The sequence below is a fragment of the Streptomyces sp. DT190 genome (assembly GCF_049846985.1).
In the GTDB taxonomy this organism is placed as follows: domain Bacteria; phylum Actinomycetota; class Actinomycetes; order Streptomycetales; family Streptomycetaceae; genus Streptomyces.
Window position 1 is genome coordinate 39,152 of the sequence record NZ_JBNCNM010000008.1, and the last position, 53,842, is coordinate 92,993.

The 53,842-nt window shown below is 73.2% G+C and carries 56 protein-coding genes and 2 pseudogenes (1 of these 58 only partly in view); 23 read left to right on the forward strand and 35 right to left on the reverse strand.

Going from position 1 to position 53,842, the window contains the following annotated elements; genetic code table 11:
* Positions 1-274 precede the first annotated feature (274 nt).
* From ACPXCS_RS16260 to ACPXCS_RS16275, 4 genes are all read right to left on the reverse strand, one after another.
* Positions 275-1,054 carry an SGNH/GDSL hydrolase family protein gene (locus tag ACPXCS_RS16260; RefSeq protein WP_425950265.1) on the reverse strand — a complete coding sequence of 260 codons (780 nt, stop codon included), beginning with the start codon at positions 1,052-1,054 and terminating at the stop codon, positions 275-277.
* Positions 1,055-1,115: 61 nt separating this feature from the next.
* Positions 1,116-2,129: a hemolysin family protein gene (locus ACPXCS_RS16265; protein WP_425950266.1), complete on the reverse strand. Its 1,014-nt coding sequence runs from the start codon at positions 2,127-2,129 to the stop codon at positions 1,116-1,118.
* Positions 2,126-3,478, reverse strand: a complete 1,353-nt coding sequence (locus tag ACPXCS_RS16270) for a hemolysin family protein (protein ID WP_425950268.1) — start codon at positions 3,476-3,478, stop codon at positions 2,126-2,128. The genes ACPXCS_RS16265 and ACPXCS_RS16270 overlap by 4 nt, the downstream gene beginning before the upstream one ends.
* A 235-nt stretch (positions 3,479-3,713) precedes the next feature.
* Positions 3,714-4,598: an MBL fold metallo-hydrolase gene (locus ACPXCS_RS16275; protein WP_425950270.1), complete on the reverse strand. Its 885-nt coding sequence runs from the start codon at positions 4,596-4,598 to the stop codon at positions 3,714-3,716.
* 115 nt (positions 4,599-4,713) lie between these two features.
* Between ACPXCS_RS16275 and ACPXCS_RS16280 the strand changes: the two genes are divergently transcribed.
* The 3 genes and pseudogenes from ACPXCS_RS16280 to ACPXCS_RS16290 all read left to right on the forward strand — a co-directional run.
* Positions 4,714-4,917, forward strand: a complete 204-nt coding sequence (locus ACPXCS_RS16280; RefSeq protein ID WP_425950271.1) for a hypothetical protein — start codon at positions 4,714-4,716, stop codon at positions 4,915-4,917.
* A complete protein-coding gene (locus ACPXCS_RS16285; protein WP_425950273.1) occupies positions 4,904-6,322 on the forward strand; it encodes an amidase in 1,419 nt (472 codons plus the stop codon). Before ACPXCS_RS16280 ends, ACPXCS_RS16285 begins: the two co-directional genes overlap by 14 nt.
* Before the next feature lie 22 nt (positions 6,323-6,344).
* A pseudogene (locus ACPXCS_RS16290) lies at positions 6,345-6,896 on the forward strand (TetR/AcrR family transcriptional regulator); the annotation flags it as partial.
* Between the two features lie 157 nt (positions 6,897-7,053).
* Here ACPXCS_RS16290 and ACPXCS_RS16295 read toward each other — a convergent pair.
* The 3 genes from ACPXCS_RS16295 to ACPXCS_RS16305 all read right to left on the reverse strand — a co-directional run bounded on the left by ACPXCS_RS16295 (position 7,054) and on the right by ACPXCS_RS16305 (position 10,935).
* Entirely contained in the window at positions 7,054-7,488 is a 435-nt protein-coding gene (locus ACPXCS_RS16295) for a GNAT family N-acetyltransferase (protein ID WP_425950275.1), read from the reverse strand.
* A gap of 65 nt (positions 7,489-7,553) precedes the next feature.
* Positions 7,554-10,121, reverse strand: coding sequence for an ABC transporter permease (locus ACPXCS_RS16300; RefSeq protein ID WP_425950276.1), 2,568 nt, complete (start codon positions 10,119-10,121; stop codon positions 7,554-7,556).
* A gap of 4 nt (positions 10,122-10,125) precedes the next feature.
* Complete coding sequence (locus ACPXCS_RS16305; RefSeq protein WP_425950278.1) at positions 10,126-10,935, reverse strand: ABC transporter ATP-binding protein; 810 nt, start codon at positions 10,933-10,935, stop codon at positions 10,126-10,128.
* 137 nt (positions 10,936-11,072) lie between these two features.
* On the opposite strand from ACPXCS_RS16305, the gene ACPXCS_RS16310 reads away from it, so the two are divergent.
* Positions 11,073-11,312: a toxin-antitoxin system HicB family antitoxin gene (locus ACPXCS_RS16310; protein WP_425950280.1), complete on the forward strand. Its 240-nt coding sequence runs from the start codon at positions 11,073-11,075 to the stop codon at positions 11,310-11,312.
* A 4-nt stretch (positions 11,313-11,316) separates the two neighbouring features.
* On the forward strand, positions 11,317-11,691 hold the full coding sequence (locus ACPXCS_RS16315; protein ID WP_425950474.1) for a fic family toxin-antitoxin system, toxin component: 375 nt from the start codon (positions 11,317-11,319) through the stop codon (positions 11,689-11,691).
* Between the two features lie 25 nt (positions 11,692-11,716).
* On the opposite strand, the gene ACPXCS_RS16320 is transcribed toward ACPXCS_RS16315, so the two are convergent.
* The 6 genes from ACPXCS_RS16320 to bioB all read right to left on the reverse strand — a co-directional run bounded on the left by ACPXCS_RS16320 (position 11,717) and on the right by bioB (position 17,602).
* Entirely contained in the window at positions 11,717-12,394 is a 678-nt protein-coding gene (locus tag ACPXCS_RS16320) for a class I SAM-dependent methyltransferase (RefSeq protein WP_425950281.1), read from the reverse strand.
* Between the two features lie 99 nt (positions 12,395-12,493).
* The gene (locus ACPXCS_RS16325; RefSeq protein ID WP_425950283.1) at positions 12,494-13,429 is read right to left on the reverse strand and encodes an endonuclease/exonuclease/phosphatase family protein; all 936 of its coding nucleotides are present in this window, start codon (positions 13,427-13,429) and stop codon (positions 12,494-12,496) included.
* Between the two features lie 2 nt (positions 13,430-13,431).
* Positions 13,432-14,331, reverse strand: a complete 900-nt coding sequence (gene bla, locus ACPXCS_RS16330; RefSeq protein ID WP_425950285.1) for a class A beta-lactamase — start codon at positions 14,329-14,331, stop codon at positions 13,432-13,434.
* A 107-nt stretch (positions 14,332-14,438) separates the two neighbouring features.
* Positions 14,439-15,164 (reverse strand): dethiobiotin synthase, encoded by a 726-nt coding sequence (bioD, locus tag ACPXCS_RS16335; RefSeq protein ID WP_425950287.1) that lies wholly within the window; start codon positions 15,162-15,164, stop codon positions 14,439-14,441.
* 1 nt (position 15,165) lies between these two features.
* A complete protein-coding gene (locus tag ACPXCS_RS16340; protein WP_425950289.1) occupies positions 15,166-16,446 on the reverse strand; it encodes an adenosylmethionine--8-amino-7-oxononanoate transaminase in 1,281 nt (426 codons plus the stop codon).
* Positions 16,439-17,602 carry a biotin synthase BioB gene (bioB, locus tag ACPXCS_RS16345; RefSeq protein WP_425950290.1) on the reverse strand — a complete coding sequence of 388 codons (1,164 nt, stop codon included), beginning with the start codon at positions 17,600-17,602 and terminating at the stop codon, positions 16,439-16,441. The genes ACPXCS_RS16340 and bioB overlap by 8 nt, the downstream gene beginning before the upstream one ends.
* A gap of 150 nt (positions 17,603-17,752) precedes the next feature.
* Between bioB and ACPXCS_RS16350 the strand changes: the two genes are divergently transcribed.
* Positions 17,753-18,880 (forward strand): 8-amino-7-oxononanoate synthase, encoded by a 1,128-nt coding sequence (locus tag ACPXCS_RS16350; protein ID WP_425950292.1) that lies wholly within the window; start codon positions 17,753-17,755, stop codon positions 18,878-18,880.
* 52 nt (positions 18,881-18,932) lie between these two features.
* On the opposite strand, the gene ACPXCS_RS16355 is transcribed toward ACPXCS_RS16350, so the two are convergent.
* Together ACPXCS_RS16355 and ACPXCS_RS16360 are read right to left on the reverse strand one after the other, a co-directional pair.
* A complete protein-coding gene (locus ACPXCS_RS16355) occupies positions 18,933-19,163 on the reverse strand; it encodes a DUF397 domain-containing protein (RefSeq protein WP_425950293.1) in 231 nt (76 codons plus the stop codon).
* A gap of 9 nt (positions 19,164-19,172) precedes the next feature.
* Positions 19,173-20,033 (reverse strand): helix-turn-helix domain-containing protein, encoded by an 861-nt coding sequence (locus ACPXCS_RS16360; RefSeq protein WP_425950295.1) that lies wholly within the window; start codon positions 20,031-20,033, stop codon positions 19,173-19,175.
* A gap of 213 nt (positions 20,034-20,246) precedes the next feature.
* Here ACPXCS_RS16360 and ACPXCS_RS16365 point away from each other — a divergent pair, with 213 nt between their 5' ends.
* On the forward strand, positions 20,247-20,705 hold the full coding sequence (locus tag ACPXCS_RS16365) for an ATP-binding protein (protein ID WP_425950297.1): 459 nt from the start codon (positions 20,247-20,249) through the stop codon (positions 20,703-20,705).
* 6 nt (positions 20,706-20,711) lie between these two features.
* On the opposite strand, the gene ACPXCS_RS16370 is transcribed toward ACPXCS_RS16365, so the two are convergent.
* From ACPXCS_RS16370 to ACPXCS_RS16385, 4 genes are all read right to left on the reverse strand, one after another.
* Complete coding sequence (locus ACPXCS_RS16370) at positions 20,712-21,344, reverse strand: DUF6328 family protein (protein WP_425950298.1); 633 nt, start codon at positions 21,342-21,344, stop codon at positions 20,712-20,714.
* Positions 21,345-21,425: 81 nt separating this feature from the next.
* Positions 21,426-21,899, reverse strand: coding sequence for a C40 family peptidase (locus tag ACPXCS_RS16375; RefSeq protein WP_425950299.1), 474 nt, complete (start codon positions 21,897-21,899; stop codon positions 21,426-21,428).
* A gap of 552 nt (positions 21,900-22,451) precedes the next feature.
* Positions 22,452-22,760 (reverse strand): hypothetical protein, encoded by a 309-nt coding sequence (locus tag ACPXCS_RS16380; protein WP_425950301.1) that lies wholly within the window; start codon positions 22,758-22,760, stop codon positions 22,452-22,454.
* 5 nt (positions 22,761-22,765) lie between these two features.
* On the reverse strand, positions 22,766-23,404 hold the full coding sequence (locus ACPXCS_RS16385) for an ATP-dependent Clp protease proteolytic subunit (RefSeq protein WP_425950303.1): 639 nt from the start codon (positions 23,402-23,404) through the stop codon (positions 22,766-22,768).
* Positions 23,405-23,494: 90 nt separating this feature from the next.
* On the opposite strand from ACPXCS_RS16385, the gene ACPXCS_RS16390 reads away from it, so the two are divergent.
* On the forward strand, positions 23,495-23,782 hold the full coding sequence (locus ACPXCS_RS16390; protein ID WP_425950305.1) for a type II toxin-antitoxin system Phd/YefM family antitoxin: 288 nt from the start codon (positions 23,495-23,497) through the stop codon (positions 23,780-23,782).
* A 256-nt stretch (positions 23,783-24,038) separates the two neighbouring features.
* Here ACPXCS_RS16390 and ACPXCS_RS16395 read toward each other — a convergent pair whose 3' ends face one another.
* Positions 24,039-25,034 carry an ABC transporter permease gene (locus ACPXCS_RS16395; protein WP_425950306.1) on the reverse strand — a complete coding sequence of 332 codons (996 nt, stop codon included), beginning with the start codon at positions 25,032-25,034 and terminating at the stop codon, positions 24,039-24,041.
* 139 nt (positions 25,035-25,173) lie between these two features.
* Between ACPXCS_RS16395 and ACPXCS_RS16400 the strand changes: the two genes are divergently transcribed.
* The 8 genes from ACPXCS_RS16400 to ACPXCS_RS16435 all read left to right on the forward strand — a co-directional run bounded on the left by ACPXCS_RS16400 (position 25,174) and on the right by ACPXCS_RS16435 (position 32,197).
* Positions 25,174-25,821, forward strand: coding sequence for a TetR/AcrR family transcriptional regulator (locus tag ACPXCS_RS16400; protein ID WP_425950308.1), 648 nt, complete (start codon positions 25,174-25,176; stop codon positions 25,819-25,821).
* A 113-nt stretch (positions 25,822-25,934) separates the two neighbouring features.
* A complete protein-coding gene (locus ACPXCS_RS16405) occupies positions 25,935-26,237 on the forward strand; it encodes an urease subunit gamma (RefSeq protein WP_399031540.1) in 303 nt (100 codons plus the stop codon).
* Positions 26,238-26,246: 9 nt separating this feature from the next.
* On the forward strand, positions 26,247-26,558 hold the full coding sequence (locus ACPXCS_RS16410; protein WP_425950310.1) for an urease subunit beta: 312 nt from the start codon (positions 26,247-26,249) through the stop codon (positions 26,556-26,558).
* Positions 26,551-28,272, forward strand: a complete 1,722-nt coding sequence (locus ACPXCS_RS16415) for an urease subunit alpha (protein ID WP_425950312.1) — start codon at positions 26,551-26,553, stop codon at positions 28,270-28,272. The genes ACPXCS_RS16410 and ACPXCS_RS16415 overlap by 8 nt, the downstream gene beginning before the upstream one ends.
* Positions 28,273-28,284: 12 nt before the next feature.
* Positions 28,285-28,959: an urease accessory protein UreF gene (locus ACPXCS_RS16420; protein ID WP_425950313.1), complete on the forward strand. Its 675-nt coding sequence runs from the start codon at positions 28,285-28,287 to the stop codon at positions 28,957-28,959.
* 60 nt (positions 28,960-29,019) lie between these two features.
* On the forward strand, positions 29,020-29,703 hold the full coding sequence (ureG, locus tag ACPXCS_RS16425; RefSeq protein WP_425950315.1) for an urease accessory protein UreG: 684 nt from the start codon (positions 29,020-29,022) through the stop codon (positions 29,701-29,703).
* A complete protein-coding gene (locus ACPXCS_RS16430; protein WP_425950317.1) occupies positions 29,700-30,476 on the forward strand; it encodes an urease accessory protein UreD in 777 nt (258 codons plus the stop codon). Before ureG ends, ACPXCS_RS16430 begins: the two co-directional genes overlap by 4 nt.
* Before the next feature lie 119 nt (positions 30,477-30,595).
* A complete protein-coding gene (locus ACPXCS_RS16435; protein WP_425950319.1) occupies positions 30,596-32,197 on the forward strand; it encodes an alpha/beta hydrolase in 1,602 nt (533 codons plus the stop codon).
* Positions 32,198-32,284: 87 nt separating this feature from the next.
* Here ACPXCS_RS16435 and ACPXCS_RS16440 read toward each other — a convergent pair whose 3' ends face one another.
* Positions 32,285-33,001, reverse strand: a complete 717-nt coding sequence (locus tag ACPXCS_RS16440; RefSeq protein WP_425950321.1) for a lysophospholipid acyltransferase family protein — start codon at positions 32,999-33,001, stop codon at positions 32,285-32,287.
* A gap of 319 nt (positions 33,002-33,320) precedes the next feature.
* On the opposite strand from ACPXCS_RS16440, the gene ACPXCS_RS16445 reads away from it, so the two are divergent.
* Complete coding sequence (locus ACPXCS_RS16445) at positions 33,321-33,776, forward strand: RpiB/LacA/LacB family sugar-phosphate isomerase (RefSeq protein WP_425950323.1); 456 nt, start codon at positions 33,321-33,323, stop codon at positions 33,774-33,776.
* Between the two features lie 2 nt (positions 33,777-33,778).
* On the opposite strand, the gene ACPXCS_RS16450 is transcribed toward ACPXCS_RS16445, so the two are convergent.
* From ACPXCS_RS16450 to ACPXCS_RS16470, 5 genes are all read right to left on the reverse strand, one after another.
* On the reverse strand, positions 33,779-35,017 hold the full coding sequence (locus tag ACPXCS_RS16450; protein ID WP_425950325.1) for a PP2C family protein-serine/threonine phosphatase: 1,239 nt from the start codon (positions 35,015-35,017) through the stop codon (positions 33,779-33,781).
* A 68-nt stretch (positions 35,018-35,085) separates the two neighbouring features.
* Complete coding sequence (locus ACPXCS_RS16455) at positions 35,086-37,545, reverse strand: SpoIIE family protein phosphatase (protein WP_425950327.1); 2,460 nt, start codon at positions 37,543-37,545, stop codon at positions 35,086-35,088.
* Positions 37,546-37,688: 143 nt separating this feature from the next.
* Entirely contained in the window at positions 37,689-38,942 is a 1,254-nt protein-coding gene (rocD, locus tag ACPXCS_RS16460; protein WP_425950329.1) for an ornithine--oxo-acid transaminase, read from the reverse strand.
* Positions 38,939-39,769 carry a dimethylargininase gene (gene ddaH, locus ACPXCS_RS16465; RefSeq protein ID WP_425950331.1) on the reverse strand — a complete coding sequence of 277 codons (831 nt, stop codon included), beginning with the start codon at positions 39,767-39,769 and terminating at the stop codon, positions 38,939-38,941. The genes rocD and ddaH overlap by 4 nt, the downstream gene beginning before the upstream one ends.
* A gap of 126 nt (positions 39,770-39,895) precedes the next feature.
* Positions 39,896-40,411 (reverse strand): Lrp/AsnC family transcriptional regulator, encoded by a 516-nt coding sequence (locus ACPXCS_RS16470; RefSeq protein ID WP_425950332.1) that lies wholly within the window; start codon positions 40,409-40,411, stop codon positions 39,896-39,898.
* A 121-nt stretch (positions 40,412-40,532) separates the two neighbouring features.
* Between ACPXCS_RS16470 and ACPXCS_RS16475 the strand changes: the two genes are divergently transcribed.
* The 4 genes from ACPXCS_RS16475 to ACPXCS_RS16490 are packed head-to-tail and all read left to right on the forward strand — an operon-like array spanning position 40,533 to position 44,581.
* Positions 40,533-41,282, forward strand: a complete 750-nt coding sequence (locus ACPXCS_RS16475) for a LytR/AlgR family response regulator transcription factor (protein ID WP_425950333.1) — start codon at positions 40,533-40,535, stop codon at positions 41,280-41,282.
* A gap of 2 nt (positions 41,283-41,284) precedes the next feature.
* Entirely contained in the window at positions 41,285-41,644 is a 360-nt protein-coding gene (locus ACPXCS_RS16480; protein WP_425950475.1) for a hypothetical protein, read from the forward strand.
* Between the two features lie 10 nt (positions 41,645-41,654).
* Positions 41,655-43,370, forward strand: a complete 1,716-nt coding sequence (locus ACPXCS_RS16485; RefSeq protein ID WP_425950335.1) for a cation acetate symporter — start codon at positions 41,655-41,657, stop codon at positions 43,368-43,370.
* Entirely contained in the window at positions 43,367-44,581 is a 1,215-nt protein-coding gene (locus ACPXCS_RS16490; protein WP_425950336.1) for a sensor histidine kinase, read from the forward strand. Before ACPXCS_RS16485 ends, ACPXCS_RS16490 begins: the two co-directional genes overlap by 4 nt.
* A gap of 4 nt (positions 44,582-44,585) precedes the next feature.
* Here ACPXCS_RS16490 and ACPXCS_RS16495 read toward each other — a convergent pair whose 3' ends face one another.
* From ACPXCS_RS16495 to ACPXCS_RS16515, 5 genes are all read right to left on the reverse strand, one after another.
* A complete protein-coding gene (locus ACPXCS_RS16495; protein ID WP_383332761.1) occupies positions 44,586-44,774 on the reverse strand; it encodes a hypothetical protein in 189 nt (62 codons plus the stop codon).
* Positions 44,775-44,855: 81 nt separating this feature from the next.
* On the reverse strand, positions 44,856-45,806 hold the full coding sequence (locus tag ACPXCS_RS16500; protein WP_425950338.1) for a cytochrome c oxidase assembly protein: 951 nt from the start codon (positions 45,804-45,806) through the stop codon (positions 44,856-44,858).
* A gap of 157 nt (positions 45,807-45,963) precedes the next feature.
* Entirely contained in the window at positions 45,964-46,989 is a 1,026-nt protein-coding gene (locus tag ACPXCS_RS16505; RefSeq protein WP_425950340.1) for a 6-phosphofructokinase, read from the reverse strand.
* A 228-nt stretch (positions 46,990-47,217) separates the two neighbouring features.
* Entirely contained in the window at positions 47,218-47,946 is a 729-nt protein-coding gene (locus tag ACPXCS_RS16510) for a type 1 glutamine amidotransferase (RefSeq protein ID WP_094054291.1), read from the reverse strand.
* 23 nt (positions 47,947-47,969) lie between these two features.
* The gene (locus tag ACPXCS_RS16515; protein WP_425950343.1) at positions 47,970-49,208 is read right to left on the reverse strand and encodes a MurT ligase domain-containing protein; all 1,239 of its coding nucleotides are present in this window, start codon (positions 49,206-49,208) and stop codon (positions 47,970-47,972) included.
* 157 nt (positions 49,209-49,365) lie between these two features.
* On the opposite strand from ACPXCS_RS16515, the gene def reads away from it, so the two are divergent.
* A complete protein-coding gene (def, locus tag ACPXCS_RS16520) occupies positions 49,366-49,914 on the forward strand; it encodes a peptide deformylase (RefSeq protein ID WP_425950344.1) in 549 nt (182 codons plus the stop codon).
* Between the two features lie 61 nt (positions 49,915-49,975).
* Here def and ACPXCS_RS16525 read toward each other — a convergent pair whose 3' ends face one another.
* Entirely contained in the window at positions 49,976-50,620 is a 645-nt protein-coding gene (locus ACPXCS_RS16525; RefSeq protein WP_365744497.1) for a TetR family transcriptional regulator, read from the reverse strand.
* Between the two features lie 173 nt (positions 50,621-50,793).
* Here ACPXCS_RS16525 and ACPXCS_RS16530 point away from each other — a divergent pair, with 173 nt between their 5' ends.
* Complete coding sequence (locus ACPXCS_RS16530) at positions 50,794-52,020, forward strand: acyl-CoA dehydrogenase family protein (protein WP_425950477.1); 1,227 nt, start codon at positions 50,794-50,796, stop codon at positions 52,018-52,020.
* On the opposite strand, the gene ACPXCS_RS16535 is transcribed toward ACPXCS_RS16530, so the two are convergent.
* From ACPXCS_RS16535 to ACPXCS_RS16545, 3 genes and pseudogenes are all read right to left on the reverse strand, one after another.
* Positions 52,017-52,538, reverse strand: a complete 522-nt coding sequence (locus ACPXCS_RS16535) for a cupin domain-containing protein (RefSeq protein WP_425950346.1) — start codon at positions 52,536-52,538, stop codon at positions 52,017-52,019. The genes ACPXCS_RS16530 and ACPXCS_RS16535 overlap by 4 nt on opposite strands.
* Before the next feature lie 7 nt (positions 52,539-52,545).
* Positions 52,546-53,760: a cytochrome P450 gene (locus tag ACPXCS_RS16540; protein ID WP_425950348.1), complete on the reverse strand. Its 1,215-nt coding sequence runs from the start codon at positions 53,758-53,760 to the stop codon at positions 52,546-52,548.
* Position 53,761: 1 nt separating this feature from the next.
* Positions 53,762-53,842 (reverse strand): annotated as a pseudogene (locus ACPXCS_RS16545) (type III polyketide synthase) (its annotated part continues 987 nt past the right edge of the window); the annotation flags it as partial.

Consider the following 53,842-nt stretch of genomic DNA (forward strand, 5'->3'; position numbering starts at 1 on the left):
CGTGGCCGGGCTGGGTCCGCGGTGCGGGTGTCCCGTGGCCGGGCTGGGTCCGCGGTGCGGGTGTCCCGTGGCCGGGCTGGGTCCGCGGTGCGGGTGTCCCGTGGCCGGGCCGGGCCCGCAGTGTGGGTCTCCCGTGGCCGAGCCGGGTCTGCGGTACGGCCTCACGCGGCCGGGCCGGTCGGCTGTACCGGCCTCGCGCGGCCGGCCAGGTCGGCGGTGGCATCGTGCGGCCGGGCCGGACCCCTCAGAGGCTCCGGCTCGGCCGGGCGCACACCTACGCCAGGTCCTCCCATGGCAGGAGTTCCGGCCGCTTCGGTGGGAGGCCGTCGCCCGAGGAGCGGCCCGTCAGGCGGCGGCCGATCCAGGGCAGCAGATGCTGCCGGGCGAACCGCACGTCCGCCGTGCGCCGCAGGACCCAGCCCGGGGGCAGCGTCGCCGGCATCGGCGTGTGCCACTCGGGGTCCTCGGGCGCGTGGCCGAGCGCCTGCCAGACCGCCTCCGCGACCCGGCGGTGGCCCTCCGCCGTCAGGTGCAGCCGGTCCACGTCCCACATCCGCGGGTCGGCGAGCGAGGGGGCGCCGTACAGGTCGACGACGATCGCGCCGTGCCGCGCGGCCAGCTCGTCGACGCAGGCGAACAGCTCCTCCATGCGGGGACGGAACCGCTCCAGGACGGGGCCCTGGCGGCCCGGGCTGCGCATCAGCACCAGCTGCCGGCAGGCGGGGGCCAGCTTCTCCACGGCCTCCGTCAGCAGATCGCGCACCCGGCCCATGTCGCACTTGGGCCGCAGGGTGTCGTTGAGCCCGCCCACCAGGGTGATCACGTCGGCGCCCATGGCGGCCGCGACGTCCACCTGCTCGTCGACGATCTGCCGGATCAGCTTGCCGCGCACGGCGAGGTTGGCGTACCGGAAGCCGGGCGTACGGGCGGCCATCCGGGCGGCGAGCAGGTCGGCCCAGCCCCGGTAGGTTCCGTCGGGCAGCAGGTCCGACATGCCCTCGGTGAAGGAGTCGCCCAGCGCGACCAGACTGCTGTAGGTGGGATTCGTGTCCATGGCGGCGGAAATACTATCCCGTGCACATACCCAGCAGTCGGTCACCCGCCCCCGGCCCTGCTCAGGCCCGCTGCCCGAACAGCTCCCGCAGCACGTCCTCCATCGTCACCAGACCGGCCAGCCGCCCGTCCGCCCCGAGCACGGCCGCGAGGTGCGTCCGGCTGCCCCGCATCGCCGTGAGGACGTCGTCCAGCGGCGTGTGCTCCCGCACGCGCGCGATGGACCTCATGTCGCGCAGCCGGAACGGCACGTCGCGCCCGAGGGCGTCCAGGGCGTCCTTCACATGCAGGTAGCCGACGATCCGGCGCCCCTCGTCCACCACCGGGAACCGGGAGAACCCGGACTCCGCCGACAGCCGTTCCAGCTCCTCCGGAGTGACGCCCACGCGCGCGTAGACCACGCGTTCCAGCGGCAGGACCACGTCGCGCACCGGGCGGCGGCCCAGCTCCAGCGCGTCGTGCAGCCGCTCCTGGGCACGGTCGTCGATCAGACCGGCCTCACTGGAGTCCTTCACGATCTGGGCGATCTCGGCGTCCGAGTAGGAGGCGGCCACCTCCTCCCGGGCCTCCACGCGCAGCAGCTTCAGCAGCGCGTTGGCGAAGGCGTTCACCGTGAAGATCACCGGCCGCAGCGCCCGGGACAGCGCCACCAGGGGCGGGCCGAGCGCCAGCGCGCTGCGCACCGGCTCGGCCAGCGCGATGTTCTTCGGCACCATCTCGCCGAGCAGCATGTGCAGATACGTCGCCAGGGACAGCGCGATCACGAAGGACACCGCGTGCCCGGCGCCCGCGGGGACGCCCATGGCGTGGAAGGCCGGCTCCAGCAGGTGGGCGATCGCCGGCTCGGCCACCACGCCCAGCACCAGCGTGCACAGCGTGATGCCCAGCTGCGCGGCCGCCATCAGCGCGGACACGTGCTCCAGCCCCCACAGCACGCTCTTGGCGCGCCGGTCGCCCTGGTCGGCGTAGGGCTCGATCTGGCTGCGGCGCACCGAGATCAGCGCGAACTCGGCACCGACGAAGAAGGCGTTGACGACGAGTGTCGCCAGGCCGATCAGCAGCTGGACGGCGGTCACAGCTCCACCCCCTTCTCGTGGCGTGCGGCGTCCGGCTTCCCGTCGTCCAGGGGCGCGCGCAGCAGGACGCGGGCGGCCCGGCGGCCGGTGGCGTCCAGGACCTCCATCCGCCATCCGGCGACCCGGAGGGTGTCACCGGCGGCCGGTATCCGGCCCAGCTCCGTCGCGACCAGTCCGGCCAGCGTCTCGTAGGGCCCCTCCGGGGCGCGCAGGCCGACGCGCTCCAGATGGTCCACCCGCGCGGAGCCGTCGGCCGAGAACAGGGGGTGCCCGCTCTCGTCCGTGCCGGCCGGCGCGAGGTCGGGCAGCTCGTGCGGGTCGTGCTCGTCGCGCACCTCGCCGACGACCTCCTCGACGATGTCCTCCAGGGTGGCCACGCCCGCGGTGCCGCCGTACTCGTCGATGACGACGGCCATGGTGCGCTTGCCGGAGAGCCGGTCCAGCAGCCGGTCGACGGTGAGCGTCTCGGGGACCAGCAGCGGCTCGCGCATCAGCTCGGAGACGTGGATCCGGGTGCGGCGTTCGGCCGGCACCGCCAGCACGTCCTTCACGTGCGCGGTGCCGACGACCGAGTCGAGCGTGCCGCGGTAGACGGGGAAGCGGGACAGGCCGGTCGCCCGGGTCGCGTTGGTCACGTCCTCCAGGGTCGCCTGCACCTCCAGGGCCACCACCTGCACGCGGGGCGTCATCACGTTCTCCGCGGTCAGGTCGGCGAGGTTGAGCGTGCGCACGAACAGCTCGGCGGTGTCGGGCTCCAGGACGCCTTCCCTGGCGGAGTGCCGGGCGAGCGCCGCCAGCTCCTGCGGTCCGCGCGCGGAGGCCAGCTCCTCGGCGGGCTCGACACCGATCCGGCGCACGACCCGGTTCGCCGTGTTGTTGAGGTGCGTGATGAAGGGCCGGAACGCGGCGCTGAACCAGCGCTGCGCGTTGCCCACGCTCTTGGCGACGGTCAGCGGCGAGGAGATCGCCCAGTTCTTGGGCACCAGCTCGCCGACGACCATCAGGAACACCGTCGACAGGGCCGTGCCGATCACCAGGGCGATACTGCGCGACGCCGAGTGCGAGACCCCCGCGTCCTCCAGCGGACCGGCGATCAGCGCGGCGATGGACGGTTCGGCGAGCATGCCGACGACCAGGTTCGTGACGGTGATGCCGAGCTGCGCGCCGGAGAGCTGGAACGTCAGGTTCCGTACGGCTTTCAGCGCGCCCTGGGCGCCGCGCTCGCCGCGCTCCACCGCCCGCTCCAGCTCCGCGCGTTCGACCGTGGTGAGGGAGAACTCGGCGGCCACGAACGCGCCGCAGGCCAGCGAGAGCAGGATCGCCGCCAGCAGGAGGAGCACTTCGGTCATCGGTTCACCCCCGTTCCATGGTTCTCCAGGACCCGGCGGGGCGCGCGGTGTCGCGCACGGGGAGGCTCGCCCATGGGCGGACGCTCACAACCTTTCATAAAGAACCGAGTGGCCATCCAAGCGTAAAGGATGGGCAAAGTCCTTCGATGGGGTGATCGAGCGGGCTTTCGGCGGGCTGATCGGGTCGGCTTCCGGTGGATTTCGGCGGGCTGATCGGGCCGGCTTTCGGCGGGTCTCACCAGTTCGCGACCGGCTCCAGCCGGTAGGCGTCCCCGTGGGCGACGACCCGGCCGGCGGTGGGCGGCGCGAAATGGGTGCCCAGCAGGAGGGTGTCCGTGCCGGCCAGGGAGCCGAGGAGGGCCCGGCGCGTGGTCTCGGCGCGGGCCGGGTCGATGTCGACGCAGGCGCCGATGCCGGGGTGGGCGAGCTGCACGGGGTGGTGCACGCAGTCGCCGGTGATCAGGGCCGTCCGGCCGCGGCTGGTCAGTTCGACGGCGAGATGGCCCGGGGTGTGCCCCGGCGTCGGGACCAGGCGCAGACCCGGGGCGACGTCGAGGCCCTCGGTGGGGACGTCGGGCAGGTCCAGCAGCCCCGCTTCCTCGACCGGGAGCACCGAGTCGCGGAACATCTGCCGACGGGCCTCGTCCATGGCGTATCCGGCCCAGAACTCCCGTTCCGTGCGGGAGGTCAGGTGGCGGGCGGAACGGAAGGTGGGAACCCAGGCGCCGTCGACGAGGCGGGTGTTCCAGCCGACGTGGTCGGCGTGCAGGTGGGTGAGGATCACCAGGTCGACCGCGTCCGGCGGGAAGCCGGCGGCGGTGAGGCGCCGCAGGTAGTCGGTGTCGAGGTCGTGCCAGGCGGGGTTGGCGCGCTGCTTGCCGTTGCCGATGCCCGTGTCCACCAGGACGCGCAGTCCGTCCACCGTGAAGGCGAAGCTGTGGCTGTCGAGCCGCAGGACGCCCTCGCTGTCGGCGAAGTGGGGGAGCAGCCAGGGCTGCGCCGCGACGACGTCCGGGGTGGCGTCGGGCAGGAGCCAGGGTCCGGTGGCGGGCGGCGCGGGGGTCTCGTCGATGCGGTGGACGGTGATGTCGCCGACCGTCCAGGACACGGAAGTGGGCAAGGGATCTCCTTCGGTGGTGCGAGCTAAAAGCAACGCGTTTGCCTTAAGAAGACCGTAGGTCCTACAGTCCACTAACGCAATCTCTTAGCTTTTAGCTCCCCTCGAAGGGAATCCCATGCCCGATCTCACGCCCCCGGAGGCGGCCCGCTGGGCCCGCCGGGCCGGGTTCGACCTGTCCGCAGACCGGCACGCCGAGGTCGCGGCCACCGCCGCCCACATCCACGCCGTCGTGGCCGTCCTGCGCGAGCTGGACTTCGGCGACACCCCGCCCGCCCCCGCCTTCCGCGCGGTCCCGGAGACGTCCGATGCAGCCGTATGAACTGACCCTCGCGGCCGCCGCCGAGGCGATCCGGACCCGCCGGCTGTCCCCGGTGGAACTGCTGGAGTCGGTCCTGGAACGCGCCGCGCGCGTGGAGCCGCACCTCGGGGCGTACGCCGCCGTGTACGCCGAACCGGCCCGCCGCGCCGCGCGGCAGGCCGCGGACGACATCGCCGCCGGACGCCACCGCGGGCCGCTGCACGGCATCCCCATGGGCCTGAAGGACCTGATCGACGTCGCGGGGCTGCCGACGGCGGCCGGTTCCGCCGTCCGCGCGGGCCACCGGGCCCGGGAGGACAGCACCGTCGCCGCACGCCTGTCGGCGGCCGGAGCGGTCCTGGTCGGCAAGACCCACACCCACGAGTTCGCCTACGGCCTGATCACGCCGCAGACCCGCAACGCCTGGCACGGCGACCGGGTGGCAGGCGGCTCCAGCGGCGGCTCGGCCGTCGCCGTCGCCGCGGGCACCGCCACCTTCGCCGTGGGCACCGACACCGGCGGATCCGTGCGGGTGCCCGCCGCGCTCAACGGCGTCGTCGGCCTCAAACCGACCTACGATCTGGTGCCCCGCCACGGCGTGACGGCCCTGTCCTGGTCGCTCGACCACGTCGGGCCGCTCACCCGGACCGTCGAGGACGCGGCGCTCGTCCTCGACGCCCTGACCGGCCACGAGACCGGCGACCCCGCCGCCGCGGCCGCGCCCCGGGCGAGCCACCGGCCGGGCCCGGGCGGCGACCTGACCGGGCTGCGGATCGGCGTTCCGCGCACGTACTACTTCGACCATGTCGACGCGGAGGTGGAGACGGCGGTCCGGCGGGCGATCGGCCGGCTCCGGGAACTCGGCGCGCGCCCCGTCGAGGTCGACATCCCCATGACCCGCTACGTCCAGGCCACCCAGTGGGGTCTGATGGTGCCCGAGGCCACCGCCGGCCACGAGGCAACCCTGCGCACGGTCCCCGGGCTGTACCAGGCGGACGTCCGAGTCCTGCTGGAGGCCGGCGCGCTCCTGTCCGCCGCGGACTACCTGCGTGCCCAGCGCGCCCGCACGCTCATGCGGCGGGAATGGACGCGGCTGCTGGAGGACGTCGACGTCGTCGCCGCCCCCACCGTCCCCACGACCGCGGTCCGGACCGGACAGGAGACCGTCACCTGGGCCGACGGCACCGTCGAGGGTGTCGCCGACGCCTATGTGCGGCTCTCCGCCCCGGCCAACATCACCGGCGTGCCGTCCCTGTCCGTGCCGGTCGGCCAGGACCCGGCCGGCCTGCCGATCGCCGTGCAGCTCCTCGGCCGGCCGTTCTCCGAGAGCCTGCTCCTGCGGGTGGGGCACGCCTACGAGCGGACCCTGCCCGCACGCCCGCTCGCACCGGCGGCACCGGCGCCGGACGCGACGAGCGCGCTCTAAGGTGGCTGGCGTGAGCAGACAGATGGTGCGCCCGGGCGGCCGCAGCGCCCGGGTCCAGGCGTCGGTCCACGCCGCCGTGCGCGACCTCGTCGCCGAGGTGGGCCGGGACGCCCTGACGGTGCCGCTGGTCGCCCAGCGCGCGGGCGTGACGCCGTCGACGATCTACCGCCGCTGGGGCGACCTGCAGGAGTTGCTGTCGGACGTCGCGGTCGAGCGGCTGCGGCCCGACGCCGAGCCCGCGGACCACGGCGGCCTCGCGGCCGACCTGGCGGCCTGGGCCGAGCAGTTCCTCGACGAGATGGCCTCGCCCACCGGCCGTGCCTACATCCGCGACGCCCTGCTCGGCGACCCCGCCGGCGGCAACGCCGGCCGCTGCTCGGGCTACGCCGCCGAGCAGATCGACGTCGTCCTCAGCCGCGCGCACGCACGCGGGGAGCCCGCACCCGACGTGGAGACGGTGCTCGACCGGGTGGTGGCACCGCTGATGTACCGCATCCTGTTCCGCCCGGACGGCCTGGACGCCGCCTACGCCCGGCACCTCGTCACCACAGCCCTCGGCGGCCGCGACCGCCGCCCGGACGCGGCGACAACGGGCCGGGGGCCGGACGCGGCGGCGACAGCCCGGGGGTCGGACGCGGCGACCACAGAGCGGGGGCCGGAGACGACGGCGACGGGCCGCCGTCCGGACGCGGCGACGGGCCGGAGGCCGTAGTCCGGCTTCCGGCCGTGCCTCACGCCCCCTGGGCGGTCAGCGGCTTCACCCAGCGGCGCCACTGCTCCTCGGCCGCGTACCCGGCGGCACCCCACGCCTGGTGCGCGGTCTCGTTGCGGGTCAGGACCATCGCGTCGGCGCGCCGCCCGCCGAGCCGTACGAACCGCTCCTCGGCGGCGGCGAGCAGCGCGGAGGCGATGCCCCGGCGGCGGTGGTCCGGGTGCACGGCCAGCCGGTACAGGTGGCAGCGCCAGCCGTCGAACCCGGCGATGACCGTGCCGGCCAGCTCGCCGTCCCGCTCGGCCAGGACGAGCGCCTCCGGGTCGCGCGCCACCAGCCGCTCCACACCGCCCCGGTCGTCGCTGATGCTGGTGCCCTCGGCGGCCACCTTCCAGAAGGCCAGCACGGCGTCGAGGTCGTCGGGCGTCGCGGCCCGGATGCGCAGTTCGCTCATGCGGTGATCACACCACGCGCCGTTCCGCGGATCAGGCAGTTCCACGATGCGGACAGCGCGGTCCGTCACTCGTGCGCGATGGCCGCCAGCACGTTCATGCGCGAGGCGCGCAGCGCCGGCAGCAGCGCCGCCACCACGCCCACCACGGCCGAGCCGACCACCACCGCGACGATCGTCCACCACGGGATCGCCAGGGCCGTCATCCCCTGCAGCGCGAGCACCTGCTGCATGCACACGCCCCACACCAGGCCCAGGACGAGCCCCAGGACCGCGCCGAACACCGCGATCACCACCGACTCCAGCCGGATCATCCGCCGCAGCTGACGCCGGGCCAGCCCGATGGCCCGCAGCAGCCCGATCTCCCGGGTGCGCTCCACGACCGACAGGGCGAGCGTGTTGACCACGCCCAGCACCGCGATGACGATCGCCAGCCCGAGCAGCGCGTACACCAGGTACAGCAGCACCGAGATCTGGTCGCGCACCAGTTGCTTGTAGTCGGCCAGGTCCCGCACCTGCACCTGCGGATACCGGTCGAGGGTTCGTTCCAGGCGGGCGCGCAGGACGTCGTCGCCCGTGCCGGCGGCGGTGTTGACGTACAGCGCGGAGTCCTGACCGCCCGGCGCGTACCGCTCCAGGGTGGCCAGCCCGAAGTAGAGCCCGCCCTGCGTCCCGAAGCCCTCGGCGGAGTCCTGGTCGGTCAGGGCGCCGACCCTCAACTCGGCGTCGCGCCCGCCCTGGAACCGCACCGGGAGCGCACTGCCCACCCTCACCCCGTGGTCGCGTGCGAAGTCGCGGTCCATGGCCACGGACCCCGGGGCGAGGGCCGCCGCGGAGTTCCCCTGCGTGTAGGTGATGTCGGCGACCTCGTCGAGCCGCGGGTCGTAGGCCGCAGCGGTCGTCTCCACCCGGTCGCCGTCCGGCAGGCGCACCGCCAGCGGCGTGAACCGCCCGCGCACCACCAGACCCACCCCCTCGGTGCCGCGCACCGCCTCGGTGACCTCCCGAGGGAACGGCAGGAAGTTCGTGTTCTGCACGACGAAGTCGGCCCCCAGCGTCCGGTCGATCTGCCGGTCGAACGATGCGGTCATCGACTCGCTCGCCACCGACAGCCCGCCGACCAGGGCGATCCCCACCATCAGCGCGGCCGCCGTCGCCCCCGTGCGGCGCGGGTTGCGCAGGGCGTTGCGCTGGCTCATCCGGCCGATCGACCCGAACAGGGCGGGGAAGGCCGATCCGAGGACCCGGATCACCGGGCGCACCAGCAGTGGACCGGCGATGACGGCCGCGATCAGGGTCAGCAGCACCCCGAGGCCCAGCAGGGACGCCGCCGACGCCGTCCGCCCGGAGGCCGCGCACCCCGCGAGCGCCGCCGCGCCGGCCGCCCCGACGACCGCGCCCGCCACCGCGCGCACCCGCAGCGGCCGCCCCACCCCGGCGACCTCGGCGTCCGCGAGCGCGGCCATCGGCGAGACGCCCGCGGCCCGCCGCGCCGGGAGGTACGCGGCGACGAAGGTGACGCCGAGTCCGACGAGGTACGCCGCCGCGGGGGTCCCCCAGCCGACGACCATCTCGCCCGCCGCGATGTTCGTGCCGAACAGGCCCATCAGCTCGATCAGCCCGGCCGCGAGCCCGATGCCGGCGGCGAGCCCCAGCGTGGAGCCGACCAGGCCCAGCAGCAGGGCCTCGGTGAGGACGGAGCGGCGGACCTGGCGCCGGTCCGCGCCGAGGGCGCGCAGCAGGCCCAGCTCGCGGGTGCGCTGGGCGATGAGCATGGAGAAGGTGTTGACGATCAGGAACACCCCGACCAGCACGGCCACTCCGGCGAAGCCGAGCATCACGTACTTGATGACGTCGAGGAACCCGCCCAGCTGTTCGACGTCCGACTCGGCCTGCTCGCCGGCCGTCCGCAGGTCGTAGCGGTCCGGGCCGAGCGCGGCGGCCACCCGCTGCTTCAGCAGCCGGTCGGCGACGCCGTCGGCCGCGTCGACCGCGATGGCGGTGGCGGCCCCCGGGGCGCCGAGCAGTCCGGTGCGGGCGGTGGGGGTGTCGAAGTAGATCCGGGCGGCGCCGGGGTTGGTGGTGGTGAAGGTGACGAGGCCGACGACCCGGACCCGGAACGAGCCGGGAGGCGCGATCACGGTCAGCGTGTCACCGACGCGGACGTCCCTGCGCCCGGCGGTGTCCGAGTCGAGCAGGGCCTCGGCCGGTCCACGCGGAGCGCGGCCCGAGGTCAGCTCGACGGGGCTGCGACCGGCCGGGATCCAGGCGTTGCCCACCGTGGGGGCGCCCGTGGTCGGGCTGACGGGCTCGTCGTCCTCGTCGGTGACCGTGAGGCCCGTCACCTTCACTTCGGCACGGGCCGCCGCGACCCCCTCCACCCGGCGCACCCGTTCGGCGAGCGCGGCCGGCAGCGTCGCCGTCCGGCCGGAGGGCACCGCCTCGTCGAGGTCCTCCTTCGGGCTGACCGTGACATCGGCCGCGGTCGAGGCGAACAGCCGGTCGAAGGTACGGCCGACCGTGTCGGAGAAGATCAGGCTCCCCGTGACGAACGCGACCGACAGCAGGACGGCCAGTGCCGAGAGCAGCAGCCGTCCCTTGTGTGCCAGGAAGCTCCGCAGGGTCGCCTTGAGCACCGGGTCAGTCCTCCTCGGCCGGGCCGCCCTCGGGCCGGGTGCGGATCACGTCGAAGCGCTTCATACGTTCCAGTACCGCCTCCGCGGTCGGCTGCCGCATCTCGTCGACGATCCGGCCGTCCCCGAGGAACAGCACCAGGTCCGAGTGGGCGGCGGCCCCCGGGTCGTGGGTGACCATGACGACCGTCTGGCCCAGATGGTCCACCGCCTCGCGCAGGAAGCCGAGCACCTCCAGACCGGCCCGCGAGTCGAGGTTGCCCGTCGGCTCGTCCGCGAAGATCAGCTCGGGCCGGGAGGCCAGGGCCCGCGCACAGGCCACGCGCTGCTGCTGCCCGCCGGAGAGCTGCGACGGCCGGTGCCGCAGCCGGTCGCGCAGGCCCAGTGTGTCGATGACCCGGTCCAGCCACTCCGCGTCGGGCTTCCGGCCCGCGATGTCCATCGGCAGGGTGATGTTCTCCAGCGCGTTCAGCGTAGGAATCAGGTTGAACGACTGGAACATGAAGCCGATCCGGTCCCGGCGCAGCCGGGTCAGCTCCCGCTCCCGCAGACCTGTGATCTCGACGTCGCCGAGCCACACCCGGCCCGCCGAGACCGTGTCGAGCCCGGCCAGGCAGTGCATCAGCGTGGACTTCCCGGAGCCCGACGGCCCCATGACCGCGGTGAACCGGCCGCGGACCACGTCCACGTCCACCGCGTCGAGCGCCAGCACGGTCGTCTCGCCCGAGCCGTAGGCCTTGGTCAGTGCACGGGCCCGGGCCGCGATCCCGTCGGCCGGCGCGAGGCCGGGTGCGTGCTCCGCAGCAGGTGTGGACAAGGCCGCCTCCTCGAGGATCTGCGTCAGGACCGCCTGACTCTGCCCGAGGGTAGTGTGACCCGGCCCACACCCGGCATCCTCCGTGGGTCGGAGTCGCGGCCTTGCCGGTGCTAGCAGCCGGGCGCTAGCTTCGAGGTATGGCGAAGACCCAGCTGAACGTACGCGTCGACGAGGGCACCGCCCGCGCCGCCCGCGAGCGCGCCCTGGCCCGCGGGATGAGCGTCAACCGCTACATCGAGGAGCTGGTGCGGCAGGACACCGGCGAGGTGGGCCACACGTTCGTGGAGGCCGCCGCCGACTTCATGAAGCAGTACGAGTCCGTCTTCGCCGAGGAGTTCGGCCCGGACCGTGAAGGCACGCGCGAAGGTCGCCCCTGAACCGTTGGACGACCTCGAGATCGACCTCGCCTGGCTGCTGATGCTCGCCGAGCAGAAGACCCCCGGGGACCCCCAGGTCACCGACTGGGGAGCCCTCGTCGCCGCCGTCGCCCGTCACCGGGCCCGGATATTCGGCGTCCCCGTCTACGACAGTCCGCACGCCCGCGCCGCAGCCCTGCTCCAGCTGCTGATCCACGTGCCCGCGCTGGAGCGCTCCAACGCCCTGTACGCCTCCGCCGTCGCCTACGCCTATCTGGTCGCCAGCGGCGTCAAGGTCGTCACCTCGCCCGAGCAGGTCCGCGATCTGGCCCGGCTGGTCAACAGCGGCGAGGCGTCCGTGAAGGACATCGAGCGGGAACTGCTCCAGTGGAGCCTGTGACCCGCGGGGACTCGGCGGACGCGGCCTAGGAGCCGGTCCCGGGCCGCCACGCCGTGCCCAGCACGCAGTACGACGTGGGCAGCACCGGGCCCTGCTCCGGCATCAGCACCCGCCGGTAGGGGCCGAGTTCGAACCCGGCGTCCCGCAGCGCCCGCACCGGCTCGCGGGCCAGATGGCAGCCCCCGCTCAGCAGCGGCCACACCGTCCGGTCCAGGGCGTGCTGCGTGGCCGTCATCGCCCGGCCGCCGCCCCTGCCGTGCTCGAAGAACCGCACCTCACCGCCCGGCCGCAGCACCCGCTTCAACTCCGCGAGCGCCCGGGGCACGTCCCGCACGCTGCACAGCACCAGCGACACCACCGCCGCGTCGAAGCCCTCGCTCTTGACCGGCAGCGCCTCGGCCGCGCCCGGCACCACGTCCACCGGCACCTCGGCGCACTGCGCGGCCTCCACGGCCAGCTGCCGCAGCCGCCGCTCCGGCTCGATCGCCACGACCTCCGAGACGGCGGCCGGGTAGTGCGCGAAGTTCAGGCCGTTGCCCGCGCCGATCTCGATCACGCGCCCCGACAGCCCGTCCAGCAGTCTCTCGCGGACCCGGCCCATGCCCATCCGGGTCTCCGCGGTGACGCTGATCCGGGCGTAGCAGCGGGCGAACAGCGGATGGCGCACGGCATCGCGCGGCACCGTGCGGGAGCGGAGCGGCATGGCGACCTCCCTGGCGGCTCACCGCGATTGTCCCCCGTACGGCCCGGTCCCACCCCTGGTCGTGCTCCGGGAAGAGCCGGGCCCGTTCCGCGCCGCCCCCTACCGCAGACGGACCCGGCCCAGCACCGGCCGGTGGTCGCTGCCCGTGGCGCCCAGTGCCGACACCCGCGTCACCTCGACGCCCCGCCCCAGCACCTGGTCGATGCCCGCCACCGGCAGGGCGGACGGCCAGCTGAACGCGAACCCCGAGGCGGGCGCGCTCAGGCGCGAGGTGAGCGGCCCGAGGCCCCGGTCGTGCACCGTGCCGTTGAGGTCGCCCAGGAGCAGCAGCCGTGGGGCAGGGTCGTCCGCGATCCGGGCCCCGAGCAGGGCGGCGCTCTCGTCCCGGGCCGCCGACGCCAGCCCTGTCGCCCCCAGGCGCACGGACGGCAGATGGACGACGTAGACCGCGACCCGGCCGCCCGGCGCGGACACGGTGGCCCGCAGGCCGCGCCGCCAGCTCTCCGGGAAGCCCTGCGGCCGGATGTCCACGGGCCGCACGTCCGACAACGGCCAGGCCGACCACAGCCCGACCGTGCCGCGCACCGCCCGGTGCGGGTGCGAGGCCCCCAGGACGTCCTCGTACCGCGGGCGCGCCGGGGGCGTCAGCTCCTGGACGGCCACCAGCCCGGCGCCGGAGGCGAGCAGGGCGCGGGCCGTGCCGGCGGGGTCGGGGTCGTCGTCGGCGACGTTGTGCTGGACGACCCGCAGGTCGTGCGGGTCCGGGGACGAGGGGAACCACAGCCCCCCGAACATCCAGCACCAGACCACCGCCGGCGCCAGGCAGGCGAGCAGCCCGGCTCCCGACCGCGCGCACAGGGACGCGACGCCGAGGACGGGCACGGCCAGGCCCAGCCAGGGCAGGAACGTCTCCAGCAGGCTGCCCAGCCGCCCGGCCCCGTTGGGCACGGCGGAGTGCAGGGCCGTCAGCCCGGCGGCACCGGCCGCGCCGGCGACGAGCCAGGCGTCCCACGTCGTCCTGCCCCCGGCGGCCACGGCTAGGCGAGTTCGGCGGCCAGCAGCGCGGCCGTCCGGGCCACCAGCGGGTTGTCCGCCGGGGCGTCCTCCTCGGGCTGGGTCGTCAGCACCGACATCACGATCGGCGCGCCGCCCGGCGGCCGGACGACACCCACGTCGTGGTTGCCGCCGTACCGGCCGCCGCCGGTCTTGTCGGCGATCTGCCAGTCGGCGGGCAGGGCCTTGCGGAACTTCTCGGTGCTGGTGGTGTTGCGCAGCAGCCAGTCCGTGAGCCGCGCACGGTCGTTCGGTTCCAGCACGTCGCCCAGCACCAGCCGGGCGTAGGTCAGTCCGATGGCGCGCGGGCTCGTCGTGTCGGTGAGGCGCCACGGCTCCGCGCTGTTGAGCTCGGGTTCCCAGCGGTCCAGCCGGGTGACCCGGTCGCCGACCGAGCGGGCGAAGCGGGTGATCGCGGTCGGTCCGCCCAGCTCCCGGAGCAGCAGGTTGCCCGCGGTGTTGTCGCTGTAGCGGATGGTGGCGTCGCACAGTTCGCCGACGGTCATGCCGGTCGCCACGTGCTTCTCGGTGATCGGTGAGTAACCGGACTTCGTCACGCAGGCCTGGGTGTAGTGGACGCGGCGGGTCAGGAACTCCCCGTCGCGGTCGAGGTCGCGCAGCACGGCCGCCGCCGCGAGCGTCTTGAACACCGAGGCCATGGGGAAGCGTTCGTCGGCCCGGTGCACCACCGTCCGGCCCGTGCGCACGTTGCGGGCGTAGACGCCCAGCCGTGCGGTGTGCTCCCGCTCCAGCTTCCTCAGCCGGGCGGTGACGCCGCCGTCACCCGGCGACGCGTGGGCCGTGCCGCCGCCCAGCGCGAGGGCGGCGGCCGTGCCCAGGACGAGAGCCGTGCGGCGGGAGGGGCGTGGCTGTTCGGTGTGCACGGTGTTCCCTTCGGAGGTGATCGCGTACGAAGGTCAACACGCGGGGAACGGCGGCGCCGGTTTCACCCACGCCCCGCCCGCACCGGTCGCGCACACCCGCCCGTGCCTCAGACCGCCCCGGGCGCCTCCCGGGTCCGGAACGCCTCCGCGTCCCACGTACCGTCCAGCCGCGGGGCCAGCCAGTGCGGGGCCGCGGCCCGGAAGACGGCGGGGGAGAGGCCCGCCGACCCGGCGGGCACGGACCCCAGCAGCGGGGCCCGGGCCACGTCCGGCAGATCGGCGAGATTGCAGCGCGCGGCGAGGTCGGGCTCGGCGGGCCAGCTCCCGATCACGATCCCGGCCAGGTCCAGCCCCCGGTGCCGCAGTTCACGGGCCGTCAGCTCCGTCGTGTTGAGGGTGCCGAGACCCGCCTGGGCGACGACCAGGACGGGTGCGGACAGCAGCCCGGCCGCGTCCGCCAGGGTGCCGCCGACCGCGTCGAACCGTACGAGCAGTCCGCCCGCCCCCTCCACCAGCACCAGGTCGTGCTCGGTGGCCAGCTTGGCGGCGGCCTCCGCGACCTCGTGCGGATGCACCGGGGCCCGGCCGGCCCGGCGCGCGGCCGTGGCCGGCGCCAACGGCTCCGGATAACGGGCCAGTTCGGCCGTCGTCACCGCGCCGGCGAGGCGCGCGACCTCCGCCGCGTCCCCCGGCTCGCCCGGGAGCACGCCCGTCTGCGCGGCCTTCAGCACGGCGACCGAACGGCCGGCCGCCAGCGCCGCCGCGGCGACGGCCGCGGTGACGACCGTCTTGCCGACCTCCGTGCCCGTGCCCGTGATCACCAGTACCGGCATGTCATCCCTCCCGCGCCGCCGCGCACACCGCGCGCGCGATCCGCGCCAGGTCCGCGTCGCCCGTCACGTACGGCGGCATGGTGTAGATCAGATCGCGGAACGGCCGCAGCCACACGCCCTCGCGTACGGCCGCCTCCGTCGCCGCCGCCATGTCCACGGCGTGGTCGAGCTGCACGACCCCGATGGCGCCGAGGACCCGTACGTCCTTCACGCCGGGCAGGTCCGAGGCCGCCGCGAGTCCCTCGCGCAGGCCCGACTCGATCCGCCCGACCTCCGCGCGCCAGTCCTGTCCGAGCAGCAGCTCGATCGAGGCGCAGGCCACGGCCGCCGCCAGCGGGTTGCCCATGAAGGTCGGGCCGTGCGCGAGCACCGGCACCTCGCCCCGCGCGATGCCGTCGGCCACCCGCGCCGTGCACAGCGTCGCCGCCATCGTCAGGTAGCCGCCGGTCAGCGCCTTGCCCACGCACATCACGTCCGGTGCCACCGCCGCGTGCTCCGCCGCGAACAGCGCGCCCGTGCGGCCGAAGCCGGTGGCGATCTCGTCGAAGACCAGCAGTACGCCGTGCGCGTCGCAGGCCTCGCGCAGCACCCGCAGATAGGCGGGGGAGTGGAACCGCATCCCGCCCGCGCCCTGCACCACCGGCTCCACGATCACCGCGGCCAGCTCGTCGGCGTGCCGCTCGATCAGCGACCGCAGGTGCCCGGCGTAGGTCTCGTCGTACTCCGCCGGGGGCGGGTCCGCGAAGACCTGGCGCTGGAGCACCCCGGTCCACAGCTCGTGCATCCCGCCCTCGGGGTCGCACACCGACATCGGCTGCCAGGTGTCGCCGTGGTAGCCGCCGCGCCAGGTCAGCAGCCGCTGCTTGCCGGGGCGGCCCAGTGAACGCCAGTACTGCAGGCACATCTTGACCGCGACCTCGACCGACACCGAACCGGAGTCGGCGAGGAAGACGTGCTCGAGCCCGTCGGGTGACATGTCGACAAGGAGCTTCGCCAGGCGCACGGCGGGCTCGTGGGTGAGCCCGCCGAACATCACGTGGCTCATCCGCCCGAGCTGCTCGCGCGCGGCCTCGTTCAGCACCGGGTGGTTGTAGCCGTGGATCGCCGACCACCAGGACGACATGCCGTCGACCAGCTCGCCCGAGCCGTCGGCGAGCCGCAGCCGCACCCCGCTCGCCGACTCCACGACGAGCGGTTCCTGCCGTCCGGGCATCGGGCCGTACGGGTGCCACACGTGTCGCCGGTCGAGCTCCAGCAGCTCGGCGACCGCCCGCTCAGGCATTGGGCGCGAGGTCCGTCCCGGCGCCCCGGCGGCGCACGGCGACCAGGTCGGTACGGGCCTCGGCGGGTCGGGCCGCCGGCGCGGAGCCGCACACACCGTCCCCTTCGGATCCCTCGGAGCCGCAGCCGCCGCCGCTCCCGCAGCCGCCCGCGGCACGGTGCTCGGGCAGCGTCACCTGGCCGGTGCCCTCCACCTCGAACCCGGCGTCCGCGATCATCTCCAGGTCGGCCTTGCCCGCCTGGCCCTCACTGGTCAGGTAGTCGCCCAGGAAGATGGAGTTGGCCAGGTGCAGGGCGAGCGGCTGCATCGTGCGCAGATGGACCTCGCGCCCGCCCGCGATGCGGACCTCCACGTCCGGGCAGACGAACCGGGTCATCGCCAGGATCCTGAGGCAGCGCTGCGGGGTGAGGTTCCACTCCTTGCCCAGCGGGGTGCCCTCGAAGGGGATCAGGAAGTTCACCGGAACCGAGTCCGGGTCCAGCTCGCGCAGGGAGAAGACGACGTCGACCAGGTCCTCGTCCGTCTCGCCCATGCCGGCGATCAGGCCGGAGCAGGCGGACAGACCGGCCGCGTGCGCCTTGGTGACCGTGTCGACGCGGTCGGCGTAGGTGTGGGTGGTGGTGATGTCGCCGTACGTCGCCTCGGACGTGTTGAGGTTGTGGTTGTAGGCGTCGGCCCCGGCCTCGCGCAGCCGCTCCGCCTGGCCGTCGGAGAGCAGTCCGAGGCAGGCGCACACCTCGACGCCCTCGTTGTTCTCCTTGATCGCCTTGATCGTCTCGGAGACCCGGTCGACGTCACGGTCGGTGGGGCCGCGTCCGCTGGCCACCAGGCACACCCGCTTGGCGCCCCCGGCGACCCCGGCCGCCGCGGCGTCGGACGCCTGGTCCGGCTTGAGCCAGGTGTACTTCAGGATCCCGGCCTCGGAGCCGAGCCGCTGCGAACAGTACGAGCAGTCCTCCGGGCACAGGCCCGACTTCAGATTGACGAGATAGTTGAGTTTCACCCGCCGGCCGAACCAGTGCCTGCGCACCTTTCCGGCCGCGGCCACCACATCGAGCAGGTCGTCGTCGGACGTCGCGAGGACGGCCAGTGCCTCGTCGCGGGTCGGCAGCTCGCGCCGAAGCCCCTTGTCCACCAGCGTGTTCAGCAGGTCCATGGGAGCCGATCCTGTCCTACGGAGGCGGTCGTGGCCAAGGAGACTTCGCACAACAGAGTCCCTTCGAGGTGTGGGTATTGCCACACACTGACCTGCTGGTCGTCCCGCTAGTGTCTGTGCACTGCCTACAAATTCCGCGGAGGACCACCCATGGCGTTCGGCTGGATCGACGAGCAGGCGGAGCAGCGCCGCCGCGCCGGACTCGTCCGGACTCTGCGCCCCCGTCCGGCGAGTTCCCCGCTCCTCGACCTGGCGAGCAACGACTACCTCGGCCTGGCCCGCCACCCCGAGGTCACCGAGGGCGCCGCCCGCGCGGCGACGACGTGGGGCGGCGGCTCGACCGGTTCCCGGCTCGTCACCGGCACCACCGCACTGCACACCGAGCTGGAAGGGGAACTGGCCGAGTTCTGCGGGTTCGAGGCGGCCCTGGTCTTCTCCTCCGGCTACGCCGCCAACCTCGCGGCGGTCACCGCGCTGGCACCGCACGGCTCGCTGATCGTCTCCGACGCGGGCAACCACGCCTCGCTGATCGACGGCTGCCGGCTGGCCCGCGGCACCACCCAGGTGGTGGCGCACGCCGAACCGGAGGCCGTGCGCAAGGCGCTGGCGGGCCACGACGGCACGGCGATCACCGTGTCCGACACGGTCTTCTCCGTCGACGGCGACGCGGCCCCGCTCGCCGCGCTCGCCGAGGCCTGCCGGGAGCACGGCGCCGGAGTGGTCGTGGACGACGCCCACGGCTTGGGGGTGCTCGGCGACGGCGGCCGCGGCGCCCCGCACGCGGCGGGACTGGCGGGCGCCGACGACGTCGTCACCACGGTCACGCTGTCCAAGTCGCTCGGCAGCCAGGGGGGAGCCGTCCTCGGACCCGCACGGGTCGTGGACCACCTGGTCAACGCGGCTCGGACGTTCATCTTCGACACGGGCCTCGCGCCCGCCGCCGCCGGCGCCGCCCTCGCGGCCCTGCGGCTGCTGCGCCGCGAGCCGGAACGGGCCGGGCGGGCCCGCGCGGTGGCGGACGAGCTGTACACACGCCTGACCACCGCGGGTCTGGAAGCGGTGCGTCCGGACGCCGCGGTGGTCTCGGTGCGGGCGCCCTCCGCCGAGGACGCCGTCGGCTGGGCGGCCCGGTGCCGCGCGGCGGGCCTGGCCGTGGGCTGCTTCCGGCCCCCTTCGGTGCCGGACGGCATCTCACGGCTCAGGCTGACCGCCCGCGCGGACCTGACCGGTCAGCAGATCGAACGCGCTGTACGGCTGATCGGCGAGACGCGGCCATGAGTCGGCGTGACACGGCCGTGCGTCGCACGAGGACGGACTGATCGGAAGGTGCTCACATCCGGTCGACCCCGGCCGTGAACTCGGCCCAGCTCCGCGCGGAGAAGAGCAGCGCGGGCCCGTCCGGTGCCTTGGAGTCGCGCACGGCGAGCAGTCCGGCCCAGGGCGGGGTGTCCGGACACGCGGTCTCGACGCAGTTGTTCGCGCCGGTGCTGTAGCTGCTGCGCAACCATCGCAGGCCGTGCAGTTCGCTGCTTGAGGGGACATGACGAGGCAGTGCACGCATGGTGCCTCCTTACGCGCCGGTGGCTGTCCCGGCGATGAAATCCAACGAGTCCTCGGGCGAAAGGGCGTGGATCTGAAGGGCGTTGAAGGCCTCCGTGTACGCCTGGAGGTCTTCTTTCCGTTCCAGGTAGAGGCTACTCGTCAAGTGGTCGAGAACAACCACATCCAGATCAGAAGTGCTCGAAAACGAGAAGATAACGAAAGGTCCCGTGACGCCGATGTGCGCTCCGGCGGCGAACGGCAGTACCTGGAGCCGCACTTGGGGCAGGCGCGCCGCCTCGACCAGCCGTTCCAGCTGCCGGGCCATCACGCCGGGCCCACCCACCTCCCGTCGCAGGACTGCCTCGTCCAGGACGGCGCTCAGCCTCAGCGGAGGGTCGGCGCGCAGCACGACCTGCCGGGCCAGCCGCACCTCGACCAGCGTGTCGAGCCGGTCCTCCGACAGCCCCTCCACGGCGGCCTTCGTCACCGCGCGCGCGTACTCCGGCGTCTGCAGCAGGCCCGGGACGACCGTGGTCTCCAGCGTGCGCATCGCGCCGGCCTGCGACTCCAGGCTGATGAAGTCCCGGTAGGTCGGCGGGAGCACCCCTCGGTAGGCGTGCCACCAGTGGTGGCGGCCGCCGCTGTCGTCCGATCCCGCCAGCATGGTGAGCAGCTCGCGCAGTTGGGTGTCCGCCACGCGGTAGGCGTCGAGCAGTAACCGCACATCGGCCGGTTTCACCCCGCTCGTGCCCGTCTCGATCCGGCTGACCTTGGACTGGTGCCAGCCCACCAGGCGGGCCGCCTCACCGCTGGTGAGCCCCGCCGCGGCGCGCAGCGCGCGCAGTTCGGCGCCCAGCTTCCGGCGGCGTACCGCGGGACCGTGCTGCATGGGCTCCTCCTTACTCCTTCCGAGCCACCCACATACGGTCTCGCGTCGGAGAGTTCACCGCATCGAGCGACAGATATATGCATATCTTGGTGGATCGCCGTCCTTCGTGGGTGATTCGGTGGCAGTCTGGCGACGAAGCACCAGTCCGGGACCGTACTCGAACCATCCGCTCCGTGTCGGACTGCGGTCCCGTGGGAAAGGGACGACGTCGCCATGGCAGACCATCTGGAAGCATCCGTCACTCTGCCGAGCGATCCGGCCTCGGTCGCCGCGGCGCGCGCCTACGTGGTGGGCACGCTGGCGGAGTGGGGGCTGCCGGCGGACACGGAGGTGTCCGACACCGTCCGCCTCATCATCTCCGAGCTCGCCACCAACGCCGTCCAGCACACCTTCGGCATGTCGCCCACCTTCACCGTGGACGTCGCGCTCGACCGCGACGAGCGGCTGCGCATCGGCGTCACGGACAGCCACCCGCGCTTTCCCAGACGGCTCCCCGCAGCCGTGCAGCAGGACAACGGCCGCGGGCTGGTCATCATCCGGTGGCTGACCGCCGAATGCGGCGGCAGGCTGCGCATCCGCCCCACCCGTGAGGGCGGCAAGACCATCTCGATCGAACTGCCGTGGGTGATCCCGGCGCGGCCCGTGACGACGGCGGTCCAGCAGGAGCCGTGACGGCCCTCACCGGTTGCGGGCGGAGGCCTCCCGGCGCGGTGCCGTCCCGTACGGGGACGACGGCTGCCCGACGGTGCGCCGCAGCGGTGCGGGGGCCTTCGTACCGTCCTGGGACGGCGCCTCAGGGCTTTCCCGCGCCTCGGTTCCGTCCTTCTCCGCGCGCAGCCCCGCCCGCCGCACCAGCCGGGGCAGCAGCCCCCACAGGCCGACGCAGACCAGACAGGTTCCTGCGCCGGCGGCGACACCGCCGGCCCGGCTGGTGGTCACATCGACGACCAGCAGCACCGAACCGCTGAACGCGAACACCAGGACCGCCAGCCCGGCGGTGGCCAGGCGCGAGGAGACCTGCACGATCCGGGGCTTGGCGCCCTGCTGGAAGAGGGAGCGGTGCAGCGCGGCCGGCGCGGTGAACAGCGCCGCGGCCAGGACCGCCAGCAGCAGCGTGACGACGTAGGTGACGCGCTGGACCGGGTCGAGGTCCTCGAAGCGCGAGGTGAAGGCGAGCGACAGCAGGAACGCGAAGAGGATCTGTACGCCCGTCTGGGTGACGCGAAGCTCCTGGAGCAGCTCGACGAAGTTGCGGTCGGCTCGTTGCAGCGGAGTCTCGCCGCGCGCGGTGCAGGGACGGTGCTCGGCCATGGGACGACGGGTATCCACACCGGCACGGGTCACGCTCCGGCGTGCGGCGGCGCGTCAGGACGCCGCCGCACGCCGGAGGGATCACTTCACGCGCCCGTACCAGACACTCTTCGTCCAGATCTTCTGCAGCCGCACGACGTCGCCGCTCTTCGGGGAGTGCCAGAGCTTGTTCTTCCCCGCGTAGATACCCACGTGGTACACGTTGCTGCCCGAGTGGAAGAACACCAGGTCTCCGGCCTTGCGGTTCTTCGAGGAGACGTGGCGCGTCTTGTTGTACTGCTGGGCAGCCGTGCGCGGCAGCTTCTTGCCCGCCTTCTTGAAGGCGTAGAGCGTCAGCCCCGAGCAGTCGAACCGGTGCGGTCCGGTGGCCCCGTACTTGTAGGGCGAGCCCTTCTTGGAGGCCGCTATCTGGAGTGCCTTGGTCGCCGGCGTGGCCGCGGCCGCTTCCGACGAGAAGCCGGGCGCCACGATCGAGCCGCCCACGGCGGCGATGGTGAGGGCCGAGGCCGTACCGGCCCGGACCATCAGCGACGGGACACGATTGAGCGCAGTCATGCGCAACCCTTCGTCAGCCGCCTGTGAAGGATGACCTGTCGGATTCGGGCTGGCGAAGTTGCCCGGCCGCTGACGCGGCTTCACCCCAAGGGCTGCTCGGACCCGGTCATGGCGTGACCGTCCCGGCGACCCGTCGTGCTTGGGTCCTCCACTCCTGCCGATCCACTCCTGTCGACCGGTCATCCGGGCGGCGGCAGGACTCGGCGTCCGCCCGGATCGCCCCGCCGCTGTGGCGGGGGCTTGTCGTCAGACAGGGATCTTGACTCATGGTTGTCCTGAAAACCCAACGGAACCGGGGATTTGTGTTGTTACTCACCACTCACCCGTTCGGGTGGACACGTCTGTGTTCGGGAGGCCGTCCACGCCGTCGCGGACTGCCGGACCAGCGGTGGAACGTCCCATTCCGCCCCATGGCCACACGCGTTGCGCAACTGCGAGGGGCCGAAAAAAGGATCCCCGTCTACTCCGAACAGGGGTACGTCGTTTGGTCCGTTTCGACTCAGGCCCGGACGCCCCGCTGCCCGGAGGGGTGTCCGGGCGGCCGGCGCCGCGTCAACTCACGGACCCGGGCGGCAGCGTGACCCGCGCGGTGCGCCGCTCACCGTCCAGCACCCGCAGCGCCCGGGCCAGCGTGCCGGCGTGCAGTTCGGTCTCGCCGCGCCGGTGCATCACGGTCAGCGCGTCGCGCAGCGCGGTCGCCTTGCCGACCAGGGCCTGGGCGGCGCGCAGTCCGCGGTAGGTGTCACCGGGCACTGCCGGGTTGATCCGGCCGATCAGGTCGACGACGTCCAGGTAACGGTCGATCAACTCGGCCTCGGCCCGCGTCAGGGCGGGCAGCGGCGGCAGTTCGGGCGGCAGCACGCGGCTCACCGTCCCGCAGAAGCGGACGGGCCGGCCGTGCGGCGGGAGGGCATGATCCGGTCCACCAGGCCGTACTCCACCGCCTCCTGGGCGGTGAGGATCGTGTCCCGCTCGATGTCCGCCCTCACCTGCTGAGGACTGCGGCCGGTGTGACGGGCGAGCAGTTCCTCCATCCGGGTCCGCACGCGCGTCAGTTCGGCGGCCTGGATGGCCAGATCGCTCGTCTGCCCCCGGACGGGCTCGGGCAGCGCGGGCTGATGGAGCAGCATGCGGGCGCCCGCCAGCGTGAATCGCTTCCCGGGCGTGCCCGCCGCCAGCAGCACGGAGGCGACCGCGCCCGCCTGGCCCAGGCAGATCGTCTCCACGTCGCAGGAGACGTACCGCATCGTGTCGTGGATCGCCGTCATGGCGTGGAAGCTGCCGCCGGGGGAGTTGATGTAGAGCGAGATGTCGCGGTCCGGGGCCTGGTGCTCCAGGTACATGAACTGGGCCATCACGTCGTTCGCCGAGATCTCGTCGACCGGTGCGCCCAGGAAGACGATCCGCTCCTCCAGGAGCTTGGAGTACGGATCCGTCGTCCGTGGCCCGGACCCGGTGCGTTCGGTGAACTCGGGCAGCACGTGACGGGCGGACGGTCGGGTCATGGCGAACCCCTCCTCGCGGGCAAGGCTGTCTCCGGCGACAGCCGACTCTGTAAAAAATGTACAGGATGTACGTGACGTTATGATGGGGGCATGGCCTACGAGATTCCGGTGACGCAAGCAAGGGCTGAGCTCGCCGACCTGATCAACCGCGTGGTGTACGCCGGCGAACGCGTCGTCGTCACCCGCCACGGCAAGCCCCTCGTCGCCCTCGTCTCCGCCGATGACCTGCAGCGACTCGAGGCAGCCCAGGAGGCCGCGGAACCTGCCGAGGAGCAGGTGATCCGCGCGGTGTCCACCGTCCGTGAGGTCGCGTCCGCCCCTGGCGAACGGCAGCGCTTCGGCATCGCGGCGGAACACCGGGGGAAGGGCCCGGCCTGACAGGCGTCCTTGATGGGCCCGGGGCAGGTGCTCCGGCGGACCTGGGCAGGCGTCCTCAGCGGACCGAAGGGCGCCCTGGCGGCCTGTGTGGACGCCCTGGCGGCCGGCGGCAGTCGTCCTGACGGCCCGGACGTACGAAAGACCGTGCACCCCCGTCCGCTACAGCGGGGGCACACGGTCGTCCGTGCGCGCGGTCCTCTCCTCGCGCTGTCCTGCGCCGCGGCCGTCCGGCCGCGGGGTCCCGGCGGGGTTCCGGCTAGCCGACGGCCGTCATCTCCCGCGCGTCGGCCGCGGGCGCGCCGGTCCGCCTGCGCGCCGTCAGCGCGCCGCCGAACAGGACGGCCCCCAGGCCCAGCGCGGCCCACCAGGTCAGCGTCAGGGCGGGCCCGGTGGCCGCCGCTCCGTCGAAGTACGACACCGAGCGCAGCAGGGTCGCTCCCGCCCCGGGCGGCAGCCACTGGCCGATGACGCCGGCCGGCTCCGGCAGCATCTGCGGTGCCGACGCGGCGCCGGAGAAGGGGTTGCCGATCAGCATCACCACACCGGCGCCGATCCCGATGCCGGGGGCGCCGATCAGGGCGGCGAGTCCGGCGACGGCGCCGCTGACGGCCAGGGTCGACAGTCCGAGAACGGCGGCCTCCGTCCACCAGTCGCCCGTGAGCACCTCCAGCCAGCTGTGCGCGATCCCGGCCGCGATCACGCCGACCAGGGCGGAGGAGGCGACCAGCGCTCCCGCGGCCCGCACTCCGCGCAACCCCAGCAGTGTCACCACGGCGCCCGCCGCGATGCCGGCCAGCGCGAGGGGCAGCGCGGAGGCGTTCAGTGCCGCGCCCCGCGGATCGTTCTCCGGGGCGGGCACCACGTCGACCGTCCTGACCTGTGTGCCCTCGGCGGCCGCCTGCTGCTGCACGGCCTGCTGGAGCAGTTGCGCCACGGCCGGCCCCGCGGCCGAGGCCGTGAGCAGCTGGGGTCCCTGCGGCGTGACCACGATCGCGCCGTAGACCGTGCGGTCCTCGACGGCGTCCCGGGCCGCCGCCTCGTCGGCGTAGCGGTGGATCTCGAAGGCGCCCTCCTGCCGCTCCAGTTGCCGCTCCACCTGGGATGCCGCGGCGGTCGGTCCGGCGACGCCGAGCGGCAGGTCGCGCGGTGCGGTGCGGGCGGCCGGCCAGGCGAAGGCCCACAGGGCGAGGGCGGCGATGACGGGCACGAGGACGACGGCCATGATCAGCCGGCGGTCGATTGTGTGGGCCATGAGGGTCTCCTGCGAACGGCGAGCCGGTGTGTTCGGCCGGCGGCAGTAAAAAGAAGGATCGTTCGTTTTTGCGGTGACACCACCGTGCTCCGCCGGCCTCGTCTTGTCAAGAATGAATATTCGTTTTACTTTGAGGACCATGGCCCGCGTGTCCCAGGAACACCTCGACGCCCGCCGCCGCCAGATCCTCGACGGCGCCGCGGTCTGCTTCGCCCGCAACGGCTTCCACGCCACGTCCATGCAGGACGTGCTCAAGGAGGTCGGCCTGTCCGCCGGGGCGGTCTACCGCTATTTCAGCGGCAAGGAGGAACTGATCGGCGCGATCGTCGAGGAGGTGCTCGGCTCGGTCCGCGCGGCCTTCGAGGAGGCGGCCCGGCAGAGCCCGCCCCCGCCGCCGGACGAACTCGTCACGACCGTCCTCGGCACGGCCCTGGCCGCCCGCGAGTCCCTGCGCGTCGACGGCAAGCCCGCGTTCCCGCGCCTGGTCATCCAGGTCTGGCCGGAGACCCTGCGCAACGAGGCGCTGGCCGCCGTCCTGCGGGAGGGCTACGGCTCCGTCCGCGCGGCCTGGGCGACGATCGTCGAGGGCTACCAGCGGGCCGGGATGATGCGGCCCGACGTCGAGCCGGACCACGTGGCCCGCACGATGATCGCCGCCGTGCTCGGGTTCATCGCCCAGCAGTCCCTCTTCGGCCCCGCCCCGGTCGAGATCCTCCGGGACGGTCTGCGGGCCCTGATGAGCATGAGCGGCACCCTCGCCCCGGCCGAGGGGTCACAGCACGGTTAACGTGCCCGAAACGCGGTCCAACTAGCCTGCCGCTCCACGCCACCTGGCATTTTGCCCCGTGGCCGCGGCAACCGGACCCCGCACGGTCCGGAGCGAGGACTGTGAGGTGGGACGTGCAGCTGACCCCGCACGAGCAAGAGCGACTGCTGATCCACGTGGCGGCCGACGTGGCCGAGAAGCGCCGGGCCCGCGGGCTGCGGCTCAACCACCCCGAGGCGGTCGCGCTCATCACGTCGCACCTCCTCGAAGGCGCCCGCGACGGCCGCACCGTCGCCGAACTCATGGCCTCCGGGCGCACGCTGCTCACCCGGGACGACGTCATGGAGGGCGTCCCGGAGATGATCCACGACGTCCAGGTCGAGGCCACCTTCCCGGACGGCACCAAGCTCGTCACCGTCCACGAGCCGATCGTCTGAGAGGGCCCGATGATCCCCGGAGAGATCCTCTTCGCCGACGACCCGATTGTGTGCAACGAGGGCCGCGAGGTCACCCGCCTCACCGTCCTCAACGCCGCCGACCGACCCGTCCAGGTCGGCTCCCACTACCACTTCGCGGAGGCCAATCCCGGTCTGGAGTTCGACCGGGCCGCGGCGCGCGGCAAGCGGCTGAACGTCGCCGCCGGCACGGCCGTGCGCTTCGAACCCGGGATCCCCGTCGACGTCGAACTCGTCCCGCTCACCGGCGCCCGTGTCGTGCCCGGTCTGCGCGGAGAGACCGGAGGTGCCCTCGATGCCTGAGATCTCGCGTGCCGCGTACGCCGACCTGTTCGGTCCCACGACCGGCGACCGGATCCGGCTCGCCGACACCGATCTGCTGGTGGAGATCGAGGAGGACCGCTCCGGCGGTCCCGGACGCTCCGGCGACGAGGCCGTGTTCGGCGGCGGCAAGGTCATCCGCGAGTCCATGGGCCAGGCGCGTGCCACCCGCGCGGAGGGCACCCCCGACACCGTGATCACGGGAGCGGTGATCGTCGACCACTGGGGGATCGTCAAGGCCGACGTCGGCGTCCGCGACGGGCGGATCACCGGCATCGGCAAGGCGGGCAACCCCGACACCATGGACGGCGTCCACCCGGACCTGGTCATCGGCCCGGAGACCGAGGTCATCGCCGGCAACGGGCGGATCCTCACGGCCGGCGCGATCGACGCGCACGTCCACTTCATCTGCCCGCAGATCGCGGACGAGGCCCTGTCGTCCGGCATCACCACCCTGGTCGGCGGGGGCACGGGCCCGGCGGAGGGCTCCAAGGCGACCACCGTGACCCCCGGCCCCTGGCATCTGGCGCGGATGCTGGAGGCCATGGAGGCCTACCCGCTCAACATCGGCTTCCTCGGCAAGGGCAACACCGTCTCCCACGAGGCGATGCTGTCGCAGATCCGGGGCGGCGCGCTCGGCCTGAAGCTGCACGAGGACTGGGGCTCCACCCCGGCCGTCATCGACGCCTCGCTGACCGTCGCCGAGCGCACGGGCATCCAGGTCGCCATCCACACGGACACCCTCAACGAGGCCGGTTTCGTCGGCGACACGCTCGCCGCCATCGCCGGACGGGGCATCCACGCCTACCACACCGAGGGTGCGGGCGGCGGGCACGCGCCGGACATCATGACCGTCGTCTCCGAGCCCCACGTGCTGCCCAGCTCCACCAACCCGACCCGGCCCTTCACCGTCAACACCGCCGAGGAACACCTCGACATGCTGATGGTGTGCCACCACCTCAACGCGGCCGTGCCGGAGGACCTGGCGTTCGCCGAGTCCCGGATCCGGCCCTCCACCATCGGCGCGGAGGACGTGCTGCACGACCTCGGCGCGATCTCCATCATCTCCTCCGACTCCCAGGCGATGGGACGGGTCGGCGAGGTCGTCATGCGGACCTGGCAGACCGCCCACGTCATGAAGCGGCGGCGCGGCGCGCTCCCCGGTGACGGCCGGGCCGACAACCACCGGGTGCGCCGCTACGTGGCCAAGTACACGATCAACCCCGCGCTCGCCCAGGGCCTCGCCCGCGAGATCGGGTCGGTGGAGAGCGGCAAGCTGGCCGACCTGGTGCTGTGGGAACCCGCGTTCTTCGGCGTCAAGCCGCACCTGGTCATCAAGGGCGGGCAGATCGCCTGGGCGCAGATGGGCGACGCCAACGCCTCGATCCCGACCCCGCAGCCGATCCTGCCCCGCCCGATGTACGGCGCGATCGGCCGCGCGCCCGCCGCCAACTCCGTCAACTTCGTCGCGCCCCTGGCCGTCGAGGACGGGCTGCCGGAACGGCTCGGGCTCGGCAAGCGGTTCGTGGCCATCGAGTCGACCCGCCGGGTCACCAAGGCCGACATGCGCGAGAACGACGCGCGGCCCGAGGTACGGGTCGACCCCGACAGCTTCGCCGTGCACATCGACGGCGAGCTCGTCGAGGCGACGCCCGCGGCCGAGCTGCCCATGGCGCAGCGCTACTTCCTCTTCTGAGGAGGGGTCCCGATGTCACGTGCGGCACTGCTCGTCCTGGCCGACGGCCGGTTCCCCGCCGGAGGGCACGCGCACTCCGGCGGCGCCGAGGAGGCCGTCAAGGCCGGGCGGGTCAGCGGGGCGGCGAGCCTGGCGGACTTCTGCCGGGGGCGACTGCACACGGCCGGGCTGGTGTCGGCGTCCCTCGCGGCGGCCGCCGCCCTCGGCATCGATCCCGTCACGCTCGACGAGGCGGCCGACGCCCGTACGCCCTCGCCCGCGCTGCGCGGCGCGGCGCGCAAGCTGGGACGGCAGCTGATGCGGGCCGCGCGGGCGACCTGGCCGTCCGCCGAACTGGACGCCCTGGCGAGGCAGTTCCCCAAGGGGGCGCATCAGCCGGTGGTCCTCGGGCTGACGGCGCGGGCGGCGGGGCTGGGGCCGGTCGACGCGGCGTACTGCGCGGCCTACGAGAGCGTGAGCGGTCCGGCCACGGCGACGGTGCGGCTGCTGAGCCTGGACCCCTTCGACGCGACGGCGGTGCTGGCCCGGCTGGCGCCCGAGCTGGACCGGGCCGTGGACCGGGCGGTGGAGGCGGCCCGCCGGACCGTCGACGAAGGCGTCGACGCGCTGCCGGCCGGATCCGCGCCGCTGCTGGAGATCGGGGCGGAGGCCCACGCCGGGTGGGGCGTACGGCTGTTCGCCTCCTAGGTGTTCCGACTGCCGCGCACCCCGCCCTCGTACGAATCGGACAGAGTTCAGGAGCCGCACATGCACCTCGATCACGACCACGCCGGCCCCACCGCGGTGGGCGCCGACGCCCGCCGCCCCGACGGCGGCCGCCGTGCCCTGCGGATCGGGCTCGGCGGGCCCGTGGGGTCCGGGAAGACCGCCACCGTCGCCGCCCTGTGCCGGGCGCTGCGCGACGAGTTGTCGCTCGCCGTCGTCACCAACGACATCTACACGCGCGAGGACGCCGAGTTCTTGCTGCGGGAGGCCGTGCTGCCGCCCGAGCGGATCTCCGCCGTCGAGACGGGCGCCTGCCCGCACACCGCGATCCGGGACGACATCTCCGCGAACCTGGAGGCGGTGGAGGACCTGGAGGACGCGGTCGGACCACTGGACCTGGTGCTCGTGGAGTCCGGCGGCGACAACCTCACCGCGACCTTCTCCAAAGGGCTCGTCGACGCGCAGATCTTCGTCATCGACGTGGCCGGGGGCGACGACATCCCGCGCAAGGGCGGGCCCGGTGTGACCACCGCCGACCTGCTCGTCGTGAACAAGACCGACCTCGCCCCGCACGTCGGCTCCGACCTGGCGCGCATGGCGGCCGACGCCAAGGCGCAGCGCGGCGAACTGCCGGTGGTCTTCCAGTCGCTGCGCGGCGGGGCCGGCGTCGCCGACGTCGCCGCGTGGGTGCGGGGCCGGCTCGCCGCGTGGACGGCCGGGGCGTGAACGCGGCCGGGGTGCGCTCCCTGGCGCGGTTCGCCGCCCGGGACGACGGCCGGGGCGGGACCGCGCTGCCCGTGCTGGAGAGCGACGGCCCGCTGGCGCTGCGGCGCACCCGGGCCACCGGGACCGGGGCCCGGGTCATGCTGGTCGGCGCCATGAGCGGCCCCCTCGGCGGCGACCACTTCACGGTGCAGGGCCGGGTCGCGGAGGGCGCACGGCTGTCCGTCGGATCGGCCGCCGCCACCATCGCCCTGCCCGGCCAGACCAAGGGCGAGGCCCGCTACGACGTCCGGCTCGACGTCGCCGACCACGCCGAACTGCACTGGCTGCCGGAGCAGTTGATCTCCGTACAGGGCAGCGACCTGTACGTCACGACCCGGGTCGAGCTGGCCGCCACGGCCCGGCTCGTGCTGCGCGAGGAGCAGGTGCTGGGGCGGGCCGGTGAGCAACCCGGGCGCCTGACGAGCCGTCTGACCGTACGGGTGGCCGGGCGGCTCGTGCTCGACCAGGAACTGGCCTGCGGGCCCGGTGCACCGGGCGGCTGGGACGGTCCCGCCGTGCTGGCGGGGCACCGGGCGGTCGGTCAGCTGGTCGTGGTCCGGCCCGAGTTCGCAAGTGCGCCGGTGGCGGGCCGGACGCTGGGAGAGGGTGCCTCGCTCATGCCGCTGGCCGGACCCGCCGCGCTGGTCACGGCGGTCGCACCGGACGCCCTGCGCCTGCGGCGGCTGCTCGACGAGGCGCTGGCGTCCCTCGCCCCGCCGCCCGGACGTCCGTAGAGCAGAGCGTCTTCTCCGTTTATCGGATTGGCAAAGAAGGGCGCCCGCCCCTGTCGCCGGGCACCTCGCAGCCGCGAGGATCCCCGTACTGATCGCAACGATGTACGGGGAGGTCCCACTTGAGGGGTACGAGACCGAAGAGGCGGGTGGCGGCGCTCGGTTCGGCCGGCGCGCTCGTCACGGCCACGCTGATAGCCGGCGCCGTCGCGGCGCCCACGGCGAACGCGAGCGCGGGCAGCGGCCCCGGCCAGGACCGCGAGGCCCGGGGCACCGCGATCGCCGCCGCCCGGGCGGCCCAGGCCGGCATCGACTGGCAGGACTGCCCCGCCGACTGGAACCTGGCCAAGCCGATCCAGTGCGGGTACGTCACCGTGCCGCTCGACTACGCCAAGCCGTACGGCAAGCAGATCAAGCTCGCCGTCGACCGCATCGGCAACACCGGCACGAAGGCCGAGCGGCAGGGCGCGCTCGTCTACAACCCCGGTGGCCCCGGCGGCTCCGGACTGCGCTTCCCGGCCCGGGTCACCAGTAAGAACCCCATCTGGGCCAACGCGGCCAAGGCCTACGACTTCGTGGGCTTCGACCCGCGCGGCGTCGGCAGGTCCACGCCCATCTCCTGCGTCGACCCGCAGGAGTTCGTCAAGGCGCCCAAGGCCGACCCGGTGCCCGACTCCGAGGCCGACAAGCTCGCCCAGCGCAAGCTGGCCCGCGAGTACGCCGAGGGCTGCTACGAGCGCAGTGGCTGGATGCTGCCGCACATGACCACGCCGAACACCGCGCGCGACCTCGACGTCATCCGCGCCGCCCTCGGCGAGAAGAAACTCAACTTCCTCGGCGTCTCCTACGGCACCTACCTCGGCGCCGTCTACGGCACGCTGTTCCCGGGCCACGTGCGCCGCATGGTCGTCGACAGCGTCGTCAACCCGTCCCGCGAGAAGATCTGGTACCAGGCCAACCTGGACCAGGACGTCGCCTTCGAGGGCCGCTGGAAGGACTGGCAGGACTGGGTCGCGAAGAACGACGCGACCTACCACCTCGGCGACACCCGCGACGAGGTCCAGCAGCAGTGGCTCGAACTGCGGGCCACCGCGAAGAAGAACCCGATCGGCGGGGTCGTCGGCCCGGCCGAGCTGATCTCCTTCTTCCAGAGCGCCCCGTACTACGACTCCTCGTGGGCGCCGGTCGCCTCGGTCTTCAGCAAGTACGTCGCCGGAGACACCCAGGCGCTCGTCGACGCCGCCGCCCCCGACCTGTCGGACACGGTGGGCAACGCGTCCTCGGAGAACGGCAACGCTGTCTACACGGCCGTGGAGTGCGCCGACGCCAAGTGGCCCACCAGCTGGCGGACGTGGGACCGCGACAACACGCGGCTGCACCAGGACCACCCGTTCATGACGTGGGCCAACGCGTGGATGAACCTCCCGTGCGCCACCTGGCCGGTCAAGCAGCAGACGCCGCTGAACGTGAAGACCGGCAAGGGCCTGCCGCCGGTGCTGATCGTGCAGTCCGAGCGTGACGCGGCCACCCCGTACGAGGGTGCCGTCGAACTGCACCACCGGTTCAAGGGTTCGCGCCTGATCACCGAGAAGGACGCGGGCTCCCACGGTGTCACCGGCCTGACCAACCCGTGCGTCAACACCCGGGTGGACAGCTACCTGCTCACCGGCGAGCTGGACGGCGCGGACGTGACGTGCGCGCCGCACGCCACGCCGAAGCCGTAGCGGCGGCCGCCGAACGGCGGTGAGGGGCGGCCGGGCACCCGGCCGCCCCTCACTCACGCCCGGGGGCACGTCCCCTGCCGGCAGAGCTCAACGCCGGGGCATGCGCGGGAACCTGCGCTCCTTGGCTGCGGCCTCCTCGGCCTTCACCACGGCCGCGTACCGGTCGACGTACTCCTGCCCGGACAGGGAGAGGATCGCGTACATGATCTCGTCGGTGATGGCGCGCAGGACGGCCTTCTCGTTCTCCATGCCCTCGTAGCGGGAGAAGTCCAGGGGCTCGCCGAAGCGGATCATGACGGGGTGGATGTTGGGGATGACCTTGCCGGGCGGCTGGGCCTCGAACGTGCCGATCATCGCGCAGGGCACGACCGGGACACCGGCCTTCAGGGCCATCGCCGCGACACCGACCTTGCCCTTGTAGAGCCTGCCGTCGTGCGAGCGGGTGCCCTCGGGGTAGATGCCGAGCAGCTCGTCCCTGCTCAGCACGCCGAGCCCTTCGCGGATCGCCGCCTGCCCCGCGTCCTTGCCGGAGCGGTCCACCGGGATCTGCCCCGCGCTGCGGAAGAAGAAGGCCGTCAGACGGCCCTTGATGCCGGGACCCGTGAAGTACTCGGCCTTGGCGAGGAAGGTGATGCGCCGTTTGAGGATCGCGGGCATCAGGAAGTGGTCCGAGAACGACAGGTGATTGCCGGCGATGATCGCGGCGCCCTCCGCCGGCACGTGCTCCAGACCCTCTATTCGAGGCCGGAAGACCAGTCTCAGCAGGGGGCCCAGCAGCACGTATTTCAGCAGGTAGTAGAACAAAGCGGGCGCTCCTCGACTCTGGCGGTGGACTCAACCGCCGCGTTCCAGCAGGTCAACCGGCATGTCGTGGGGTGCCAGTGTAGGTGCAGCGGCGGTCACCGGGCACCTCGTGCGGCGGGACCGCGCCGATCCTTCACGGTTTGACTGACGGTCAGTCAGGAAGGCGTGTCCGGTGGTGCTCATGCGGCTGGGGAGCATCGCGGGACCAGCGTGCTGCTCGGCACAGGTGACCGGCAAGCCGCACGGGACGCTTGGCGGGTTTCCGGGGGTGCCTGTCCTGCCGCTGGTTCTTGCGGCTGTGCCGAGTAGTCTGCGCAGCATGCGGATCTCTGTTTCCTCGGACATGGACGAGCCCGTCGCCCGCTCCCTGGTGGCCGCGCTGCGCGACCGGGGGCACGAGGTGCGCCCGCACGGGGCGCTGCGCCCCGGGGACGACCCGCAGTGGGCGGTGTGCTCCGAGGCCGCGGCCCGCGAGGTCGCCGACGGCACGGCCGACCAGGCCGTGGTGTGCTGCTGGACCGGCACGGGCGCCTCGATCGCCGCCAACAAGGTGCCCGGCGTCCGGGCGGCCCTGTGCACGGACGCCTACACGGCCGACGGGGCCCGCCGCTGGAACGACGCCAACGTGCTCGCGCTCAGCCTGCGGCTGACGTCCGCGCCGCTGCTCGAGGAGATCCTCGACGCCTGGTTCGGGGGAGTGCCCAGCACGGACGCGGAGGACCGGCAGAACGTGGACCGGGTGCGCCTGCTCGACCACGGCAGGACCCGGATGTGAGGTCACAGCCGGACGACGATCAGTGCCGTGTCGTCCGTGGCGCCGCCGGGCGGCAGCAGTTCCGCCAGGACGGTGTCGGCCAGGGTCTCGGGGTCCTGGTCGCGGTGCCGGCGCAGGGCGTCGGCCAGCCGGTCCAGGCCCGCGTCGATGTCCTCGCGGCGCCGCTCGACCAGGCCGTCGGTGTACAGCACCAGCGTGGCGCCGGGAGCGAAAACCGTCTCGGCCTGCGGCCGGTGGATCGGATCGGGCCGGGCGTCGAGCGGCGTGTCCGTGGCCTGGTCCAGGAACTGCGTGCGGCCGTCGGGGTGGACCAGCACGGGCGGGGGGTGGCCCGCACTGCTGTAGGTGATCGTGCGCCGGTGGAAGTCGATGAAGGTCGTCACCGCCGTCGCCGACTCGGCTCCGTCGACCACGTGCGCGTAGCGCCCGAGCACGTCCAGCGCCTGGGCCGGACCCGCCGAGACCCGGGAGGCCGCGCTGAGCGCGCTGCGCAGCTGCCCCATGACACCGGCCGCGCCCAGCCCGTGCCCGACCACGTCCCCCACGGACACGCCGATCCGGTGGCCGTCGACCAGCTCGACCAGGTCGTACCAGTCGCCGCAGACGTTGAGCGCGCCCACGGCCGGACGGTAGCGGACGGCGGCCCGGTGATGAGGGCTCACCTGACGCCGGGCGGGCAGCATCGTCTCCTGCAGCGCCAGCGCCACCTCCCGCTCACGGGAGTGCGCCTGGCGCAGCCGCTCGTTGAGCTCCTGGAGTTCGCGGGCGCGGGTGTACAGCTCCGCCTCCAGCACCCGCGCCCGGCCGTTGCGGCTCCCGGAGCGGCCCCGGGACCGCATCAGCTCCGTGACCTCCTCGACGCGGTGCACGATCAGCGCCACCTTCCCGTCCGGGGCGAGCACCGGCGCGTTCACCGGGCTCCAGTAGCGCTCCTCCCATTCCCCGGGGCGGTCGGGGTCCTCCACGTCGTAGCGCTGCAGGGCCATGGCGTCGCGCTCGCCGGTGGCCAGGACGCGGTACAACGAGGCCTCCAGATTGCGCATGCCCGTCGCGGCCGGGTCGTGCGGGTTGTCCGGGAAGACCTCGAACAGGTAGCGACCGACCAGGTGTTCCCGGGAGCGCCCGGAGGCCCGGACGTACTCCTCGTTGGCGTCCAGGTACACCAGCTCGGGCGTCAGCAGCGCCACCATGCCGGGCAGGGACTGGTAGACCGCCGTGTAGTCGATCGCCGATTCCGTCATGGCCGCCGCCTCACCACCGCCGGGAATCACCCCAGTTTCGCACGGTATGGGCGTATATAGCCTGGCGGTCAGTCCGGGGCGCCCGTCAGCGGCTGCTCGGCCCAGATGATCTTGCCGTCGGGGATGAAGCGTGTGCCCCAGCGCTGGGTGAGCTGGGAGACCAGCAGCAGCCCGCGCCCGCCCTCGTCCGTCGTGCGGGGATGGCGCAGATGGGGTGCGGTGGCGCCGCTGTCGAAGACCTCGCACACCAGGGCGCGCTCCCGGATCAGCCGGAGCCGGATGGGCCCGGAGGTGTACCGGATGGCGTTGGTGACCAGCTCGCTCACCACGAGTTCCGTGGTGAACACCAGCTCCTCCAGCCCCCAGTGGGCCAGCTGCCGGGTGGCCGTGCGGCGGGCCTCGGCGACGACGGCCGGGTCCGAGGGCAGCTCCCAGGCCGCCACCTGCCCGGTGCCGAGACGTTTCGTCCGGGCCATCAGCAGCGCCACGTCGTCGTACGGGCGGGCCGGCACCAGGGCGTCGACCACGGTCCGGCAGTGCGCTTCCAGCGGGCCCGCCTGCTCCAGCGCCCGGCGCAGCCGCTCCCGGCCGGCGTCGACGGCCCAGGTCTCGCCGCGGGCCAGCAGCCCGTCCGTGTGCAGGGCCAGTGTGCTGCCCTCCGGCAGGGTCAGCTCGACCGCCTCGAAGGGCGGGCCGCCCACGCCGAGCGGCGGGCCCTGCGGAAGGTCGACGAAGGTGACCGACCCGTCGGGCCGCACGACGGCCGGTGCCGGCTGGCCCGCCGCGGCCATCGCGCACCCGCCGTCGACCGGGTCGTAGACGGCGTACAGGCACCCGGCACCCACGGAACGCCCGCCGTCGGCGCCCGCCGCGCCCGGTTCGGCCCCCTCCTCGCGCGCCGACCGGGCCACCAGGTCGTCCAGGTGCGCCAGCACCTCCTCGGGCGGCAGATCCAGCGCCGTCAGGGTCCGCACGGCGGTCCGCAGCTGCCCCATCGCCGCCGCGGCGTCGATGCCGTGCCCGGGCACCTCGCCCACCACCAGCGCCACCCGCGCCCCGGACAGCGGGATGAGGTCGTACCAGTCGCCGCCCAGGCCGGTCAGTTCGTCGGCCGGCCGGTAGCAGGCGGCCACCTCGACGGCGTCCTGCTCGGGCAGCCGGTGGGGGAGCAGACTGCGCTGCAGCACCAGCGCGGCGTCCCGCTCGCGGGTGTAGCGGTGGGCGTTGTCCAGGCAGACGGCCGCACGGGCCACGAGGTCCTCAGCCAGGCGCAGGTCCTCGGCGTCGAAGGGCTCGCGATGGGTGCGCCGGTAGAGGGTGGTCAGGCCCAGGGTGGTGCCCCGCGAGCGGATCGGCACGGTCAGCACGCTGTGCAGGCCCAGTTCCCGGAACGTGGCCCGCCGGCCGCCCGGGGCGTCGGTGGTCCAGTCCCGGGCCGACGGATCGAGCCGCTCCGCCCGCCAGGACCGGCCCGAGGTCAGACAGCGGACCGGGGGCGACCCGGCCGGATAGGTCGCCAGGTCCCCGACGGCGACGACCACGGCCGGCGGGTCCCGGTCCGCCGACCGGTGGGCCGCGCGGCGCAGCGACACCGGCTCCGCCGTGTCCGGCAGCGGCCCCGGCGTCAGCTCACCGCCGCCCAGCACCGTCTCCAGCAGGTCCACGGCGACGAAGTCGGCCAGTCCGGGCACCGCCACGTCCGCCAGCTCCTGCGCGGTGCGCTCCAGGTCAAGGCTCCGGCCGATGTTCTCGCCGGCCCGGTCGAGCAGCGCCAGCCGCTGCCGGGCGCGGTGCCGCTCGGTCATGTCCACGACGGTGTAGTAGACGCCTATCGGGTTGCCCCCCTCGTCCTCGAGTCGGGTGAAGGAGAGCATGTGCGCCGTCTCGCGCAGCGGCGCCGACCGCACGTGCCCCACGTGCTCGTACCCGACGACCGGCTGTCCCGTCTCCAGCACGTGCCGCATCTGCGCCTCGACCGCCTGGGAGTCCAGGCCCGGCTGGATGTCGGCGAAGCGCAGACCGAGCCGGCTCGGGGCCGGTCCGCCGCCGAACTGCTCCAGGGCCGCGTTGGACCACACGAAGCGCAGGTCCGTGTCCACGATCGCGATCCCGACCGGTGCGTCGGACACCATCCGCTCCAGCACCGCCCGGCTCATGTCCCAGCCGGACGCGCCGGCCAGCTCCGACAGCAGCACCAGCCAGCGGGAGCCGCCGTGCGCCTCCTGCGCCGGGGTGATCCGGGCCGCGACCCGCACCGGCCGCCCGTCCTTGCGGCGGGCCGTGAGCAGCCCGCGCCAGCCGCCGTCCCTACGGCACCGCTCGACCAGGTCCGGTACCCGCTGCGCGTCCTCGGCGACCAGCAGGTCGGCGAGCTTCCTGCCCACCGCCTCGGCGGCCGGGTACGCCAGCAGGCGCCGGGCGTCCTCGGTCCAGCCCGTCACCACGCCCTGCGGATCGAGCAGCAGGGGCGCCGCGTCGGCCACGTCGAACCGCTGCCGGGCAGTGCCGTACTCCTCGTCTGCGCCCACGGCCGACCTCTCTGTCGCTGAGAGTGGTCTACCACCTCTTGCCCCAATCTTCACCCTTCCGGTGAAAGGGGGCGGCTTGTGCAGGGCCGGTCGGGGAGTGGGGGCCGGGCGGCCGCCCGCCCGGTCCCCGGCCTCCGGCCCGGCTACCCGAGGACCTTCTCCAGGGCCCCGAGCGCCTCCCGGAGCTCCTCGCCGGTGATGGTCAGCGGCGGTGCCAGCCGGATCGTCGAGCCGTGGGTGTCCTTCACCAGGACCCCTTCGCGCATGAGGCGCTCGCTGATCTCGCGGCCGGTGCCGAGCGCGGGGTCGACGTCGACGCCCGCCCACAGGCCGCGCGAGCGGAAGCCGACCACGCCCCTGCCGACCAGAGCCGCCAGGCCCTCGCGCAGGATCACGCCCAGTTCGGCCGCCCGGCGCTGGAACTCGCCCGTCTCCAGCAGCTCCACCACGGCCGTGCCGACCGCGGCGGCCAGCGGGTTGCCGCCGAAGGTCGAGCCGTGCTCACCCGGGTGCAGCACGCCCAGCACGTCCCGCCGCCCGACCACGGCGGACACCGGCACGATGCCGCCGCCCAGCGCCTTGCCCAGCAGCAGCACGTCCGGCACCACCGACTCGTGCTCCACGGCCAGGGTGCTGCCCGTCCGGCCGAGCCCGGACTGGATCTCGTCCGCGACGAACAGGCAGCCCGTGCGGCGGGTCAGTTCGCGCACACCGGCCAGATAGCCGTCGTCGGGGATGATCACCCCGGCCTCGCCCTGGATCGACTCGATCAGCACCGCCGCCGTCGTCTCGTCGACCGCCGCCTCCAGCGCGGCCAGGTCGTTGTACGGCACGATCCGGAATCCCGGCGTGAACGGCCCGAAGCCCGCCCGCGCGGTCTCGTCCGTGGAGAAGCTCACGATCGTCGTCGTACGGCCGTGGAAGTTGTCGGCCGCCACCACGATCGTGGCCCGGTCCGCCGGGACGCCCTTGACGTCGTAGGCCCACTTGCGGGCCACCTTCACGCCGCTCTCCACCGCCTCCGCGCCGGTGTTCATGGGCAGCACCATGTCCTGCCCGGTCAGCGCGGCCAGCCGTTCGGCGAACTCGGCGAGCCGGTCGTTGTGGAAGGCGCGCGAGGTCAGGGTCAGCCGGTCCAGCTGGCGGTGGGCGGCCTCGACCAGCGCCGGGTGCCGGTGGCCGAAGTTGAGCGCCGAGTAGCCGGCCAGCATGTCGAGGTAGCGGCGGCCCTCCACGTCCTCCACCCAGGTGCCCTCGGCGCGGGCGACGACCACGGGCAGCGGGTGGTAGTTGTGCGCGAGGACCGGCTCCTCCGCGCGGATGAGCTCCTCGGAGCCGCGGCCGCCCCGCGGGCCGGGAGCGCCCTGCGGGCCACGGGTGGTGACGGGTGCGGTCATGAGCGGATCTCCCGGATCTCCTGGGTGCAGCACTTGATGCCGCCCCCGGCCTTGTGGAACTCGGACAGGTCGACGGGGACGGGGACGTAGCCGCGGTCGGCCAGCTGCCCGGCCAGGCCCGTCGCCCCGGGTGAGATGAAGACGTGGCGCCCGTCGGAGACGGAGTTGAGCCCGAACGCCATCGCGTCCTCGCGGGTGGCGAGCACCGCGTCCGGGTACAGCCGGGCCAGCACCTCACGGCTGCCCGGCGAGAACGCCTCGGGATAGTAGGCGATGTTGCCGTCGTGCTCCTCGTCGAGGACGAACAGCGCCGTGTCGAGGTGGTAGAAGTACGGATCCACCAGCGTCAGGCCGATCACCGGTACGCCGAAGTGCTCCTGCACCTCGCGGTGGGCCTCCCTCGTCGTGCGAAAGCCCGTGCCGGCGAGGATCCAGCGCCCGGCCGGCACCAGGTCGCCCTCGCCCTCGCAGACCGACTCGGGGTGGTACACCTCGTAGCCCTCCGTCTTGAACCACGCCTCGTAGGGCACGGACTCGGGACGGCGCTCGGGCGCGTGGAAGAGCGAGCCGAAGACGCGCCCGTCGACCACGACCGCCGCGTTCGCGGCGAAGACCATGTCGGGCAGGCCGGGAACGGGTTTCACATGGTCCACGGTATGGCCGTGGGCCCGATAGGTGTCGACCAGTGCCTGCCACTGGTCCAGTGCCCTGAGCACGTCGACGGGTTCGTCGGGGCGCATCCAGGGGTTGATCGCGTACTGCACGGCGAAATGTCTGGGTTCGCAGACCAGGTAGCGCCGCCGGCGCGGCACACGGGAGTCGGGCACGAAGGGGTCCCTCCGCTTCCTTACGGTGTGTGACTGGGGGTTGACACAACGGTAGGAACTGACAGCGGGGGACGACAAGGAACAAAGCTTGCGCGTCCACGCAGGAACGCTGCGTCTTGGGGCCGGTCAGCGCACGTCCGCTGCGCCGCCCGTCAGCTGTTCGGGCGCCGGATGGCTGGCTCCGGCCTCCGGACTCTCCGGCAGCAGGTGCGACAGCACCATCACGCTGATCGTCTTCCGGATGAACGGCTCCTGGCGGATCCGCTCCAGCACCTCCTCGAAGTGCTCCACGTCCCGCGCCCGCACGTGCAGCAGCGCGTCCGCACCGCCGGTCACCGTCATCGCCGCGGTGATCTCCGGGTAGTCGCGCACGACCTCGGCCAGCCGCCGCGGCGGTGCGGCGCCCTCGCAGTACACCTCGACGTACGCCTCCGTGCGCCAGCCCAGCGCCGACGGTTTGACGGTCGCCGTGAACCCGGTGATCACGCCCGTCTCCCGCAGCCGGTCCACCCGCCGCTTGACCGCGGTGGCCGACAGCCCGATCGCCGCGCCGATCTCCGCGAACGACGTCCGGGCGTTCGCCATCAACGCGGTGACGATCTTCCGGTCGAGTTCGTCGAACGCCGTGGACCTGCTGTTCATGCGGGCACTGTAGCCGCGGGCCCGCCCGCCCGCGCCCGGCACGGTACGGCCACCGCCTCCGCCGGGGACGTCCACCCCGGCACATGTCCAGACGTGCGGATCGCCCCTACACTCCACGTTCATGCTGCGCGCCCTGGCTGTCGACGACGAACGCCCCTCGCTCGAGGAACTGCTGTACCTGCTGCACGCCGACCCCCGCATCGGCAGTGCGGAGGGCGCCGGCGACGCGACCGAGGCGCTGCGCCGCATCAACCGCGCCCTGGAGTCCGGCCCGGGCGGGCCCGAGGCGATCGACGTCGTCTTCCTCGACATCCAGATGCCGGGGCTCGACGGCCTGGACCTGGCCCGGCTGCTGTCCGGCTTCGCCCGCCCGCCGCTCGTCGTCTTCGTCACCGCCCACGAGGACTTCGCCGTGCAGGCCTTCGACCTCAAGGCCGTCGACTACGTCCTCAAACCGGTCCGCAAGGAACGCCTCGCCGAGGCCGTCCGCCGGGCCGCCGAGCTGCGCGGCGCCGCCCCGCGCATCCCCGTGCACGAGCCCGACCCGGACCACATACCCGTCGAACTCGGCGGCGTGACCCGCTTCGTCGCCGTCGACGACATCACCCACGTCGAGGCCCAGGGCGACTACGCCCGCCTGCACACCGACAAGGGCAGCCACCTGGTCCGCATCCCGCTGTCCACCCTGGAGGAGCGCTGGCGCTCCCGCGGCTTCGTCCGCATCCACCGCCGCCACCTCGTCGCCCTGCGCCACATCGGCGAACTCCGACTCGACGCCGGTACCGTCAGCGTCCTGGTCGGCTCCGAGGAGCTCCAGGTCAGCCGGCGCCACACCCGCGAACTGCGCGACCTGCTCATGAGGAGGACGTGACGGTGCCCCAGGACCACACCGAACGCCGCGTCGTCGTCACCGGCCCGCCCCGGCAGATCCGCAGGACGTCGGGCTACTACCGGCCGCGCACCGAGATCGACGAGCAGACCACCCTCGGCCACACCTACGTCCGCTCCCTGATGCGCACCCAGCTGCGCGCCGCGCTCACCGTCTTCGCGGTCCTCGGCCTGCTCATCGGCCCGCTCCCGCTGCTCTTCGCCGCCATGCCCGACGCCCGCCGCCTGGAATGGGCCGTCCTCGGCTTCGGCCTCTACGCTCCACTGGTCCTGCTCGCCCGCTGGTACGTCCGCCGCGCCGAGCGCAACGAGCGCGACTTCGTCCGCCTCGTCGAGGACCGCTGACGCCACGCCCATGAACTCCAGCTACGCCGTCCCCGCCGTCGCCCTGGTCGTCGTCGCCACCGTCCTCGTCGGCGCCTTCGGCCTGCGCATCTCCCGCACCACCTCCGACTTCTACGTCGCGTCCCGCACCGTCGGCCCGCGCCTGAACGCCGCCGCCATCAGCGGCGAGTACCTCTCCGCCGCCTCCTTCCTCGGCATAGCGGGCCTCGTCCTGGTCCAGGGCCCCGACATGCTCTGGTACCCGGTCGGCTACACCGCCGGCTACCTGGTCCTGCTGCTCTTCGTCGCCGCCCCGCTGCGCCGCTCCGGCGCCTACACGCTGCCCGACTTCGCGGAGGCCCGCCTCGCCTCCCAGGCCGTTCGGCGACTCGCGGGCGCCTTCGTCGTCGGCGTCGGCTGGCTCTACCTGCTGCCCCAGCTGCAGGGCGCCGGACTCACCCTGACCGTGCTGACCGGGGCGCCCGACTGGCTGGGCGGTGTGATCGTCGCCGTCGTCGTCACCGCGACCGTGGCCGCCGGCGGCATGCGCAGCATCACCTTCGTGCAGGCCTTCCAGTACTGGCTGAAGCTCACCGCCCTGCTCGTGCCCGCCCTCTTCCTGGTGCTGGCCTGGCAGAGCGACGGCGCCCCGCGCCACGCCTTCGACGAACCGGCCACCTTCCGCGAGCAGCGGGTGGTCCGCGTCGACGGCGACGTCGACCTGAAGCTGGAGCGCCCCCTGTCCGTCACCGTCACCGGCACGGTCGACGGGCGCACCCACACCGGCACCCGCCTCGACCTGCCCGCCGGCACCCACCACATCGAAGGCGGCACCCGCCTGCTGTTCCCCGCCGGCGCCGCCGTCCCGGAGGCCGGGCGGGGCGGGGCCGGCGACCTGTCCCCGTCCCAGGCCGAGAGCCGCGCGGAACGCCCCCTGTACGCCACCTACGGGCTGATCCTCGCCACCTTCCTCGGCACCATGGGCCTGCCCCACGTCGTGGTCCGCTTCTACACCAGTCCGCACGGCGTCGCCGCCCGCCGCACCACCGTCGCGGTCCTCGGCCTGATCGGCGCCTTCTACCTGCTGCCCCCGGTCTACGGCGCCCTCGGCCGTCTCTACGCCCCCGAACTGACCCTCACCGGGGACCCGGACGCCGCCGTCCTGCTGCTGCCCGACCGGATGATCGGGGGAGTGGGCGGCGACCTGCTGGGCGCGTTGGTGGCGGGCGGCGCCTTCGCCGCGTTCCTGTCCACGGCCTCGGGCCTGACCATGGCGGTCGCGGGCGTCCTCACCCAGGACGTGCTGCCGTCCCGGGGCGTACGGCACTTCCGGCTCGGGACCGTCCTGGCGATGGCCGTGCCCCTGGTGGCGAGCATCCTGGTGGGCGGGCTGCCGGTCGCCGACGCCGTCGGCCTGGCCTTCGCCGTGTCGGCGTCCTCGTTCTGCCCGCTGCTCGTCCTGGGCATCTGGTGGCGGCGGCTGACCCCGCCCGGCGCCGCCGCCGGGATGCTGGTCGGCGGTGGCTCCGCCCTGCTCGCGGTCGCCGCGACCATGGCCGGCTACCCGGGCCGGGGCGCCGCCCTGCACGCCCTGCTGGCCTGGCCGGCCCTGTGGTCGGTGCCGCTGGGCTTCCTCACCATGATCCTGGTGTCCCTCGCCACCCCCGGCCGGGTCCCGCCGGGCACGGCCGCGGTCCTGGCCCGCTTCCACCTGCCCGAGGAACTGCGCACGGAGGTGAGCGCGTGAGCGACTTCCTGGCCGGTCTGTGCGTCGCCATGCTGCCGGTTCTGGCCCTCGGCGTCTGGCTGGGCCGGCGCACCGTCCGGGCCAAGAGCCTCGCCGGCCTCGGCACCCCCGTGGAGCACGCCACCTTCGAGACCCTGCACACCGCCTCCCTGGCCGCGCCCCCGCTGCGGGCCGGCCTGACCGAGGAGACCGCCCGCAAGTCCGCCCGCAAGCTGCGCTCGCTGCTGGGCACCGACGCCCTGTGCCTCACCGACCGCGAACAGGTCCTGGTCTGGGACGGCGACGGCGCCCACCACCGCTCCGAGATCATGGAACGCCTCGCGGGCCCCCTGGAGACCGGCCGCGGTGAGGCCTTCCGGCTCACCTGCGACAACCTGGACTGCTCGGTGCGCTGGGCGGTCGTCGCCCCGCTCACCGTCGACGACCGGGTGCACGGCGCCCTGGTCGCCTGCGCGCCCCGCGAGTCCGCCGTCCTGGTCCGGGCCGCCGGCGAGGTCGCCCGCTGGGTCTCCGTGCAACTGGAGCTGGCGGACCTCGACCGGTCGCGCACCCGCCTGATCGAGGCCGAGATCAAGGCGCTGCGGGCCCAGATCTCCCCGCACTTCATCTTCAACTCGCTCGCGGTGATCGCCAGCTTCGTGCGCACCGACCCCGAACGCGCCCGGGAGCTGCTCCTGGAGTTCGCCGACTTCACCCGCTACTCGTTCCGCCGGCACGGCGACTTCACCACCCTCGCCGACGAACTGCACGCCATCGACCACTACCTGGCCCTGGTGCGCGCACGCTTCGGCGACCGCCTCTCCGTGACCCTCCAGATAGCGCCGGAGGTGCTGCCCGTCGCGCTGCCCTTCCTGTGCCTGCAGCCGCTCGTCGAGAACGCCGTCAAGCACGGGCTGGAGGGCAAGGCCGTGACCTCGGGCAAGTGCCACATCCAGATCACCGCCCAGGACGCCGGCGCCGAGGCCCTGGTCGTCATCGAGGACGACGGCGCGGGCATGGACCCCGAACTGCTGCGCCGCATCCTCGCCCGCGAGGCCAGCCCTTCGGGCGGCATCGGCCTGTCCAACGTCGACGACCGGCTCCGCCAGGTCTACGGCGACGACCACGGCCTCGTCATCGAGACCGCCACCGGCGCCGGCATGAAGATCACCGTCCGCCTCCCGAAGTACCAGCCGGGCGTGCACTCCGCGGGCCGGCTGACCCGGGAGTGAGCCGTCAGGTGCTGCGCGTGGTGACCACCATCCCCAGGGTGATCAGGCCCAGGACGACCCAGCCGAACCACAGCCAGCCGTTGCTGCCGAGCGCCACCGTGTAGGCCGTCACCACGACGAGGCCCCCCATGGTGAGCGCCCCCATGGTCTTCGTCCCGTTGTCACCGCTGGAACCGTGCGTGGAACCGGGCATCGCGACACCCTCCTCGTGGTCCGGTCCCTCCATGGTGCCTGGCGGAGCCCCGGCGCGCACGGGCCCTGCGCGAGCCGGTTCTCAGCGCCCCTGCGTGTTCAGCGAGGCCAGATAGGCGTTGTACGCCTCCAGCTCCTTGTCGCCGTCCCGCTCGGCGGCCCGGTCCGTGCGCCTGGCCTGCCGCTGCTCCGAGGCGTACCACTGGAACAGCAGCGCGATCAGCACCAGCACCGACGGGATCTCGCTGAACGCCCAGGCGATGCCGCCCGCCGCGTTCTGGTCGGACAGCGCCTCGATGCCGAGGGAGGCGGGCGGGTTCTCGAACGTCGTCACCATCGGCTGGGACGCCATCATCAGCGCGATCCCGAAGAACGCGTGGAACGGCATGCCCGCGAACAGCTCCAGCATCCGCATCAGGTACCCCGGCCGGTGCGGCCCCGGGTCCACCCCCATGATCGGCCAGAAGAACACCAGGCCGACCGCGAGGAAGTGCACCATCATCGCGATGTGCCCGGCCTTGGAGCCCATCAGCGTGTCGAACAGCGGCGTGAAGTACAGCCCGTACAGGCTCGCGATGAACAGCGGGATGGTGAACGCCGGGTGCGTGACGATCCGCATGTACCGGCTGTGCAGGAACATCAGCAGCAGCTCGCGCGGCCCCTTGCGGCCCCGGCCCGCCGTCGGCAGCGCCCGCAGCGCCAGCGTGATCGGCGCGCCGAGCAGGATGAGGATCGGCGAGACCATGCTGATCACCATGTGCTGCACCATGTGCACGCTGAACATGACCATGCCGTAGTCGTTCAGCCGGGTGCACATCATGAGCATGATGCTCAGCACGCCCAGCGCGTAGGCGACGGTCCGGCCGACCGGCCACTTGTCCCCGCGCCGCACCAGCCGCACGACCCCCCAGCCGTACAGCGCCAGCCCCGCCAGACAGGCGACGAGGAAGAACGGGTCCGCCGACCATCCGAGGCCGCGTCCCAGCGTGAACGGCGGCAGATCCATGGTCATGCCGTGCCCGCTGTGATCCATTCCGCCGGCTCCTGTTTCGTGGGGGTGTGCAGCAACTTGTCCGCCCACAAGAGTAGAACCGCCCCCGGCCACACATGTGACCGGGGGCAAGGTTCCAGGGGCGCGGGGAACTGCGCGACGAGCCACGAGCGGCCCGCACCCGCCGACCACGGCACCCTCAGAGAACGGTCTCCGCCTCGTCGTACCGGTCCTCCGGCACGGTCTTCAGCGTCTCCACGGCCTCGGCCAGCGGCACCATGACGATGTCGGTCCCGCGCAGCGCGGTCATCTGCCCGAACTCACCCCGGTGCACGGCCTCCACCGCGTGCCATCCGAAGCGCGTCGCGAGGACGCGGTCGTACGCGGTGGGCGTCCCGCCGCGCTGCACGTGCCCGAGGATGACGGGCCGGGCTTCCTTGCCCAGCCGGTCCTCCAGCTCCACGGACAGCTGGCGCGCGATCCCCGCGAACCGCTCGTGCCCGTAGATGTCCTTGCCGCCCTCGTCGAACTCCATGGTCCCGGCGCGGGGCTTGGCACCCTCCGCCGCGACGACGATGGCGAAGCGCTTGCCGGCCTCGAACCGCGCGCCGACCCGCCGGGTCAGCTCCTCTATGTCGAAGGGCCGCTCCGGCACGACGATGGCGTGCGCGCCGGCCGCCATGCCGGAGTGCAGCGCGATCCAGCCGGTGTGCCGTCCCATGACCTCGACCACGAGGACCCGCTGGTGGGACTCGGCCGTGGTCTTCAGACGGTCCAGCGCCTCGGTCGCCACGCCGACGGCCGTGTCGAAGCCGAAGGTGACGTCCGTGACCGCGATGTCGTTGTCGATGGTCTTCGGCACACCCACCACGGGCAGGCCGCTGTCCGACATCAGCCGCGCGGCCTTGAGCGTGCCCTCGCCGCCGATGGGGATGATCGCGTCGAGGCCGAGCTCCTCGACATGGCCCCGGGCCCGCTCCACACCGTCCCGCAGATGGGAGGGCTGGACCCGGGAGGAGCCGAGGATCGTGCCGCCGCGGGCGAGGATGCCGCCCACCGCGTCGAGGTCGAGCTTGAGGTAGTCGCACTCCAGGAGGCCCTTCCAGCCGTCCCGGAAGCCGATGACCTCGTCGCCGTGGTCGACGACGGCGCGGTGCACGACGGACCGGATGACGGCGTTCAGGCCGGGGCAGTCGCCGCCGGACGTGAGGACACCAATGCGCATAGCCCGAGAAACCTTATCGACGTGGGCCGGGACCGGACCGCGTTGTCCGGCTGGAATCCCCGCCACCCTAGCGGCTCGGAGGGGGCGGACCGAAGCACGCGTCCGCCTGCTGGACGACCCCGCTCACCTGTGCGGATGGGCCGTCATACGGGCTGTTGACCAGCAGGTTGACGCGTGCTTGCCGCGATGTGTCCGGCAGCGCCCGCGCGGGCCGCCGCGCGACGGTTCCTAGGCGGGCTGCTGCGCGGCCGCGATGCGCTCGTTGCGCAGCGCCTCGTACCAGCGGTCGTCGGTCGGCGGCAGCGCGTTGACGTCGAGGGCCAGCTTCAGCAGCAGGTCCGCGATCAGCGGGTTGCGGGCGAGCACCGGACCGTGCATGTACGTGCCGAACACCGTGTCGTTGTAGGCGCCCTCGGTCCCGTCGCCCGTGCCGTTGCCGTTGCCGAAGCGCACCCGGGCGAGCGGGCGGGCGGTGGGGCCGAGGTGGGTGACGCCCTGGTGGTTCTCGAAGCCGGTCAGCGGGGGCAGGCCGAGGCGCTGGTCGACGTCGCCGAGCACGTCGCCCACGCAGCGCGCGCCCTCGCCGCGCACCGACACCACGTCCAGCAGCCCGAGGCCGGGCTCGCGCTGGCCGAGGTCGTTGATGAACTCGTGGCCGAGGATCTGGTAGCCGGCGCACACCGAGAACACGATGGCGCCGTTCTCCACGGCCCGGGTCAGGCCGCCGTCCCGGCGCAGCCGCTCGGCCGCGAGCCGCTGCGGCCGGTCCTCGCCGCCGCCGATCAGGTAGATGTCCCCGGAGGTCGGGATCGGCTGGTCGCTGCGCACGTCCAGCCGGGCCACGTCCAGGCCGCGCTGCCGGGCGCGGCGCTCCACGACGAGGACGTTGCCCTGGTCGCCGTAGGTGCTGAGCAGGTCGGGATAGATCCAGACGATGCGCAGTTGGTTGTCGCTCACAAAAGTCCCCTGACGTCTCGTGCTCAGTTGCCGACGCGGCGGCGGAGGTCCTGGAACGCCGTGTAGTTGGCGATGACCTCGATGCGGCCCGGCGGGCACGCGGCCACGGCCTGGTCGAGGTTGTCGTAGACCTGGAAGTGCTGGTCGGCGACCTCCAGACGCACCGCCAGGTCCAGCCGGCGGTCACCCACCACGCAGATCGGGTGACCGGTCAGGCGGGTGTAGTCGACGTCCCACAGCCAGGAGGTGTCGGTGCCGTCGGCGGAGCGCGCGTTCACGGACAGGATGACCGGGGCGGGCGGCTGGTCGATCAGGGAGAACGTCTCCAGCCAGCCGGCCGGGTTCTTCGCGAGCAGCAGCCGCAGGTCGCGGCCCTGGAACTGGACGACGTCGTACCGTCCGGCCACCGCCTGCACCTGGTACATGCGCTCCAGCGCGACCTGCGGCGGCACCCCGAACACGGCGGCGACGGCGGCCGAGGAGGCGGCGTTGGCCTTGTTGGCGCGGCCGGGCAGCTGCAGGTGGATCGGCCAGGCCGAGCCGTGCGGGTCGAGGACGTGGTCGCCGGAGAGCGCCCAGCTCGGCGTCGGACGGCGGAAGCCGCACTCACCGCAGAACCAGTCGTCGCCCGGGCGCTGCATCACACCGCCGCAGGACGGGCAGGACCAGGCGTCGTCCTTCCACATCTGGCCGGCGGCGACCCAGATCACGTTGGGGGAGGAGGACGCCGCCCACACCACCAGCGGGTCGTCGCAGTTGGCCACGACCACGGCCTTGGAACCGGCGAGTCCCTCCCGCCAGTTCTCGGCGAGCATGCGGGTCTCGGCGGCGCGGTCGAGCTGGTCGCGCGAGAGGTTCAGCAGCGCGATGCACTTCGGGGCGGTGTCCCGGGCCACGCCGGCCAGGTACTTCTCGTCGACCTCGATGACCCCGTACCGGGCGTCCGAGCTGCCCGCGAGCGCCGAGGTGATGCCGGCCGGCATGTTGGCGCCGAGCGCGTTGGAGACGACCGGCCCCGCCGCGCGCAGGGCCTCGGCGATGAGCCGGGTCGTGGTGGTCTTGCCGTTCGTCGCCGAGACCAAGGTCACGTCCAGGTTCTGGGCGAGCCGGGCGAGGAGGTCGGGGTCGAGCTTGAGCGCCACCCGGCCGCCGATCACCGAACCGCTGCCGCGCCCTGCGGCGCGGGATGCCGCTGCGACCGCCTTGCCCGCGGTCACGGCCAGCTTGGCCCGCGGCGAGAGCGGGTCCGAGTTGCCTGCCATCAGTTCTCGATCCTCCTTGCGTACGCGCCGCGCCTGAAGCCTGACGGCCACGTGGTGTGGACCTCAGCCTATCGAGATCCATTCGCACTCCCGCACCGCGGCACTGTGGCGAACTCGTGTGGGAGGCGCGCACCGACAGGACCTTACTCTTGCGGCCATGCGACAGAGTCCCATCCCCGGCGCCCGCGGCCGCGTGAGGCCCCTCACCCTGCACGGCGATCCCGTCCTGCACGCGCCCTGCGCGGAGGTCACCGACTTCGGCCCCGAACTGGCCCGGCTGGTCGAGGACTTGTTCGCGACCATGTACGCCGCCCAGGGCGTCGGCCTGGCCGCCAACCAGATCGGCGAGCCGCTGCGGGTCTTCGTCTACGACTGCCCCGACGACGAGGACGTCCGTCATCTCGGCCACGTGGTCAACCCCCGCCTGGTCGAGAAGGACGGGGTGGTGGTCCGCGGCCCGGAGGGCTGTCTGTCCCTGCCGGGCCTGGAGGCGGGCACGGAGCGGTACGACCACGCGGTGGTCGAGGGCTTCACCGTGACCGGTGAGCCCGTCACGGTCCACGGCACGGGCTTCTTCGCCCGCTGCCTGCAGCACGAGTGCGACCACCTGGAGGGCCGTATCTACGCGGACCGACTGACGGGCCGGCGCCACCGCAAGCTGATGCGCCAGGTGGCCAGGGCTCCATGGCGCCGAGTGGGTGAGTGACCCCGGGGGCGCGGGGAACTGCGCGACCAGCCCTCACCGGCCCGCGGACGGCCCACGACGGTCAGAACCCCGGGCCTCCCACCCGATCCCCGGCAGCCGCCAGCCGGCCCCACAGCAGATCGGCAAGACTGCGCACCAACTCCGCACGGGAACAAGGCCGTTCCCCCAGCCACCAGTCCCCGGCCGCGTGCATCATGCCGACGATCCCGTGCCCCCACACCCGCGCCAGCCGCTGCCCGCCCGGCCCGAGATCCAGCCGCTCCTCGATGACCTGCGCCAGCTCCTCGCCCATCCGCCGCAGCAGCGGAGCGCTGTGCTTGCCGACGTCGAATCCCGGGTCGCCCGGCTGGCCGCCCTCGGCCGGGTGCATCAGGAAGCGGTAGACCTGGGGCCGCGCCTCGATCGCCGCCAGGTACGTGTCCAATGTCGCCTCGACCCGCTCGCGCCGGTCCGCCGGCGCGTCCAGCGCCGCCCGTAGCGAGTCCAGCAGCGCGTCGGTGTGCCGTTTGGCGAGGGCCGCGTAGAGTCCGCCCTTGTCGCCGAAGTGCCGGTAGAGGATCGGCTTGGTGATGCCGGCCTCCGCCGCGATCGCGTTCATCGAGGCCTGCGGGCCGTCGCGCAGCACCACTCGGTCGGCGGCCTCCAGCAGTTCACGCCGTCGGCGGTCGGCGGACCGTTGCTGATCGGTCCGCTGCGTGGTGTCCATGTGCTCTCCCCACCCGTGCTGTTTCGCTGACGCCTGCGCAAACTAACACTGAAGCCCGCGCCGGACACCGAAAGGGTGCCGACCGGTCGGTAGGAGTTGACGCGGACTACCCACCGGTAACAGACTGGTGTTACCGCAAGTAACATGCACGTGTGCCGCTGGAGGGGACCGACATGGCCGAGTTCACCATGGAGCTCAACGACGAACAGAAGGAGGTCCGCGACTGGCTCCACGGCTTCGCCGCCGACGTGATCCGCCCCGCGGCCGCCGAATGGGACGAGCGTGAGGAGACTCCCTGGCCGGTCATCCAGGAGGCCGCCAAGGTCGGCATCTACTCCCTGGACTTCTACGCCCAGCAGTACTTCGACCCCACCGGCCTCGGCATCCCCATGGCGATGGAGGAGCTGTTCTGGGGCGACGCGGGCATCGCCCTGTCCATCGTCGGCACCGGCCTCGCCGCCGTCGGCGTCCTCGCCAACGGCACCGAGGAGCAGATCGGCACCTGGATCCCGCAGATGTACGGCGACGCCAACGACGTCAAGGTCGCCGCGTTCTGCTCCTCCGAGCCCGACGCCGGCTCCGACGTCGCCTCCATGCGCACCCGGGCGGTGTACGACGAGGCCAAGGACGAGTGGGTGATCAACGGCACCAAGACCTGGGCGACCAACGGCGGCATCGCCAACGTCCACGTCGTGGTCGCGGTCGTCGACCCCGAGCTCGGCTCCAAGGGCCACGCCTCCTTCATCATCCCGCCGGGCACCGAGGGCCTGGCCCAGGGCCAGAAGTTCAAGAAGCACGGCATCCGCGCCTCCCACACCGCCGAGGTCATCCTCGACAACGTCCGTGTGCCCGGCTCCTGCCTGCTCGGCGGCAAGGAGAAGCTCGACGAGCGGCTCGCCCGGGCGCGGGAGAAGGCCAGGCAGGGCGGGGAGCGCGTGAAGAACGCGGCGATGGCCACGTTCGAGGCCTCGCGCCCGGCCGTCGGCGCCATGGCGGTCGGCACCGCCCGCGCCGCCTACGAGGTCGCCCTCGACTACGCCACCACCCGCGAGCAGTTCGGCCGGCCCATCGTCGACAACCAGGGCGTGGCGTTCCAGCTCGCGGACATGCGCACCTCCATCGACGCGGCCCGGCTGCTGGTCTGGCGCGCCTCCTGGATGGCGATCAACGGCAAGCCGTTCACGGCGGCCGAGGGCTCGATGTCCAAGCTCTTCGCCAGCGAGACGGCCAAGAAGGTCACCGCCCAGGCCATCCAGATCCTGGGCGGCAACGGCTACACCCGGGAGTACCCGGTCGAGCGCATGCACCGCGACGCCGCGATCTACACCATCTTCGAGGGCACGAGCGAGATCCAGCGCCTGGTCATCGCCCGCACCCTCGCCGGCGTGCCGATCCGCTAGCGGTGCCTGAGCGGCGTCAGCTGCTCGATGTCGTAGCGCGCCCGGAGCTCCTCGATCGCCGCGTGGTCCGGCGGGCCCCCGGCGCCGAGGATCTCCAGCAGCTCCTCGAAGTACCGCTCGTGGTCCGGCGGCGGGCTCGCCTGGAAGAACATCTTCGCGGGCTCGTCCGTCGGATTGGCGAACGCGTGCGGGCACCCCGGGGGCACGACGATCACCGTTCCCGGCGTCGCCCGCACCACCCGGCTGCCCGAAGCGGACTCCCACCTCTGCCAGTTGTCGGGGGTGCGCACCCGCGGCTCGAAGGCGAGCACGTCCAGCTCGCCTTCGAGGACGTAGAACAACTCCTCGCTGCGGGTGTGCACATGCGCCCCGACGTCGAAGCCCGGCGGCACCACCACCTCGAACGTGGAGGCCATGCGGGAGTGGCTGCCGGTCACCTTGAAGGTCACGTGCTGGGCCGGGGCCTGCACCACCCGGCCCTGACCCGGCGGGACGAGCAGGCCTTCGGTCGCCGTCATCGCCGGTTCACCACGTCACGGGCAGGGCCTCGGGCCCGCGGATCAGCGCGCCCTTCTTGAAGGGCACGTCCTCGGCCGGCACGGCGAGCCGCAGGCCCGGCACGCCGTCCAGGAGCGCGTCGACCAGGAGTTCCGACTCCAGCCGGGCCAGCATGCCGCCCGGGCAGTAGTGCGGTCCGAAGCCGAACGAGACGTGCGGGTTCGGGCTGCGCGAGAAGTCGATGGTCTCCGGGTCGGGGAAGACGTCCGGGTCGCGGTTGGCCGCCAGGTACGACACGTAGATCGCGTCGCCCTCCCGGATCCGCGCGCCCCGGATCTCCACGTCCTCCAGGGCGATCCGCGACAGACCGACCGCGTTGCGGTGCGGGATCCAGCGCAGCAGCTCGTCGATGGCCCGGGGGCGGATCTCCGGCTCCGCCCGCAGCCGCTCGGCGAGTTCGGGCCGGGTCAGCAGCACGTAGAACATCTGGCCGCTGTTGTTGGTGACCGCCTCGCCGCCGATCTGCAGGAGCACGGCGAGTCCGACCGCCTCCTCCAGGGTGACCTCGGCGCGGCCGACCGCGGCGCCGAGCAGCGAGGTCACGTCCTCGCCGGTGGCGCCCTCACGCAGGCCGATGAGGTCGGCGAAGTAGGCGCCCATCTCCTTCTTGGCCTTCTCGCTGGTCTCGGCGCCGTGCGAGGAGGACAGGATCAGCTGCGTCCAGGTGTGCATGTCGTGCCGGTCGGCGGCCGGGACGCCCATCAGCTCGCAGATCACCGCGATGGGGAACGGGCTGAGCACGGCCTCGGTGAGGTCGGCGGGCGGCCCGTCCTGGAGCATCTCGTCGACCAGTTCCGCCAGCATCAGGCGGGACCGCTCGCGCACCCGCTCCACGCCGCGTGCCGTGAAGGCGGCGGCGACGCTGCGCCGCAGCCGGGTGTGGTCCGGCGGGTCGAGGAAGCCGACCGCGCCCCGGGACGGGATGAAGTGCGGGGCCAGCCGGGTGACCTGGCGGTCCATGACGGCCTCGCGGCCGAAGCGCGGGTCGTTGGTGACCATCCGCACGTCGTCGTAGCGGGTGACCAGCCAGGCCCAGCCCTCGCCGTTGGGCAGCCTGATCCGGGTGACCGGACCCTCGTCCATCAGCTCGCGCAGGACCGGGTCGAAGTCCGCGCCGGACAGGTCCAGCGCCGGCCAGTCCCGGACCGGGGGCGGCGTCTCGGTGATCGTCTCTTCGCTCATCTCACATCGTCTCGTCCGCGCGGTGCCAGCGGCCCAGGGCCATCTCGGCGGTGATGCCGGGTCCGAACCCGGCCAGCAGCCC

What these genes read in the sequence shown, in the direction of transcription:
- ACPXCS_RS16530 (WP_425950477.1), top strand. Translation starts at nt 50,794, where the DNA reads ATGGCCGAGTTCACCATGGAGCTCAACGACGAACAGAAGGAGGTCCGC.
- ACPXCS_RS16270 (WP_425950268.1), bottom strand. Translation starts at nt 3,478, where the DNA reads ATGACCGAAGTGCTCCTCCTGCTGGCGGCGATCCTGCTCTCGCTGGCC.
- ACPXCS_RS16390 (WP_425950305.1), top strand. Translation starts at nt 23,495, where the DNA reads ATGGCCTACGAGATTCCGGTGACGCAAGCAAGGGCTGAGCTCGCCGAC.
- ACPXCS_RS16515 (WP_425950343.1), bottom strand. Translation starts at nt 49,208, where the DNA reads ATGGCAGGCAACTCGGACCCGCTCTCGCCGCGGGCCAAGCTGGCCGTG.
- ACPXCS_RS16365 (WP_425950297.1), top strand. Translation starts at nt 20,247, where the DNA reads ATGGCAGACCATCTGGAAGCATCCGTCACTCTGCCGAGCGATCCGGCC.
- ACPXCS_RS16495 (WP_383332761.1), bottom strand. Translation starts at nt 44,774, where the DNA reads ATGCCCGGTTCCACGCACGGTTCCAGCGGTGACAACGGGACGAAGACC.
- ACPXCS_RS16350 (WP_425950292.1), top strand. Translation starts at nt 17,753, where the DNA reads ATGGCGTTCGGCTGGATCGACGAGCAGGCGGAGCAGCGCCGCCGCGCC.
- ACPXCS_RS16500 (WP_425950338.1), bottom strand. Translation starts at nt 45,806, where the DNA reads ATGGATCACAGCGGGCACGGCATGACCATGGATCTGCCGCCGTTCACG.
- ACPXCS_RS16285 (WP_425950273.1), top strand. Translation starts at nt 4,904, where the DNA reads ATGCAGCCGTATGAACTGACCCTCGCGGCCGCCGCCGAGGCGATCCGG.
- ACPXCS_RS16445 (WP_425950323.1), top strand. Translation starts at nt 33,321, where the DNA reads ATGCGGATCTCTGTTTCCTCGGACATGGACGAGCCCGTCGCCCGCTCC.
- bioB (WP_425950290.1), bottom strand. Translation starts at nt 17,602, where the DNA reads ATGGACCTGCTGAACACGCTGGTGGACAAGGGGCTTCGGCGCGAGCTG.
- ACPXCS_RS16470 (WP_425950332.1), bottom strand. Translation starts at nt 40,411, where the DNA reads ATGAACAGCAGGTCCACGGCGTTCGACGAACTCGACCGGAAGATCGTC.
- def (WP_425950344.1), top strand. Translation starts at nt 49,366, where the DNA reads ATGCGACAGAGTCCCATCCCCGGCGCCCGCGGCCGCGTGAGGCCCCTC.
- ACPXCS_RS16450 (WP_425950325.1), bottom strand. Translation starts at nt 35,017, where the DNA reads ATGACGGAATCGGCGATCGACTACACGGCGGTCTACCAGTCCCTGCCC.
- ACPXCS_RS16400 (WP_425950308.1), top strand. Translation starts at nt 25,174, where the DNA reads ATGGCCCGCGTGTCCCAGGAACACCTCGACGCCCGCCGCCGCCAGATC.
- rocD (WP_425950329.1), bottom strand. Translation starts at nt 38,942, where the DNA reads ATGACCGCACCCGTCACCACCCGTGGCCCGCAGGGCGCTCCCGGCCCG.
- ACPXCS_RS16375 (WP_425950299.1), bottom strand. Translation starts at nt 21,899, where the DNA reads ATGACTGCGCTCAATCGTGTCCCGTCGCTGATGGTCCGGGCCGGTACG.
- ACPXCS_RS16415 (WP_425950312.1), top strand. Translation starts at nt 26,551, where the DNA reads ATGCCTGAGATCTCGCGTGCCGCGTACGCCGACCTGTTCGGTCCCACG.
- bioD (WP_425950287.1), bottom strand. Translation starts at nt 15,164, where the DNA reads ATGCCGGTACTGGTGATCACGGGCACGGGCACGGAGGTCGGCAAGACG.
- ACPXCS_RS16410 (WP_425950310.1), top strand. Translation starts at nt 26,247, where the DNA reads ATGATCCCCGGAGAGATCCTCTTCGCCGACGACCCGATTGTGTGCAAC.
- ACPXCS_RS16505 (WP_425950340.1), bottom strand. Translation starts at nt 46,989, where the DNA reads ATGCGCATTGGTGTCCTCACGTCCGGCGGCGACTGCCCCGGCCTGAAC.
- ACPXCS_RS16360 (WP_425950295.1), bottom strand. Translation starts at nt 20,033, where the DNA reads ATGCAGCACGGTCCCGCGGTACGCCGCCGGAAGCTGGGCGCCGAACTG.
- ACPXCS_RS16485 (WP_425950335.1), top strand. Translation starts at nt 41,655, where the DNA reads ATGAACTCCAGCTACGCCGTCCCCGCCGTCGCCCTGGTCGTCGTCGCC.
- ACPXCS_RS16540 (WP_425950348.1), bottom strand. Translation starts at nt 53,760, where the DNA reads ATGAGCGAAGAGACGATCACCGAGACGCCGCCCCCGGTCCGGGACTGG.
- ACPXCS_RS16295 (WP_425950275.1), bottom strand. Translation starts at nt 7,488, where the DNA reads ATGAGCGAACTGCGCATCCGGGCCGCGACGCCCGACGACCTCGACGCC.
- ACPXCS_RS16385 (WP_425950303.1), bottom strand. Translation starts at nt 23,404, where the DNA reads ATGACCCGACCGTCCGCCCGTCACGTGCTGCCCGAGTTCACCGAACGC.
- ACPXCS_RS16420 (WP_425950313.1), top strand. Translation starts at nt 28,285, where the DNA reads ATGTCACGTGCGGCACTGCTCGTCCTGGCCGACGGCCGGTTCCCCGCC.
- ACPXCS_RS16320 (WP_425950281.1), bottom strand. Translation starts at nt 12,394, where the DNA reads ATGCCGCTCCGCTCCCGCACGGTGCCGCGCGATGCCGTGCGCCATCCG.
- ACPXCS_RS16525 (WP_365744497.1), bottom strand. Translation starts at nt 50,620, where the DNA reads ATGGACACCACGCAGCGGACCGATCAGCAACGGTCCGCCGACCGCCGA.
- ACPXCS_RS16355 (WP_425950293.1), bottom strand. Translation starts at nt 19,163, where the DNA reads ATGCGTGCACTGCCTCGTCATGTCCCCTCAAGCAGCGAACTGCACGGC.
- ACPXCS_RS16535 (WP_425950346.1), bottom strand. Translation starts at nt 52,538, where the DNA reads ATGACGGCGACCGAAGGCCTGCTCGTCCCGCCGGGTCAGGGCCGGGTG.
- ureG (WP_425950315.1), top strand. Translation starts at nt 29,020, where the DNA reads ATGCACCTCGATCACGACCACGCCGGCCCCACCGCGGTGGGCGCCGAC.
- ACPXCS_RS16475 (WP_425950333.1), top strand. Translation starts at nt 40,533, where the DNA reads ATGCTGCGCGCCCTGGCTGTCGACGACGAACGCCCCTCGCTCGAGGAA.
- ACPXCS_RS16395 (WP_425950306.1), bottom strand. Translation starts at nt 25,034, where the DNA reads ATGGCCCACACAATCGACCGCCGGCTGATCATGGCCGTCGTCCTCGTG.
- ACPXCS_RS16340 (WP_425950289.1), bottom strand. Translation starts at nt 16,446, where the DNA reads ATGCCTGAGCGGGCGGTCGCCGAGCTGCTGGAGCTCGACCGGCGACAC.
- ACPXCS_RS16260 (WP_425950265.1), bottom strand. Translation starts at nt 1,054, where the DNA reads ATGGACACGAATCCCACCTACAGCAGTCTGGTCGCGCTGGGCGACTCC.
- ACPXCS_RS16280 (WP_425950271.1), top strand. Translation starts at nt 4,714, where the DNA reads ATGCCCGATCTCACGCCCCCGGAGGCGGCCCGCTGGGCCCGCCGGGCC.
- ACPXCS_RS16310 (WP_425950280.1), top strand. Translation starts at nt 11,073, where the DNA reads ATGGCGAAGACCCAGCTGAACGTACGCGTCGACGAGGGCACCGCCCGC.
- ACPXCS_RS16370 (WP_425950298.1), bottom strand. Translation starts at nt 21,344, where the DNA reads ATGGCCGAGCACCGTCCCTGCACCGCGCGCGGCGAGACTCCGCTGCAA.